Below are 55,763 nucleotides of genomic sequence, written 5' to 3'. Positions count from 1 at the left end.
ACCGGTCGCCGGAGAGCCTGCCGACCGTCTGCGCGGCCTGCAACGCGACGAACGCCAGCCCCGCCAACACCGGGGCCGCGCCCAGCGAATCGCGCATGTACACCGCGCCCCACGAAGCCGCCGTGTCCTCGACCAGCGCCGCCGCAGCGCACAACAGGCCCAGCGCCAGCAGGGCGAGCAGCAGTGTGAAGCGTGGCCGGGCTCGCGATCTCCTTTCCCGCTCGGCGTCGTCATGTCCGGGCAGCAGGAACCGCGTGGAGATGATCGCGACGGCGGACAGCACGACGGCGGCGCCGCCGAGATGCACCGGCAGCGGTAGGGCCGCTCCCGCTGCCAACGAGCCTGCCAGGCCGCCGATGATCGCGCCGACGCTCCACATGCCGTGGAAGGAGTTCACGATCGATCGCCGGTAGCGCCGCTGCACCCGAAGCCCGTGCGCGTTCATCGCCACGTCCACGACCGCGTCCATCGCGCCCGCGAAGAACAGGGCCGCAGCCAGCTGCCACCACTGCGCCGCCAACGCGATCAGCACGAGATCGGCGGCCAGCAGCACCGAACAGCCGACCGCGACGCTCGCCGAGCGCCATCGGACCAGGATCGGCCCGGCAAGCAGTCCCGCGACCAGCGAACCCAGGGCCAGCGCGGCGATCGCGGTGCCCAGCGCGGCATTGGACAGCGACAGGGCGTCCTTGAGCTCCGGGTAGCGGGGCACGACGCTGGCGAAGCTCGCGCCGTTGACCAGGAACAGCGTGGCCACCGCCAACCGCGCCGCCACCGGCCGCCGATCGGTCGCGACTTCGGGCATACCCCTCCCTTCTCCGGAGTCCCCGACGATCATGCCAAAGGCCAGCCGGCTCGCGCTCCGGGTCTTCGTGTTCATGTGCCACGCTAGGGTCGGCAACGGCAGATCTCGAACTAGAGTCCACAGTGGAGGTTTCGTGAGCGTGCCGGCCGCGCTGTCCACCCGGTCCGGGAAATACTTGCTGCGCCGGGCGACCGCCGACGACCTCGGGCCGATCGTCGAGCTGCTGGCAGCCGACCAGCTCGGCGCGACCCGGGAATCCGCGGCCGAGCTGGAGCCCTACCGGCGGGCGTTCGAGGCGATCGACGCCGATCCCGCGCATCTCCTGCTGGTCGCCGCGACGCCGGGCGGCCAGGTCGTGGCGACGATGCAGCTGACGTTCATCCCCGGGCTGGCCCGGCGGGGCGCGTTGCGGGCGCAGATCGAAGCGGTCCGCGTCCACGAGCAGCACCGCAGCCACGGCCTCGGGCGCGAGATTTTCGAGTGGGCCATCGCTGAGTCTAGCGGGCGCGGCTGCACGCTGGTCCAGCTGACAACCGACAAGAAGCGCTCCGACGCGCACCGCTTCTACGACCGGCTCGGCTTCGAGGCCTCGCACGAGGGCTACAAACTCCGGCTCTGATCACCGGTTACGCTGGCGGGGCGATGCGACGCAAGCTCAAGTCTCCGCTGCCCCAGCGGCACGGCCTGGACCCCGTCCGGTTGCGACTGCCCGCCGACGGCCACTGGGCCACCGTCCGGGACCACCTCGTCGACCGGATACCTAAGCTCGCCCCGGAACGCATCGACGCCATGCTCCGCGAGGGCCGGATCGTCGGCGTCGACGGCCCGCTCGGGCCCGGCGCGCCGTTCACGCCCGGCGGGTTCATCTGGTTCCACCGCGACCTGCCCGACGAGGCACCGGTGCCGTTCGGCCTGGACGTTCTGCACCGCGACGACGACCTGCTGGTCGTGGACAAGCCGCACTTCCTGGCCACGACACCCCGCGGCGGGCATGTCGTGGAGACCGCGCTGGTGCGGCTGCGACGGGACCTCGGCTTGCCGCGGCTCAGCCCGGCGCACCGGTTGGACCGGCTGACCGCCGGGCTGGTCATGTTCGTGCTCAAACCCGAACTGCGCGGCGCTTACCAGACCCTGTTCCACGACCGCTTGGTGCACAAGGAATACGAAGCCGTCGCCCCCTTCGACCCGGGTTTGGCGATGCCGCGCACGGTGCGCAGCCGGATCGTCAAGCATCGCGGCGTGCTGGCCGCTCGAGAGGAACCCGGCGAGCCGAACAGCGAAACGCGCATCGAGCTGATCGAGAACCGCGACGGCCTTGGTCGCTACCGGCTGCTGCCGCGCACCGGCCGGACCCACCAGCTGCGCGTGCACCTCAACAGTCTCGGTATCCCGATCGTCGGCGACGACCTCTACCCCACCGTCCGCGACCGCGCCGCAGACGACTTCACCGCTCCTCTGCAGCTCCTCGCCAAGGCGCTGGAGTTCACCGATCCGATCAGCGGTCGGCGGCGCCGCTTCGAATCCCGCCGGATCCTCGCGAGCTGGTCCGGTGCGGACGGTCATTCGGCTCCGGCCGGATAGCCCTTGTCCAGCTGCGCGCCGCTCCTGGCGGGACGATCAACCTCCTCGGGAGTGGGCAGGGCTTCCTCGGCGATGCCGAGGACCGTGCGCAGAGCGGCGGAGGCGTTGTCGGTGTGCCAGGCAAGCGCGGCGTGCAGCCGCATCGGCGCGCCCGCCAGCGGCCGGTACACGGTGCCGCGCTGCTGGATGTGCTGGCAGGACGTCACAGGTCATCGGCGAGATGCGATCAAGGAAGGACTTTGCCAGACTAGAACCCATGTTCGATTACTTGCGTGCGCAATCAACGCTCCGCGGAGCGCACGCCGGCCACGGGCGGGGCTGACTGTCCGTGGTAACGCAAGCACAGCTCCGCCAACGGCGAACCGACCACGACCTCATCGCCCGGGCCGCCGAATCCGTTCGCCGCCGGGCCCGTCGCCAGCAGGCCGAGAGCGCGGTCGGCCGGGCGCCGATCGTGCCCTACGGCCGATATGTGCTGGTCGGTTTCCTCGACGAGCTCGCACTCGCCGCCGGCCGCGGCGAGCTGCCTGCCGGCGTCCGCCGAGTCGGCCTGGAACTGTGCGAAGAACTCCTCGGCGAAACCAGCGGTGACCCGCCTCCGCGTCAACCAAGCAGTGCCGTGACGGTGAAAAGCACTGGCACGGACAGGATTGTCGACAGCAAGATCGATTCGCGGGCCAGCCGCACACCCACGTCGTAGCGGGAGGCATAGACGAAAAGGTTCTGCGCCGCCGGAAGCGCGGAGATCACCACCGCGGCGAACAATGACGCGCCTTCCATCCCGAACAGGCCCGCGCCGATCGCCCAGGCGATCACCGGGTGCACGACCGACTTCAACACGACCGACAGCAGCACCGGCCACCGCTCCGTGCCGCCCGCGGGCAATGCGCTGCCGTGCAACGAGATGCCGAACGCGAGCAGCACCGTCGGCACGGACAGGTTCCCGAGCAGGCCGATCGGCTCCAGCACCGGCGCCGGGATCCGCCAGCCGCTCAACGAGATCCCGACGCCGATCAGCGAGCAGATGACGATCGGGTTGCGGAACGGCGCGAGGATCCGCAGCCACGCCGAGGAACGCTCCCCCGCCCGCGAGAAGTCGATCACGGTCAGGCCGATTGGCGTCATCACCAGCAGCTGGAACAGCATCACCGGGGCCACCAGCGTCGCATCGCCGAGCACGTACACGGCGATCGGGATGCCGAGGTTGCCGGCGTTGACGTAGCTGGAGCACAGGGCGCCGATCGTCGTGCGGCGGATGTTCCACCGGCGCAGCACGCCGACCAGCACGAACAGCCCCGCGGCCGCGAACGTGCTCAGGGCGCTGACCAGCAGCGGGGTCGAGAAGATGATCGAGACGTCGGATTCCGACAGCATCTTCAGCAGCAGCGCGGGAGTTCCGACATAGAAGGACAACCGGGTCAGCACTTCGCGCCCGTTCTCGCCGAGTGCCTTGGTGCGGCCGAGCAGGTAGCCGGTCAACACGATGGCGGCGATGACGCCGAAGCCCTCGATCACGCCACCCACGACGCCTCCGCGCGGCAGAAGTCCCGTCGGGTGCCGGTGCACCAGCACGCCTCAACGGTTAGCGATCCTAAACGATCTAGGTCGCCGCCGTCCCTCGGACATGGCGATGCTCACACCGGATCATGCAGCGTCGCCGGCCGGGACCGGGCCCAGCGGGCTGAGGTCGGTGCGGCCGCTGGAGCCGGGCGCGCCGCCGGGCAGCTTCACGGCCTTCGTCAGCGGTCCCGGGCTCCAAAGCCCCCAATGCGTTTCGGAGTGGACCTCCATCGCGGCCTCCGCCGGGAGCGCGTCGGACTGGTAGGAGTCCACCAGGTACAGCGAGCCCCAGTCGCGGTGCAGATCGCCTTCGAGGTAGGTCGGTATCACGCGGACGCTGGCCGCCACGTTGAGCCAACCGAACGGGCCGCCCGCCCCCGGCGCCGACCAGCCCTGGCCCATGTCGCGCAGTATTCCGCCACCGGCGACCCGGAACCGCGGCATCTCCACGATCCCGTTGTGCAGGCGCGCGAGGTTCAGGCATGGGTGCACCAGTGCGGCGGTCCATTCCACGAAGGCGGGGGCGTCGCCGATCACCTTCGTCATGCTGGTCAACTGCGGGACGCGCGGCGCGCTGACCGCCATCCAGCCACCGCTGTCGATCTTCCGGTCCACGCCCACCACCCGGACCTTCGTCGCACCGTCCACGATGAACCGGCGATCCCACCACATGCCGCTGAGCTGGGCGATGTCGACGTGGCCCATGATCTCGAAGCCCTGCGGGGTGTCCCGGCCCCATTCGACGCCGAGCGAGTTCACGCCGGTGGCGTCGCCGCCGAAGGACAGCACGACGGGGGCTTCACCGCTGGTGGCCTGCGGCGGCAGGTCGTACCAGGGGGTGCGCAGCTCACCTGTGACGGGGTCGTCGGCGGAGAACGTGCCCCACACCGGCGCGTCGTCGCCGCCGAACCCGAACGGCGGGGTCCATTGCTTGCCCCCCGGGTAGCCGAAGCGGTGGAAGCCGACCGCGGTGGCAGCGAGGTAGTCGGCGGGCTTCGGCTTGGTGCGCCGGTTCGCCGACTCCGCGCTCTCCGCGGCCGGCTGGAACGGCGACACGGTGAGCACACCTCGCCGGGGATCGGTCTCGACGCCGACGTAGTCGGAGAGCCCGCAGCTGGAACCGGCTAGCTGCTTGATGTTGTCCGCGCCCAGGCTGTAACCGCCGCGCTGCCGCTGCATTCCCGCGGCGAACAGCGCCACCTCACCGAGCAGCAGGATCGCGCAGGTGATAGTCAGCGGAGCGGCGCCGAGGCTGAGCACCCGCCGTCGTGCGGCCGGCGTGATGACCGGGAGCTCGTCGTGCCGCAGGTGCTCGACCATGGCGACGACACCGGCCACCGCCGCTGCCGCCAGGAAGTACGTGCTCACGCTTCGCCCGTCGAGGCTCGGCGCCCGGTCGAACCACGGCACGCCCCAACCCGAGACGTACCACCACGAGTTCGTGCCGGTGACGGAGAAGGCGCAGATGACCATGAGACCGGCGAAGAAGCCCGCCCGGTTGCGCCGGGATCGCAGCACGGCCGCGCTCGTCGCCAACGCAGTCAGCGCGGCCACCACCGCACCGATCCCGGCGAGGATCCCGAAGTGGTGCGTGTGCTTCGTGGGCGTCATGGCCAGCACCACGAAGCTCAGCGCGGCCACCGCCAGCACGCGGCGGCTCGGGCCCAGCGCGGCGCCGCGAATCTTGTGCCGGCGCAGCAGCACCACTCCGCTCGCCACGAGGCACAGGACCAGCAGCAGCACCGGGAATCGGCGCGTCAACGACCCGTCCGGCCACTGGCCGAACAGCCGGTCGTAGCGGCTGAGCTCCTCGTACCACTGCTCGTTCGGGCCGAACTTGGTCTTCAGCGCCACCGAGTCCAGCACTGACTGCAGGGTCTGGTCGAAGAAGACGCCGACGAGGATCACCAGCCCGGCCGCCGCGACGGGGGCCAGCACCGGCAGCGCGCCGCGTTCCCGCACACGCTGCCATAGCATCCGGAGCAGCGGCTTCGCGGCCACGACGAACGGCAGCACCGCGACCATTCCGTGCGGGTTCGCGCCCAGGCCCAACGCCGCCGCGACGAGCCCGAGAGCGGCGGGAGTCAGCCGCCGGGTGGCGACCGCCCGCTCGACTGCGCAAAGCGCGAGCAGGAAGAACGCCACGACGACCGGTTCCGGCCGGAGACCGTTGTTGTAGGGCAGCCAGAATGCCAGGAACACCGCCGCCGCGGCCCAGCCCGCGGACTTGCTGCGCCTCACCTGCTGCCCGAGCCGCGGCAGCACGCCGCGGCTGACGAGCAGCCAGCTGACGACCCCGAGGAACAGCGCGGGCAACCGCACCCACGGCGTCGCGGGCGAGATCTGCACCCACAGCGCGTAAATCTCGTAGAACCACCCGAAGGGCGATTCCGGGTTGCCGAACCAGCGGAAGTAGTTGGTGACGTACCCGGCGCTGTCGGCCGCGCGCAGCATGGTCAGGATGTAGCCGTCGTCGGCGGTCATCGCGCCGATCAGCCACCACACGCCCAGCGCGCCGAGCACGGCGACGTCGCGGACGTCCGGCCGCCACCACCCCGGCGGGACCAGGCGCGGCGCCCGCCGGATCTCCAGGCGGCGCAACGCGATCATCGAACCAAGGAACGCCAGGACGGCCAGCACCATCACGGCGACCTTCAGCGGAGTCGCCTGGCTCGCGAAGCGGTTGTCCACCCGCGCCTGGAAATCCAGGCCGCGAACATCGTCGAGCGCGGAGTCGAGCTGTGAGTGGATGCCGGTCAGCTGCGGCCGCTGATCGCCGGGCACCGCGGCCAGCGGCAGCCCGCCCACGCACGCCTGCGTGCCGGCCGCGTCCGAGTGCACGGAGATGAAGCAGTCGCCCTCGGGCAGGGTGGCGGTGCCGGCCTGGTGCCCCTTCGACCAAAGCGTGACCTGCCCGGCGTCGACCTGCAGGGTCATCCCGGTCAGCCCGCCGTACTCCGACGACGGCGCGTTCGTGGCGATCAGCACACCCGGCCCGTCGATGCGCGCATCCAGGCTCCGCGCCGCCGCGCACGGCACCTCCGCCGCGAGCCACAGCGGGGCGTGGCTGGCCAGCGGTGCCGAGACCGGTTTCGTGCCCTGCGCGGTCGGCCACTGCAGCGTCGTGACCTCGTGCTCGACCGGCAGGAACGGCACCGCCAGCGCCAGCAGCGCGGAGAGCAGACCCAGCAACGCCGCGCAGAGACCGGCGGATTTCGACGCCCAACCGCGACGCGTGACCTGCACGGACCGCTGAGTCACGCGACCGCCACCTCTTCTCCCGGAAAAGTTCCCAATCCCGAAGAGCTTAATGAGGCGCAACGCGGGACCGATAACCGGCGCGGCGATGATCGCACTGCGCCATCGGCGCCGCACGTTTACCAACGCTTTCCGGTTCCCCACCGCACGAGCGGTGAATCGCCAGTTCCGTGAACGTGTCCGCCGCGTACAACACGCCGTCGAGGTCGACGACGGCGGTTCCGGTGGTCATCGGCGCAGCGAGATGTGCACGTCGCCCTCGCCGGGGCGGGCGGCGTCGAGCAGCTCGCCGGGGATGCGGAAAACGCGCCCCGGCGCGGCGGGCCACGGCAGGCGCTTCTCGGCCACCACCCGGCCGTTCTGGGTCACCACGACCCTCGGGAACCGCACGTACTCGTCAACCCAGGCCAGCAGCCGGTTGCGGGCGGGCCGGCGGTCGCCGACCCGGCGCACCATCGGCGAGATCCACCGCAGCGGCTCGTCGGCGACGATCCGGATGCCCTTCTCCGAGGGGCGTCGGTTGCTGCGGAGGTGGTCCAGCACGCTCGCGGCGACCTGCTTGCCGTCCAGCGCCGCGATATCAGCGGTGTCGACCGGGTGCAGCACGTTCCCGGCGGCGAACACGCCGGGCCGATCGGTGCGCAGCTCGGTGTCCACCACCGGGCCGAGCGTGCCGGGGTCCAGTTCCAGCCCGGCGGCGCGGAAGAGCTCGTTGTCCGGGATCCAGTCGCCGGTGAACACCACGGTGTCGCAGGGCACCGTTTCGCGGTGTTCGGTGCCGAGGTCTGCTACTTCGACGGCCCGCACCCGGTGCTTGCCGATGATCCGGGTGACCTTGGTGCGGGTGCGCACCGGAACCCGCAAGCCCAGCTTGCCCGGAACCGAGAACAGCGCGTAGGACTCGATTTTCGGCTGCTCGCTGGTCATCAGCACGGTGTCGCAGCCCGCGTCGCGCAGCGTCAGCACCGCCGACCAGGAGACGAGTTCGCTGCCGACGATCACCGCCTTGCTGCCGACCTCCCGGTGGTGCAGGTGAACTAGGTTCTGCAGCTGACCGGTCGTGTACACCCCGCCGGGGCGGTCGCCGGGCACCATCCGCGCGGTGCGCGGCCGCTCGCGCGCGCCGGTGGCCAGCACGATCGCCTCCGCGTGCACCTCGAACAGGCCCTCCGGGCTCGTCACCTCGAGCCCGCCCTCGGCCGACCAGCCGGTGGCCATCGCACCGGTGCGGATCATCGCACCCGCCCGCTCGGCGCTTTCGACCATCCTCCGGGCGTATTCCGGGCCGCTGTAGAACCGGTGCAAGTCGCGGATCCCGAAACCGGGGTGGGCGCAGTGCCGCGGGATTCCCCCGGCCTGCTGCTCCCTGTCCAGCACCAGCACCTCGCCCGGCACTGCCGGCGCCAACTCCTGCGCCGCGCGCAGGCCGGCCGGGCCCGCACCGACGATGGCCACGGTCGGGGTGAGCCGCGTGCGTGCCGTGCTCATCGGCGTGCCTCCGTCTCGGTGTCCTGCAACATCCCGGTCACGTTCGCGCCGCAGTAGAACCCCTGGCAGCGCCCGTTCATGGCCCTCGTCCGCCGACGCAATCCATCCAGGTCGCACGGCGGGATCGTGCTGTTCAGCGCGTCCCGGACCTCGCCCTCGGTGACCCGCTCGCAGAAGCACACCACCTTGCCGTAGGCCGGGTCCTGCGCGATCCGGGCACCATCGGCGTAGGGCCGCAGGTAGGCCTCGCCGATGTTCGGCATCAGCGGCGGCTCCGGCAGGTTCGTGCGTTCCAGAAGCTCCAGACCGGCCTCGCCCAGCAACCCGAGCAGGTGCTCGGCGATCGCCATCCCCGAAGTCAAACCCGTGGAGCGGATGCCCCCGGCGACCGCGTAGCGCTGCCCGGCATCGACCTCCACGGTGTAGTCCGGGATGTCGCTGGCCGCCCGCAATCCCGCGTACGTCGCGGTCACCTCCTCCTTGAGGAGTTGCGGCATGATCCGCTCCCCCTTCTCCCGCAGGAACTCGTGCCCGTCCTCGGTGGTCGACGTGTCCCGGCGGTCGGTCATGTCCTCGGCCGTCGGGCCCAGCATCACGTTGCCGTAGATCGTCGGGGACACCAGCACGCCCTTGCCCAGCTTCGACGGCACCGGCAGCACGATCTTGTCCACCATCGGCCGCGTCTGCTTGTCGAAGACCAGCAGTTCGCCGCGCCGCGGGTGCAGGTGGAACCGGTCGTGGCCGAACAGCTCGTCGATCACGTCGCTGCCCAGACCGGCCGCGTTGATCACCCAGCGGGCTCGCAGGTCGCCCCGGTTGGTGTGCAGCACTGTCTCGTCGGCACCGACGGTCACGGATTCGACTCGATGGGAGCGCAGCAGCCGCGTGCCCCGCCGGACCGCGTCCGTGGCCAGGGCGAGGTTCGTGGTCCACGTGCAGATGATCGACTCGCCCGGCACCGTCAAACCGCCCAGCGCTCCCGGGCCCAACGTCGGCACCTGCCGGTACACCTCGTCCGGGCCGACGATCTCGGTCTCGGCGTAACCGTTCTGCTCGGCCTTCTCCTGCAACCCCGGCAGTGCCGCCAGTTGCTCGTCGTCCCACGCCACCAGCAACGCCCCGGTCGGCTCGTACGGGATGCCCGTCTCATCGGCGTACGCCTTGAGCAGGTGGTACCCCCTGGCCACCAGCCGTGACTCCAACGTTCCCGGCTTGGCGTCGAAGCCGGTGTGCAGGATCGCCGTGTTGGCCTTGCTCGTGCCGTCGCCGACATCGCAGCGCGACTCGATCAACGCCACGTCGAGCTGGTGCCCCGACAGCAGCCGGGCGATCGCCGAACCGACGACCCCGGCACCGATCACGGCCACATCGACGATCCCCTTGTCGTGCGCCGAAGTCATGACTCCTCCTGAATCTTGCGATCACCAGTGAGCGCGGTGTCGACGGCGGCGCGCCAGCGGGCGCGGAACGCGGCGGCGGTGTCGGCGCCCAGTTGCGGGGCGAAGCTGGTGCTCGGCGTCCAGTCGACGACCGCCTGATCGAGCGGGAGCCCGGGATCGGCTGCGGCGCGGGCGAAGCCGGCCGCACCGAGCGCCGTCGCATGCGCCGACGGGTACACGTCGACCTGGACCTGCAGGAGGTCGGCGACCGCCTGCATCAGCACCCCGCTGCGGGTGAGCCCGCCGTCGACGCGCAGCCGCGACAGCGGTTCGCCGATGTCCCGCGCGGCGCAGTCGACGAGCTCGGCGACCTGGGCGGCGATGCCGTCGAGCGCCGCCTTGACCAGATGCCCGGCTTCTGTGGACAGCGTCATCCCGCTGAAGCTCGCCCTCGCGTCCGGCGCCCACCACGGGGCCGACAACCCGGCCAGCGCGGGCACGCACAGCACGCCGTCGCTGTCGGCGGCCGCGACGCGATCCAGGTCCGATGCGCCCTGGATCAGCCCGAGGCCCTGCAACCACCGCACCGCCGACGCCGCGGTGGCGACCTGCCCGTCGAAGCAGTACGAAGTCCGGCCCCGCACCCGCCACGCCACCGAGGCGGCCAGCCCGGAGCTGGACCGGACCGGCGCCTGCCCCATGTTGGCCAGCAGGAACGCCCCGGTACCGAAGGTGCACTTCGCCTCGCCGGGCGTCAGGCAGCGCTGCGCCAACAGCGCCGCCTGCTGGTCGACGACCAGCCCGCCGACCGCCGCCGGGTCCCCGAAGAGGGTCGTCTCGCCGATGACCTCGTCGTTGGTGACGATGCGCGGCAGGTCCTCCCCCGCCAGGTCGAACAGCGCCAGCAGTTCGGGATCCCACGACACCGAGTCGAGGTCGGTGAGCAGCGACCGGCTGGCCGTGCTGGCGTCGGTGACGAACTCGCCGGTGAGCTGGTGGACCAGCCAGGTGTCCGATGTGGTCACCACGCCCTCGGTGGTCAGCTGCTCCCGGATCCAGCGCATCTTGGGCGCCGAGAAGTACGGGTCCAGCACCAGCCCGGTGCGCTCGCCCACCAGTTCCGCGGAATCCCCGCGCCTCGCGCATATCTCCGCGGCCCGCCGGTCCTGCCAGACGATCGCCTGGCTCAATGCCCGCCCCGTCGCCGGATCCCAGGCCAGCACGGTCTCGCCCTGGTTGGCCAGCGTCACGCACTCGACGGGCACCCCGGCAGCTGCGACCGCCTGCTGCCCGGAGTCCAGCACCGAGTCCAGCAGTTCCTGCGGGTCCTGCTCCACGCCACCGCCGGAGAGGTAGTGCGGGCGGACTGGCAGCTCGACGACGCTGAGCACCTGGTCGGCGCCGTCGACGACCATCGCCTTGGTCCCCGAGGTTCCCTGATCGATCGCCAGGACGGTGGTCATGACCGGTTCCTTCCCGCATTGCTCTCCGGCTGCGGATCGGCGTCCAGCGCCTTGTCGATGTCGTGCAGGTCCGGCATCGTCAGGCTCTTCGCGCCGTGGCGCACCAGCAGGTAGATCAGGTAGAGCGCGCCGATGGCGAACATGACCAGCACGTAGAGCCAGGGTTCCGCGAACGAGGCGTCCCGGAAGATCAGCAGCTCGTAGGCCAGCCAGACGACCGCCAGCACCAGCACCGGGATCTCCAGGCGGCCGAGCTCGAAGCCCTTCGACGGCGGCAGGCTCCTGCGCTTGGCGACGTAGAGGACCACGGTAGCCGCGTAGATCAGCGCCGGCAGCAGCGTCGCGGCGGAGAACAGCGAGAACAACGCCTGGGTGGACCGGGCGAAAAGCGCCAGCACGATCTGGCTGACCACGAACATGAACACCGAGGCGTTCATCGGGGTGCCGGTCGAGCCGTTGATCTTGTTCAGCAGCTGCCAGGCGGGGAACCGCTTGTCCCGGGCCATCGCCCACACCAGCCGGGCGCCGCTGAGCGAGATCACCAGGCCGCAGGAGAAGATCGAGACCACGACCAGCACCAGCAGCGCCTTGCCGACGTAGGAGCCGAGCACCCGGGCGATCACGTCCGCGACCGGGGTGTCGGACTGCGCCAGCGCCACCGGGTCACCGGCCAGCGCCGTCACCGCGACCAGGAACAGCATGCCGAGCACGCCGAGCCCGACCACGGCCTGCGCCATCGCCTTAGGCACCACCCGCGCCGGGTTCTTGGTCTCCTCGGCCAGGTTCGCCGCTGTTTCGAAGCCGACGATGGTGAACGCGCCGAGCAGGAAACCCAGGGCCCACGGGCCGACCGAGGTCAGGCCGCCGAGCGAGAAGTAGGACTCGCGCGGGATGTCGCCGGTGCTGAACAGGGTGCTGAAGTCGAGCTGGCCGGTGACGCCGCCGACGACGAACAGCAGCACGGTCAGCGACACCATCCCGATCAGCTGGATGGTGACCGCCACGTTGTTCACCCGCTGCGTGGCCCGGGTGGACAGCGCCACCAGGATCGCTTGCAGCAGCAGCACGACCGCGGTGATGGCCCAGGCATTCTCGTTGGTGCCCTGGTACTGGAACAGCACGGGCAGGATCGTCGCGGCGATCGTGTAGTCCACGGCGACGACGACCACGCCGAGGAAGGTGAACGACACCCAGCCCATGATCCAGCCCAGGACCGGGTTGGCCAGCCGGGAGATCCACTGGTACGCGTAGCCGCTGACCGGGATCCGCGCGGCCAGCGCGCCGAAGATCAGCGCCACGCACAGCTGGCCGACGACCACCACCGGCCAGGTCCAGATGCCCATCGGCCCCGATGAGTTGAGCACCGAGCCGTAGGCGGTGAAGATGCCGGTCGCGATCGAAACGAAACCGAAGGCCACCGCGAAGGACGTGTACCAGCCGAGCTCGCGCTTCATCTCCTGCGCGTAGCCGAACTCCGAGAGGCCGTTCGCACCGCGTTCACCAGGCGTTGTCATTTCTGCCCTTCCTTCCCTGCCGCCTCGGACGGCGATGCCTCATCGGCCGCGGCGGAGTCCGCCTTCCCGGGCCGGATGATCCGGCCACCGGCTTCGGCGACCGCCCGGACCAGGTCGGCAGGGGGCTCCTGGTCGGTTATGACGCCGGTGATCTGGTTGAGCGACGCGACCCGGTACGGGGCGACGCGTTGGTACTTGGTGCTGTCGACCAGCGCGTAGCTCGCGGCGCAGTTGCGGATCATGATCCGCCGCACGTGGGATTCGTTGAGGTGGAAGTCGGTGAGCCCGGCCTCCGCGTCGAGCCCGCCGGAGCCCAGGAACGCCACGTCAGCGTGGATGTCCCGGAAGAAGTCCTGCGTCACCGGGCCGGACAGGGCCAGGTCGCCGCGCCGCATCCGGCCGCCGCTGAGATGGACCTCCGCACCCGGCACGTCGGCGAGCTCGGTGGCGGCCCGCATCGAGCAGGTCACCACCACGCCGGTGAAGTCCTTCGGGATGGCGCGGGCGACCTGCACGGCGGTGGTGCCGACGTCGATGGCGATCGTCTGACCGGGCCGGATCAGCTCCGCGGCCAGTCTGCCGATGACCGACTTGCCCTCCTCCGCCGTGCTGGACCGCTCCACGTAGGGCGCCTCGTCGCCGAGGTGGCCGGTGCGCACGGCGCCACCGCGCACGCGCACCAGGACCCCCTTGTTCTCCAGTTCGGCCAGGTCGCGCCGGATGGTCTCGGTGGAGACGTCCAGCAGCTCGGAGAGCTCCACCGTCGAGACGACCCGGCCAGACCGGATTGCCTGGTTGATGCGGGCATGCCGCTCAGCAACGAGCATCTTTGACCGTTTCTGTGGCTATTTGTGGCTAACTGTGGACGAGTATGGAATCAGCTGGTCGCGGGCGTCAAGGCGGGCCGATGTGAGCTGACTCTCGGCGCACCGGCGGCTGGGCTGTCGCCAAGGCCGGCCTGTCCCTGCGGCTGAACGCCTGAAGGGCGCCGACCGTCACTGGCCGACGCCCTTCAGGCTGGTCCGCTGACCTCCTCCATCGAGCCAGGAGAAGTGCGGCTTTCAACGCCTCTGCTAGCGCGCGAGCACCGGGACCAGCTCGCGGCAACCAGCCACAAACGGTCCTGCTGCCGAAACGTTCTTTCGAACAGGGATCAACGGGTTGCGGTCGCGACGAGCGCCACCCTGGGGAGTTCGGCCCGGAAACCTCGGCCGGCCGGACGGACGGTCAGCTCCGCCACCTGCGCGCCAAGCCTGGCTCGTTCGTCTGGACCGAAGGTGGCGTAGCGACGGACGACCTCATCGACGATCATCCAGGAGTCCTCGTCGTCCAACGCGTCCGGGGGAACGAGCTTCGCCAGCGCGAATAGGTCGTACATGTAGTTGATCACGCCGCGCCGTGCTGCTGCCGGGGAGTCAGCATCTACGACGCACGGGTCGTAGAGGTACCGGACCCGCACGTCGTGGAAGCCCGCAGTGACGAGCAACTCGTGCATTTCCTCGCGAAGAAAGTGATCGTGCTTGTGCCCGGTGTAGGTGTAGCGGTCCAGGGCTTCGCTGTACCAGCGGGCCGTGGTGCTGCCCTCCTCGAAGTCGTGCACGACGATCCGCCCGCCTGGCCGGAGCACCCGGTGGGCTTCCGCCATCGCCTGCGGGCGCTCGTCCACGGGAATGTGGTGGGTGCCGTAGGCGAAGATGACGCCATCGAGTGCCGCATCCCGGAACAGCCAACGCTGCGTGGCTTGCCGCACGGCTGGGAGCCCTTGGGCCAAGGCGTCGGCGATCATCGGGGCGGCCACGTCTCCGGTGAAGATGGCGGGACCCGTGACCGGCTGGAGTAGCCGCATCGCTCGCGTCATGGTTCCGTTGCCGCCGAGCGCGTCGAGCAGGAGGCTGCGAGCTGGGCTGCTGTCCACCGGTATGGCCAGCTCGCACAGGTTGCTGATCCCCCGTCCACGTACCAGGGGATGCGCGAGCTGGGTGCTGCGATAGGCGTCACCGCGACCGCCGTGTTCCTTGGTGTCGAACGGCGAGGCGAAGCAGTCCAGCGCCTCGTATATCCGGGCGAGCTGCGTGGGGTCCAGCCGTGCCAGGTCAAGGCGCTCGTACAACCTCGGGTGGCGGATCCGGAGCTCGTCGAGGTACTCCTGCATCGTGGTGCCGGGCAGGATTTCGACACCGGAGAAGGATGAGTGCTTCGTTTTCTGCATGGCGCGTCGCAAGCCCTCCGCGTTGCGGGACTACTCTTCGAAGGCCGACAGGAGTTCCTGCTGGCTGACCGACGTGACCTGGGAGACGTCGTACAACTGCCGGTCGGCCGCGCTCAGCGTGGTGAACACCGCGTTGATGGCGGCCACCAGACCCCACACTTCGGTGTAGGGCGGCCAGCCCGGATGCCCGGCGGCGATGTCGCGGTGCCGGGCGAAGATGTAGTTCGCCCAGTCCCGCGAGCGTGGGAACCGGTGGTGGTAGTCATGGCACGGCCCGTCGCCGACGAAGACGAACAGGCGCGCCGGCAGGTGCACGAACAGCATCCGCCGCCACCACCGCGACCAGCTCAGAACCCGCCGGACACCGGACACGTCGGGGCCAGGCGCGGCTTCGCCGAAGAAGACGCCGTGGGTATACCCGGCCACCGTTGCCCGCCCCTTACACACCGGTCCGCGGGCCGGGAAGATGTGTCGCGATGAAAGGCGGATCGTGGCTGCGGCGTTGAACAGGAACACTAGGGGGAACACCCACACGACGAGGTACTCGACCCAGATCCCGAGTGCGATGACCACCATGAGCTGCCCGCCGACCAGCGCCAGGAACAGCGCCCGGTACCAGGCAGCGGTGCCCCGGAGGTGCGAGGCGATCCGCGAGTAAGTCGCCTTCGCCTGCAGACGCGGCGAGAAGACACCCGCGAGCATTCTGCGCCACAGTTGCCGGCGGGTCATGCCGACACGCATGCCCAGGACCAGCATCAGGAACTGGACGGTGGGATCCTTCAACGTCATGTGGTTGCTGGAGTGGTGGTCGCTGACGTGCTCACTCTTGTACTCGCCGTACTCCTGTGTCACCAGCAGCAACGCGATCGCGCTGCCGATCGCGGTGTCGATCTGCTTGCGCCGCAGGAAGTTCGCGTGCGAACACTGGTGGACGATCATCACCCGCAGCTTCCGGATGCCGTGCGTGGTAAGCAGCCAGGAGGCCGGCAGCAACAGCATCCACCACCCCGCGCCCACCACCGCAGCTCCCAGCGCGATTCCCGCGACAATGGGCAGCACGCTGGCCCACAGGTGGTGCAGCGGCGTGAGCTGCCACGGCCGCTGGCCTCCCAGCGGTTTGCCGGTGAGCCACGTGAGGGCGGGTTGGAGGAATCCAGGTAGCACCCGCATGGTCTCCCGCGGGTCGGGTGCTCCGCCCGGCGTCGCGGTTGATGCGTCGGGACGCAGTTCTTGGTCGCGCACCTGTTCTCACCTCTGCAATGCTGGTTCCGTCAAGGCAGCAATCGCACGAAGTCGGGTTCGATCGGAGGGCGCCGCCCGGTGCACATGTCGAGGTAGGCTTGCCGCAACGCGTGGGAGATCGGGGCTTCCGGGTTGCGCGGCTGGATGCCGTCGATCGAGCCGACCACCCGGATCTCCTCCCAGGTACCACAGATGAAGACCTCGTCGGCGGTGTACAGCTCGGAGCGGGTGATCGAACACTCCTCGACCGTAAGAGCGAGTTCTCTGCGAGCCAGCTGGATCACGGTCTCCCGGGTCAGGCTGTCCAGGACTCCGTCGGACAGCGGGGGCGTGTACAGCCGGCCGTGGCGGACCATAAAGATCACCGCTTCGGCGGTTTCCGCCACCATGCCGCGGTTGTTGAGCAGGATCGCCTGGTCGGCTCCCGCCTTCTTCGCCTCGACCCGCCCCAGCCTCAGCGCCGCGTAGGACGCACCGGTCTTCACCAGCACCGGGAAGGACGTGTCCTGGGTGCGCTGCCAGGAGCTGATCACGCAGCTGATCGGTTCGTCGAAGCGGGGACCGATCTGGTGCAACGAGATGAACGAATCCATCGGGGCGAACTCATCCAGCGACTGCCCCGGCGACAGCGCGTCGGGGTACACATTGGACCGGCCGGAGTCGATGTACACGGTCAGGCGTAGGTAGACGTCCTCGCGGAAGCTGGTCGCCGCTAGGAGATCGGCCATTCCCTTGTCCAACTGGTCAATCAAACCGTTCTCCGGAACGTGCAGCAGCTCGGCGGCCGACCGGAGGCGGTTCAGATGGCCGTCCACCTGCACCACCGCGAACCGCTTTTGCTCCGGCCGCCAGTACGCGCGGAGGCCGTCGAACACGGTCAGTCCGCGCAGCGCAGTGACCGGAATACGGGCCTGGTCCCAGGGCACGACCTCACCGTGCCACCAGACCAGCGGTGCGTGGGTTTCATTCATGGACGCCCTCCTTGACTCGCGCAAGAACCGTTGGGGCCGGCGTTGTTCCCCCCGAGCCGCAACCAGCTAACGTTCCGGGACCGCAGGACCTTGTCAGGGAATCCTCACCACCCGTTACCGGATACTTCGGAAAAATGACAGACGAAGTTGTCCATAATGGATTTTTAAGCGACCACCCCGGGAGCAAACCTGGAAGAATGTCCCACCGTTGAGCCCCACTCGTCAACGCGTCCGATCGGGCGGTTGATGTGATTCACCTGCCTGTAGCAACGTGGAATCAAGAAATCCGGCTAGCATCGCCCCGTGCAGACGCTACGGGACGAAGGCTTTACACCTCGTGAATGGAATCCCGAAATCCGGAACCCGCTAGCCCAATCGGGTACGGTATGGAGCAATATTGAACCAGCGGAACTGCCAGTCATGCAGAACGTCCTCAAACTGCGCCGCGTCGATCCTGGGGGGATCCTGCACGCGACGGACGTACTGCTCGGCGGGGTCACGAAGTGGACCATCCTCGGCGACAACGTGATCGGCGCGTGGGGGTGGCGCGAGGTCGATCTGGACCAGCAGTACCGCGCGGTGACCCACGGCGCAGGCGCTTTCATCGCGTCCGCGATGTGCTACCTCGAGGTTTCGGGCAGCGACGCCGGGGCGTTGTTGGACGCACTTTCCCCCCGCAGGGTGTCGGACCTGCCGCTCGGTTCCGCGAGGTTCGTGCTGTTCACCACGCCCGCCGGAACGGTCGACGAGGAAGCTGTCGTCGTCCGCACCGGTCCGGAGGAGTTCCTGTTGTCCTGCGGCGGCGGAAAGGAGCCGGGCTGGCTGCGCAGCACTGCCGAATTCTTCACCGAAGTCAGCATCCTGCCCAGCGAAGTCTTCAGCTTCAACATCAAGGGGCCCAAGCGCCTGCAAGCGGTGCAGAGCCTCGTCGAGGATGCGGACCGGCGTATGATCGCCGACCTGCGCAACTTCCAGTCCTGCCAGGTGCGAACGCTCGCCGGTGGCCAGGCCCGAGTGCTCAGGAGCGTCATCGGTTACGAGGTCTGGGCGTCCGCAGAAGTGCTGGCTGCGATGTGGCGGCAGCTCGTCACCGAACGGCCCGAGATCACCCCGTGTGGCTGGGAACTGCTCACCATCTACCGAATGGAGTGCCGGGACATCACCTTCGGTCTCTTCCCGGTAGACGTACACATCGGCACCACCCTGTTCGAGATCGGAGCGGGTTGGATGGTGCCCGACGACCACGACGGCCGCGACTACATCGGTCGCGAGGGACTGCTGAAAAGCCGCGGTTCGCAACGGCTGTGGCTGGCCGGTTTGCACGCTGCCGACACGAAATCCGGCTGCCCCCTGGTGGGTGACGAGGTGCTCGACGACAGCGGCGGCTTCCTGGGATACGTCACGTCAGCCGCCCCTTCTCCGCGGGAAGGCCGCGTGCTGGCGTTCGCCCACCTGGCACCGGACTGCCAGCCGGGTGCGGTCGTGCACGCCGCTGGCTCACGCTGGCAGGTCAGCACTATTCCGTTCCCAGACCTCCCGGCCGCGCCCTAGGCAACGGCCGTACCACGCCGATGGAGCGGGGCCGGGGCAGCAGCACTGACCCCGGCCCCTTCTACCGCCCGCCTCGAACGCGACGCGCCCGAGAGTGCACATCGACCGAAAGGAGTGGAACATGGGTCGTTCACCACTCAGCGTCCTCCACCGGACTGATGCCAACGGAAAACCCGTTCCCGACGTACTCTTCGAGAAGACTTTCCAAAGCCTCATGGACGAACACGGCTACGTCCACCTGACAGGCCTGCCGGATGACTTCGACCCCGTGGCGTTCGGCCGTCGACTGGGTCCGCTCATGCCGCACCACGACGGTGCTCTCGTGGCCGAGGTCAGACCCGCGCCCGCGGCAGACGGCGTCTACTACCCAGGCAGCACCAAAGCGTTCGCGCCGCACACCGAGGGTTATGACCTGCTAGGGCTTCCGCCGCGGTACCTGGCCCTTTGGTGCGTGCATCCCCCGGCTGGAGATGGCGGGGAAACAACTCTGGCGGACACCCGGCCGTGGCTGGCGGGGTTGTCCGAGCAGAACCGCCAGCACCTGGAGCGGACCGAGTACGACTGGACGAACCCGCACGGCGACCTCGGCGTCGCCTTCCGGCACCCGCTGCTGGACGAGCACCGCGGGAGCACGGTGGTGAGATTCTCGGTCAACAACATCGTCCGCGATGACACCGATCCAGTCGCCGCGCTGCAGTCGGTCTGGCAGCGGCTCTTCGACGAACAGCATCTAGCGATCAGCTACCAGCGCAACGACATGGTGGTCTGGGACAACTGGCGCCTGCTGCACGCACGCACCGCCTTCGCTGATCCACATCGCCACCTACGCCGAATCCACATCGCCGAAGCGCATTAGCGTGGTGCACGGTCATCCGGCCCGCGAGGCGCACAGGTCCGCTGCGGCTGCTTCCATCAGCTCACGCGACGGCCGCACCGGATCGCGGCGGCCGACTTCCCGGACCAAATCCGGCAGCGGCACGCCGCAGCTCTCGGCGACCTCGCGGGCCAGAGCCAGCCGCTCGGTGTGGAAGCGGCCTTCTCCGATCGCGATATCCAAATAGGACACTCCGCGATCCCGCAACCGACGACCTGCGACGTGCTCCTCGGACTTCCCGGCCAGCAGATCACCATCTACACCAGACAGGAACCCGCCGCGTTGTGCGGCCTTGACGAGTACTTCGAGCTGCGCGTTGCCAGCGCTACGGCCGGCCCCGCGAAGCGTGCCATCGACCATCACAGCACCGGCGTCCAGCGCCGCCAGGGAATTCGCCACGGCGAGGGCGGTGTTGTCGTGGCCATGAAACCCGGTGGCGATCCCCCGGTCCCGCAACAACCGGAGCAGGCCAATGACCTCTCCAGGCAGCATGCAGCCAGCGGAATCGGCCGTGTAGAAGACATCCACCCCGGCAGCGCGGGCGTCCTCGGCAATGCGGACCGCTTCGGCGGGAAGCACCGCATAGGTCTTCATGGCGTTGAAGGTGATCAGCTGGACACCGAGTTCCTTCACGCCGGCGGCCAAGGGAAGAATGTTCGCGGCCTCGGTGATGTTCGCGGTCAGGCGGACGCAGCCCGCGCCGGCCGCAACCGCCCGCGCGATGGTCTCCAGGGACGCGCCCGGGTAGACCATGATGGCCACAGTGGATCGAGGGGCCGCCTGCGCAACCGCACCGACGTACTCCTCGATCTCCAGATCGGCCCAGGACGGAGCGCCCTTGTCGGCAATCTCGAGGTAGTGCACCCCGGCATCGGAGAGCTCCGCCGCGATTCGGACCGACTCGGCGAGGGTGAGGTGGGTTTCGTACTCGACTTCACGCAACGTGCAGTCGACGAGGCTGACGGGAAAGTTCAAGGTGTCTTCTCCAACCCTGTGTATGGCCGGGGAGCCGGGTGATTCAGCGGAGCGCATCTCGGTCGAGCTCAGCCGGGCTGCGGTACCCGACAAGCCCGAGCGTGATGTCGATGTCCGCGAGCAGGCTGCGCAACACGTGGCGCACGCCCGCCTCGCCCGCTTGAGCGAGCCCGTACGCGTAGGGTCGGCCGACGAGCACGGCTTTCGCTCCCAGGGCAAGGGCTTTGATGACATCCGCACCGGTCCGGATTCCGGAATCGAACAATACGTCTACCTCCGCGCCGACCGCGTCGACGACCTCGGGGAGCATCTCCAACGCACCTACGGCACCGTCGACCTGGCGTCCTCCGTGGTTGGAGACGACGATCCCGTCGGCCCCGCGCGCGACAGCATGGCGCGCGTCGTCGGGATGCAGGATTCCTTTCACCACGATCGGGCCGGACCAGTGATCGCGCAGGAAGGAGAACTGCTGCCAGCTCTTGCCGGCATCAGTGGGCATGCGCTGCCACAACTGGAGTGCCGCGGCGAGATCCTCTTCGGGCGGCTTGGCGAGCCTGGATCGGAAAACAGGATCGGAAAACGGGATCGCCATGCCGATTCCTTGCTCAGCCGGGTAGTAGCGCCTGTCCATTTCGTGCGGTCGCCAGCCCCGGGCCCAGGTGTCCACGGTGACCACCAGGGCGGAGAAGCCGGCGCGCTTGCCGCGGTCGAGGATGCTGGCGCAGATCTCGCGGTCGCTCGACCAGTACAACTGCATCCACCTCGGCGCGTCACAACCGGCGGAAGCGACCTCTTCGAGAGTCCGCGACGATGACGAGGAAAGCACCGATGGAAGACCCAGTTCTGCGGCCGCACGTGTGCTCGCGAGTTCCGACTCCGGGTGCAGTATGGATTGAACGCCGACGGGTGCCAGCAGCACCGGGGCAGGCAGGTGCATGCCGAGCACCGTGGTGCTCAGGTCTCTGCGGTCGGCGTTTCGGAGCATCCTTGGCACGATCCGCCAACGCTCGAACGCCGCGCGGTTGGCGCGAACAGTGGCACCCGTCCCGGCACCGCCTGCCACGTACCAGTACGGTCCGGCCGGCACCTTGGCTCGAACGGCGTCCTCCAGCGCGGCCAGATCCGTCGTAAAAGGAAGCGATACTCCATCTTCGCCGAGTTGGACGATTTCGCGCTGATACTCAGCGAATCCCGTCATGTCGGCGAGTCTGCCCAATTTCCAGCAAGTACCGCACCACCCGATCCCAACATCACTCATCTGGCGCAACAATCGTCAGATCTACATCCCAGAACCGTCAGCCGCTTGGTCGCGAACGGAATTTTACGCCTGGCCTGTCAGACCGCTCTCTTCGGCCGAACGGACTGTGGCGCAAGCGAAGCGCCACCCACATGGACCATTGTGGGCCGTACTGTCCGGCAGGCACGATTGCCCCCAGGCGTAAGGACCATGGAAAGGCAACCATGACCTCCGTGCTCGAAACGCTAACAAATCAAGGTTGGGCATTGATCGACGGCGCCGGTTTCACCGATGGATCCGACGTGGATTACCGGGCGGTCGAACGAATCGCGAGCCGTTACGGAACGGCCTCGGATCGCGACGGAGGGCAGGCCATCTGGCCGGTGACACCGCGGAAGTCCGGGTCAACCGATACGTTCAGCGTGCGCGCCGGCGAGGCACGCTTCCACACCGACGCCGCCTACCGAGCGGAGCCCGAGCAGCGATTCGCACTGTTCTGCGTGCGCCCCGCCGAAGACGGCGGAGCAAGCCGTTTGCTGCAAGCCCGGAAAGCACTTTCCGGCCTCCCGGGGGAGATGTCCGCTCTGCTGCGAAAACCCGTCTGGCGATGGATTCCGCCAGCCACATTCGGCGGTGAACCCGACATATCACGCTCGGTGTCCAGAGAGGACGGAAGGATCCGGTGGCGGGTCGACAACCTCGACGTGGATTCCGCGCTGCGCTCGGTGGCGACCGACTTCGACGAACACCTGGACTCGCACCCCGACGCAGCTGAGTTCGTGCTTGGCACCGACAGCGTGCTCATCTGCGACAACGAACGCGTCCTGCACGGGCGGACGTGGTTCTCCGACCCCCGACGGCTCATCTTGCGCGTCAGGCTGGTCATTAGATGACACCCGCCGACGTGCTCATCCGGCTCGCCACGAACGTTCCCGCCACGGACACCGAGGCGGATGACTGGCGCGCCCGCAACATGGCAGAGCTGCTGCTGGCGGCCCGGACATCGAGAGACCCACTCCTGGTGTCCGCAGTGGACGATTTTGTCCTGACGTCACCCCCCGTGTACTCACGGTTCGCCGACCGGCTCCGTCGGATGCGCGGCTTCCTTGCAGATGCGCCTGCCGACTACGTGGAGGACCGCAAGCAAGATCCCGAAGCCCCGTGGCCCCGCCCCGCCGTCCGCGCCCGCGCGGCGCAGCTGGCACGCTTCGTCGACAGCTGCACGCCAGAAGGATGGGACGAGGAGCACACCGAGCCGGCCGACGCAGCGGACGTCTCCGCCGAGCTGGACCGCAACGCCCGCACACGAGTGCTGGGACGCACCGGCCACCACTGCGTCGACACCGATCTGCCAGCAGAACTCGTATGGCGGGAATGGCTGGTGGACAACAATCGACCAACCCTGGTCGTCGTCGCGAAGCAACGCACCGCCGCAACTCGCGTCGTGCGCTGGGGCCTGCACCTGCACATGGCCTCGCACATGGACCACCTGGCTGAACTCACCGAGCACAGTGGTCCGGCCGCAGCGACCCAACTGCAATTCGGAGAAGGCCTGCTCATCGCGGAGGCCGTCGCCATGGCTTGCGAGTTCATCGCTCTGGCCGACGCCGACCGCACGAGCGCCCTGTACCGGGAATCCCTCCGGCGACTCGCGGTCAACCGGCTGCGGAGACTGCCGCGGATCGCGGAGTGGGGTGCGGCTGCCCTGCCGGGCTCCCCCACTATGGCGGAGGTCGTGCACTCCGTCGCCGTCGACGAATTCACGGTGCTACCCACGCTCGCCGAGGCCTACGTCGCCGGCCCGTTCGACCTCGCCGACCAGGGCTTCGACCACCCGCTTATCCCGCCGAGGTTGCGCACAGCGCTCGTGGAGAAGTTCCGGATCGCACTACTCCCTGCTGGAGCGATGCGCCCTTGAGCGGCTGAACACCCAGAGCCGCATCACCACGAAGCGCGTGGTGCCGCCGATGATGCTCATCGCCGCGACCGCGGCGGCCTCCACGACGCTGGAGGGGTCTTCGACGGCCAGGCCGAGCAAGTCCAGCGCGATGCTGTTCGAGACGCAGTAGAAGAGGAACACCGCGAGGGTCTGCAGGTGCATGCGGATCGGGTGCTCGTCCCGGCCGGCGAACGCGAAGTGCCGGTGCGCCATGCTGCTGGCCGCGGTCGTGATCAGCAGCGAGCACGAGTTCGAGGCACCCGTCGGGAAGATCTCCCGCAGCAGCACGTAGAGCACGGCGTTCGCCGCGGTCGCGAGCACGCCCACGACCGTGAACAGCACGGCCTGGCCAAGGACGTTGTCGCGCGGGGCCGTGCGGGGCGGATCGGCTGCGACCGGGGCGAGCGCCCCCGGCTCCCGTGCAGCCAGCACTCTCATGGACCCCACTCCAACGCAACGGTTCAGATCTGCGGTCAAGCTAGTCCGGCCGTGCGGGAAGGCCGCGTGAACTACCTGGGAAGACGCTGGAAAACGCCGGTGCCAGCCGTCATCCTCCCGGTCCACCGGTGCGCGACGCTGCGACTGACGCCGGCTCCCGAGCGCACCCTCGATACCAGTGGGTTCAGCTACCTCGAACCGTGCTGTACCCAATCCGGATTCACTCCAGTCAGGCTTGGCGACAACGCCGAAACCGCAGTTCAAGGCCGCCTCGCCGGAAATTCTGAATCGCGCTCACATTCGGTCCCTTGACGCGGATCCCGACAGCACGCAAACTCCCGGACCAGCCCCAGGAGACAACTTCAAAAGTATACTTCCACATTAAGAAAATCGGAGACCGACATGGCTCAGCCGACGTCGCCGGTCCAGCGCGGCCGCGTGTCAAGGGTGCTGTCCTCGCTGTTCGTCCAGGTCCTCATCGCGGCCGTCCTCGGCATCGCCGTCGGGCACTTCTGGCCCGACTTCGGCGGTGCCCTCAAGCCGATCGGCGACGGGTTCATCCGGCTGATCAAGATGGTGATCGCGCCGCTGATCTTCTGCGTGGTCGTGGTCGGCATCGCCAAGGCCGGCGACATGCGGTCGGTCGGGCGGATCGGGCTCAAGGCGCTGATCTACTTCGAGGTCGTCACAACCGCCGCCCTCGCGCTCGGCCTCATCGCCGGGAACGTCATCCAGCCCGGCGCAGGGCTCAATGTCGATCCGGCGACGCTGGACGCCTCCGGCGTGACCGCCAAGACCCACGGCGAGCAGATGCCCGGCCCGGCTCAGTTCGTGCTGCACATGATCCCGGAAAGCGCGGTGGCGGCCTTCGCCGACAACGAACTGCTGCAGGTGCTGCTGCTGGCGGTGCTGTTCGCGGCCGGGCTGCTGCATATCGGCATCGGGCGCGCGCCACAGGTCTTCGCCTTCATCGAGCAGACCGGCGAGATCATCTTCAAGATCATCGGCTTCGTGATGCGGCTGGCCCCGATCGCGGTGTTCGGTTCGATGGCGTACCTCATCGGCCAGTACGGGCTGTCCTCGCTGAGCACCTACGCCACCCTCATCGGCGCCTGCTACGGAGCGGCGCTGCTGTTCTGCGTCGTGCTCGGCGTGCTGCTCAAGGCGTTCACCGGGCTGCACCTCCTGCGGTTCCTGCGCTACACGCGGGAAGAGTTCGCCCTGGCCGTGGGCACCGCGTCCAGCGAGGTCGTGATGCCGCGGATCATGGAGAAGCTCGAACGCGCGGGCTGCCGCAGGGAGGCGGTCGGGCTGGTCATCCCGACCGGCTACTCGTTCAACCTCGACGGCGCGTCCATCTACCTGTCGCTGGCGACGCTGTTCATGGCCCAGGCCGTCGGCGTGGACCTCACCATCGGGCAGCAGATCACCGTGGTGCTGGTGCTGGTCCTCACCTCAAAGGGCATGGCCGGGATCCCCGGCTCGGCGTTCATCGCCCTCTCGGCGACGGCCGGCGCGGTCGGCGTCATCCCGGTCGCCGCGGTCGCGCTGATGCTCGGCGCGGACCGGATCATGGACACCATGCGGGTCGTCACCAACCTGCTGGGCAACTGCGTGGCGACGTTCATCGTGTCCAAATGGGACGGAGCGCTGGACTGCGACCGGGCCCGAGCCACCCTCGCCGACCCGGCGTCCGCGCCGCCGCTCCCCCGCGAGGAGGACGAGCCCGCCAAGGCCTGACCGACGGGGCCTGACCGCCAAGGCCTGACCGACGGGGCCTGACCGACGGGGCCTGACCGACGGGGCCGAGTTCGCTGCTGCCATCGGGCGCGTGTCGGGCCGGGCCCCGGTGGGTACTGCCGGGGGCGGAGGAACGCGGGAGGCCCGGGTGGAGCTCGTCGAGGAAACGCCGTACCGGTTCCGGATCGAACAGCACGGCGCGATGCGTGTGCCGGGGGTGGTGTTCGCGTCGCGGCGACTGCTGCCGTCAAAGGGCGACGGCGCGCTCGACCAGGTCGTCAACGTAGCCGCCCTGCCCGGCATCGTCGGCGCGTCGTACGCCATGCCGGACATGCACTGGGGCTACGGATTCCCGATCGGCGGCGTCGCGGCGACCGACGTCCGCGCCGGCGGTGTCGTCTCACCGGGTGGCGTCGGTTTCGACATCTCCTGCGGGGTGCGGCTGCTGGCCGCCGAGCTGGACCGGCCGGACTTCCGCCGAGTCGCCGAGCGGATCATGGACGGGCTCAGCCGGGCCACGCCGCGCGGGGCAGGCCGGGGCGCGGTGTGGGAGTTGCCCCGCGAGGGCCTCGACCGGTTACTGGAAGAGGGGTGCCACTACGCCGTCGCGCGCGGGCGCGGCACGCCGCGCGACCTGGAGCGCTGCGAGGACGGCGGCGCGGTGGCCGACGCGCAGCCGGGTCGGGTCAGCGCCCGCGCGCGGGACCGGGGCCTCGGGCAGGTCGGCAGCCTCGGGTCCGGCAACCACTTCCTGGAGGTCCAGGCGGTCGCCGAGATCTACGACGAGGGCGTCGCCGGGGCCTTCGGGCTCCGCCTCGACCAGCTGTGCGTGATGATCCACTGCGGTTCCCGCGGGCTCGGCCACCAGATCTGCACCGACCACGTGCGCAGCATGGACGAGAGCATGGCCGATTACGGCCTGACCGTCCCGGATCGCCAGTTGGCGTGCACGCCGGTCGATTCGCCGGCGGGTCGCGCTTATCTCGGCGCGATGGCCGCAGCGGCGAACTACGCCCGCGCGAACCGCCAGGTGCTCGGCGTCGCCGCCGGCGAGGTGCTGCGGAAGGTGACCGGCCGCGGGCTCGACCTCGTCTACGACATCTCGCACAATCTCGCCAAGATCGAGACGCACGAGGTGGAGGGCCAGCGGCGAACGCTGTGCGTGCACCGCAAGGGAGCCACGCGCGCGCTGCCGCCCGGGCACCCGGAACTGCCGCCGAGCCTGCGGGAAGCCGGGCAGCCGGTCCTGATCCCCGGTTCGATGGGCACGGCGTCCTATGTGCTCACCGGCGTGCCGACCGGTGATGCGTTCTTCTCGACGTGCCACGGCGCCGGACGCACGCAGAGCCGGCACCAGGCGATCCGCACGACCGATCCCCGCCGCCTGCGCCGGGACCTGGAGCACGACGGCATCGTCGTCCGCGGCAGTTCCGCTCGCGGGCTCGCCGAGGAGGCGCCGACCGCCTACAAGGACGTCGACGCCGTCGTCGCCGCCGCCGAAGGAGCCGGGCTGTGCCGCCGCATCGCCAGGCTCGTGCCGCTGGGCGTGGTGAAGGGTTGACTTCTCTCCCGGTTGGTGCAGGGAGATTCAGTCCTCGCGGACTGGGTTTCCTGTTTCACAGCCAGCCGCGCCAGGCTCGGCCTGATATGTCTTACGCCAGCTCCGCAGGCATTCGCCCACTCCGTGGGCGGGCTCCCGATAGACCACCGGTACCCATGGTGTTGCTTGTGGTTCCAGCTTGGTGTGCTGGGGCGGCAAGGTTCGCTTGCCGGAACCGATCTTACAGTGGCCGTTGCGCAGCCGGACACGCGGGATCGTCTCCTCCCTGGCCTGACGGCCGGGGCATCCGCCGTATGGAGTCGAGATGAACGGGTTCCGCTTCCTGCCGCACACCGCCGACATCCGGTTCGAAGCGTGGGGTTCGACGCGCGAGGAATGCCTGGCAGCCGCGGCCCGCGCGTTGGTGGCCGCTTTCGCCGAGGTCGCGGTGGATGGGCCGGAAAGCACCAGAACCGTCGAATTCGACGGCACCGACGAGCAACTCCTGCTCGCGGTGCTCGACGAGATCATCTACCTGCTGGACGCGGAAGGCACGGTCCCGCTGGACATCCGCGTCCAGCCGCTCGCAACCGGCATCGCGCTGGAACTGGCCAACGTCGCGGTGGCACGCGCCGAGATCATCGGTGCCGCGCCCAAAGCCGTTTCGCTGAACGAACTTCAGATCGAGCACGACTCTCGCGGCTGGCACTGCGCCGCGACCATCGACGTGTGAGCCGCTCAGTTCTCCACGTCATCCAGGGCGTAGCGGAGATAGCGGGCGGCGGAGCGCTGCACGATGCCGCGCGCGTCGGTAGGAATCACCGTGTCCCACCAGGCCCCGTAGAGCGCGTCGAACCGGTAGGGCTCCAGCAGCTGCGCGGCGCGGCGGACGACGCTGGGACGTTCCGGGATCAGGTTCGGGTAGCTGTACATGAAGGCCACGTGCGTGCGGTCCGGGATGACCTGCACGATGTCGCCGGTGAACAGCGCTCCCTCGCCGCTGTCCCAGTGCAGCACCGTGCCGCCGGCGAAGTGCACGCCGAGGTTGATCAGGGTTAGCCCGGGCGCGAGCTCGTTGGTTGTGCCCTCCCACAGCCGGATCGACGGGTCCGGGCGGCCTATCCACTGCTGGTCGTTGGCGTGCAGGTGCACCGGCACGTCGAAGGCGTGGGCCCACTCGACCATCGTGGTGTAGTAGTGCGGGTGGCTGATCGCGATGCCGATCAATCCGCCGAGATCATTGATCGTGCTGATGATTTCATCGTCCAAATAGGACACGCAGTCCCACAGCACGTTGCCCGCGTCGGTGCGCAGCAGCAGCGCGCGCTGGCCGATGGCGAACCGCGGCTCGCAGCCGATCCCGAGCACATCGTCCTGTTCGCGGATCAGCGCCTTGCGCTCGTCGGAGCGCACGCTCGCGAGATCCGTCCACTGCTGACCGCCCTGCGGCACGTACTGGCGCTCGTCTTCGCAAACCGGGCAGTCCGGGCGTGGTCGGGCGTACTGCGTGCCGCAGGTGGCGCAGATCGGCATCGTCGAGGCGGTCATGGTCGTCTGCGGTCCCTTCGTCCCCCGTGCAGCGCGGCGTCCACCTTACGCGCCGTCCCGCCGCTCGACTCGGGAAAACCACCCGTCAGCGGCCCGTCAGCGAGCGATCAGCGCCGTTTGCTCGGCGACGCCGGTTACGGCGCCACCCTCGGCGGGCTGGGCAGCGGTCAGGCGCTGGTCGCCGCCTACGTGCTGGCCGGAGAGCTGGCCGCGGCCGACGGCGACCACCGGACCGCGTTCGTCCGCTACGAGCACCAGATCAAGGACTTCGCGCGCGGCTGCCAGAAGGCCGCGAACGCGATCTGGCTCGCGGACTATTCCCGCTTTCTCCGGTGAGCAGTGCGATCGCCTGGTCGTAGGCGAGTGCCGCGCCGCGCTCGAGAGCCGCGCCGAAGTCGCTCACCAGCTCGCGGTGGGCGGTCGACGTCCGGCCGACGAGGGTCTTCGCGATCCCCAGCAGCAGCGCGGCGCGCTCGCCGTCGCCGTTGAGCGCGGCGAGCCCAGCACCTCCAGCCGAACCCAGAATCCCGAACAGCACCCTGGAATTCTCGCGCACGCCGAACCACGGCAGCCACACATGCGGCCATGGACCACGTAGGCGGTCCAGCCGCCCGCACAACCGTCTCTGACAGCTGGAAATCGCGCGCAGATCCCGCGAAAGATAATTCCACAGTGGATGCTCCGGGCACGCGATTTCGCGACCGGCGCGTTGGCCGCAGCGCGACACCCGAATACGTAGCGCAACCAAAGGGGCTACAGATAGTGCTGAGGACGAAAGTCCCCTGTTGACACCACCCTTTAACTCTATGGTTGCAAGTGCAACACCACGCAGAGCGATCGTTCACATTCCCGACCATCCCGGGCTGACGCTTTCCGGAACGACGTCGGCGTTGTTGGTTGCAAAGCAACATCCGAAGGTCCAACGAAAGTCGTTGAACCCTTTTGAAAAGATGAGGGATCACGATGAAGATCAGCACGATTTTCAGCTCCCGCGGCGGCGGCTGGGGCGGCCGCGGCGGAGGCTGGGGCGGCCGTGGCGGCGGCTGGGGCGGCTGGGGCCGCGGCGGCTGGGGCGGCTGGGGCTGGGGCGGCTGGGGTTGGGGCGGCTGGGGCTGCTGATCGCGCCCTGACCCCACCAATCTCATCCGACTAGCCCGGGCTTTCAGCCCGTAAACCGGCTCTTGTCAACCGCAGAGCTCCCGCCTGCCCGCAGGCGGGAGCTCCCCTGCAAGACGGTGAAATCCGCAGAGCGGAGGTGCCGACCATGCAATCCGATACCGCTCGGACGGCTCTTGAATGGGAGCCCCCGAAGTTCGAGGAAGTCGACTGGGAGGCCCCGGACTTCGAAGAACTCGCGTGCGCGTCCGAAGTGACGATGTACGTCTCGCGGATGGAGGACTAGCACCGAACACCAGCAGTGGCCCCTGCGTCGACGAGCAGACCACCGCGAGAAACCTGCTCGCCGACGCAGGCCCGCAGACCGAGCTTTCCGGACCGAGTGAACTGAGACGGCGATGAGCACAGCACTACAGCCATCGAGCCAGCCCAGATTGGCCTCGCACGTGCGCTTGGGCTTCGACCGGGCACGGAAGCAGTACATGTTGCAGGTGCCCGAATCTGCGACGGTGCTGAACCTGACCGGCGCGACCACCCTGCACCTGTGCGACGGACGGCGCACGGTCGCCGAGATCGTGGAGAAGCTGCGCGACCGCTACGACCACGTGGCCGACGACGACGTGGCGAACTTCCTCGCCCGCCTCGTCGCCAAGCGGTGGGTGGAACTCGGCGGTGACTGACCGGTCCGGGCTGCGGGCCCAGGCGCGTGCACGCTGCCCGTGCTGCCCCAACCCGCTCAACCCGGCCTCCTGAATAACAGGTCCTGCCCTCACACCGTCGGGAAGCTGCGGGAGGACATCTGTGCCAGCGGCAGAACCGGGCCGGATCACGGTGCGGGAGTTGCTCGCGCGGCCCGTCTACCGGAGGTGGTGGGCCGCTGCGGTGATCTCGCGCGCCGGGGACATCCTGGCCGGGGTGACGCTGCTCCTGCTGGTCCTGGACCGCACGGGCTCGGGTCTGGGTGTGGCCGGAGTGGTGATCGCCGACGTCGTGCCGGTGCTGCTGTTCGCTCCCGTGGCCGGCGTCGTGGTCGATCGCCTGCCTCGACGCCGCATCATGATCGCAGCCGACCTCGTCCGCATGGCCCTCGCCGCGTTGCTGCCTCTGGTCGGTACCCACCTGGGAGCGGTCTATGCGATCGCGTTCGCGCTCTCGGCTGCCGCGGTGTTCTTCAACCCCGCAGCCAACAGCCTGCTACCGGCACTGGTCGGCGAACGCGAACTCGTCGCCGCCAACTCCGGCATCTGGACCACCGCGATCGTCGCCCAAATCGCGCTCGCACCGCTGGCCGGCGCGCTCGCCGCCGTGGCCGGTTACGCCGCCGCGTTCTGGCTCAACGCCGCATCGTTCGCCATCAGCGCCATGCTGCTCACCGGCTTGGCGGTTCCCGGTCATCGCGCCGCGACCTCGCAGGGTTGGGCGCGCGACGCCCTCGACGGCGTCCGGCTGCTCGTGGCCGACCGGCTGCTGCGCTCACTGGCCACGGCGCAGTTGCTTGCCGCGTTGTCGGCCGGAGCCACCAGCGCTTTGCTCGTCGTCCTCGTCCGGGAACGGCTCGGTCTGGGCCCGCAGGGTTTCGGCTGGCTCTTGGCCACCATCGCCGTCGGCGCCCTCGCCGGCCCCGCCCTGCTGACCCGGATCGTGCGCGGCCCGGTCCGGCCGGGCATCGTCTTCGGTGCATACGGCGTTCGCGGCTTGGTCGACGTGCTGCTGGCCCTGACGACGTGGCCCCTGTTGGCGGCTGCGGCGCTGCTGTTCTACGGCCTGAGCACCTCGACCGGCACCATAACCTTCACCAGCCTGGTGCAAACCCACACCGGCGAGGCAGCGCGAGGTCGCGTCTTCGCCGGATTCGACGCGCTGTTCCAGACCGGCAGGTTGGTCAGCCTCCTTCTGGGCGGCGTGCTCGCCGACTGGCTCGGCATCACCGCCGTCTACTTCCTCGGGGCCGCGCTGCTGCTCACGGCAGCTGCGAGCGGGTTCGGCCCCAGACGGTCCGCGCAGTCGACTTGATCCCACGCCGGCGCTTCGCCATCCGGCGCGCAACAGGGTCTTTCTGCAATCAAAATTGCGATGTACATTGTCGCAATCGCGCTTGCAGGGCGCTCCGCCTCGTATCCGGGAGCAGGGTTCGTGTCCACAGCACACAACGACGAGATCTTCGGCAACGCCGACGCCCAGTGGCTGGGTGACGTCTTGCCCGGCGTGCCGCTCTCCAAGGCGCAGTCGCGCGTGGTCGACGTGATCGTCCGCAATCCGCAACTTGCGTCCTACGCGGACATCGCCGAGATCGCGCAGCGGGCCGACGTCAACAACTCCACCGTGGTCCGCGCCGCCCAGACGCTGGGCTACCGGGGCTGGCCGGACCTGCAGCGCGAGCTGCGCGCCCGCTACCTGGTGCTGATCTCCTCCGAGGACACGCTCGTCGAGCACGGCGAGCACCGGAGCCCGCTGCACGACGCCCTGACGCACGACATCGACAACCTGCGCCAGGCGCTGGACACCAACACCGCCGCCGACGCGGAGGCCGCCATCGCGGCACTGGCGGCGGCCAGGTCGATCCTCGTGGTCGGCGTCGGCTCCTTCGCCGGCCCGGCCAGCGTCATGGCCCACCTCGGTTCCACCATGGGCTACCCGATCTCCCTGGAGAACCGGGCCGGGGTGCACCTGGCCACCGCCATCAACAGCCTGGGACCGGGCGACGTCCTGGTGGTCATCAACATGTGGCGATCCATGAAGCAGCTCATCGCCACCACCGAGGCAGCCCGCGCCGCAGGCGCGACGATCATCGCGATCACCGACATGCGCCGAGGCCGACTGGCCACCACCGTGGCCGACCACCTGCTGATCGTGCCGTCGGAAGGCATTTCCTTCTTCCAGTCCGTCACCGCGGCCACCTCGGTCGTCTACGGGCTGCTCGCCGGGATGCAAGCGGCGCAGCCGGAACGCAGCCGCGCCGCCATCCGCCGCACCCAGCAGCTGTGGAAGGACCTGGACATCTACCTCGACTAGGACGAACCAGAACGTCCCCACGAACAGGAGCTCTGATGGACAAGCAAATCGCCGTCGTCGGCCTGGGGTCGATGGGCGGTGCCATGGCCTCCACCCTGCACCGGGCCGGCTGGCAGGTGTCCGGGTTCGACCCCTCCCCCGATGCGCGTTCCGCCGCAGGAAGTGGCGGCATCCGCACCGTGGACGACGTCGGCTTGCTGGCCGGAACGCCCTACGTAGTCCTCTCGCTGCCCTCGGCCCGCGTGGTCGAGGCGACGGTCCCCCAACTGCTGGAGAGCGCGGGCACCATCGCGATCGTCGACACGACGACGTCGGAGCCGGCCACCAGCGCCAAGCTCGCCGTCCTCGCCGCCGAACGGGGCGCGGCCTTCGTGGACGCACCCGTCTCGGGCGGGCGAGCCGGGGCCGCGACGGGGCGGTTGACCGCGTTCGTCGGGGCCACGCCAGATGGCCTCGACGCGGCCCGGCCCGTGGTGGAGGCCCTGACCGGCGGCCAGTACCAGCACCTGGGCGGCCCCGGCTCCGGCAACGTGGTCAAGCTGCTCAACAACGTCCTGGCCGCGGCCAATCTGGTGTCCGTCGGTGAGGCCCTAGCCGTCGCGAAGGCCTACGGCGTGGATCCCGCCATCGCCGCGGCGGGGATCAGCGGAGCTTCCGGCGCCAGCTTGGTCTCCGCCGCGATGTACCCGGACTGGGTGCTCTCCGGCACCCACGACTCCGGTTTCTCCCTCGGGCTGATGGCCCGGGACGCCGCCCTGGCCATCGAGATCGCCGGCCAGCGCGGCGAGCAGCCCGGCCTGCTGGCCGCCGCGAGCCAGCGCTGGCAGGACGCCCTCGCCCGCCTCGGCCCCAGCGCCGACTTCACCGAGATCGCGCGAACCGTCGCCCCCTCCCTCACCCGCGAAGGATCCCCCAAATCATGAGCACCATCCCGGCCACTTCTTCGGCCGCATCTGCACGCCAGGCCTTGGACGCCGCCTTCCCGCAAGGCCTTGGAGCCTTCATCGACGGCGCCATCGTCACCGGCGGGGGCGAGCGCATCACCCTCACCTCCGCCGCCACCGGCGAGGACTACGCCGACTTCAACGATCCCGGCCGGGAAGGCGCCGACGCCATCCTGACCAGCGCGGTCCACGGGGCCGCGAAGTGGGCCGCGACGGACGCCTTCGAACGGGCGGCGATCCTGCGCAAGGTCTCCGGCATACTCTCCGAGCACGCCGAGGAACTGGCCGTGCTGGAGTCCGCCACCACCGGAAAGCCGCTCCGGGACACCCGGGGCGAGGCGGCCAAGGTCGCCGAAATGTTCGGCTACTACGCGGGGTGGGCCGACAAGCTGATGGGCCGGACCATCCCCGTCCCCGGCAACTGGCACACCTACACCGAACGCGTCCCCTGGGGCGTCGTCGTGGCCATCACGCCGTGGAACGCGCCGCTGTTCACGGCCGGTTGGAACTCGGCCGCCCCGCTGGCCGCCGGCAACGCCGTCGTCGTCAAACCCAGCGAGTTCACCCCGGCTTCCACCGTCAGGCTGGCCCAGCTGGCGCACCAGGCCGGTCTGCCGGAAGGCGTCTTCAACGTCGCCGTCGGCCTCGGGGGCACCGTCGGCGCCGCGCTCACCAGCGACCCGCGCGTCGGGAAGGTCTCGTTCGTCGGCTCGGTGGCCACCGGCCGCCGGGTGGCGGTATCGGCGGCCCAGGCCGGTATCCCGGCCGTCCTCGAACTCGGCGGCAAGAGCGCCAATATCGTCTTCGCCGACGCGGACCTGGACCGCGCGGCCGACGGTGCCATCGCGGCCGTGTTCTCCGGCGCCGGGCAGTCCTGCGTGGCCGGTTCGCGGCTGCTGGTGCAGCGCAGCGTCCACGCCGAGTTCGTCGAACGCGTTGCGGAGCGGGCGGCGCGATTGCGCCTCGGCGATCCGCTCGACCCCGACACCGAGGTCGGCCCGATCATCACCGCACCGCAGTTCGCCACCGTGACCTCCCTGATCGAGGCGGGGCTGCAGGACGGCGGCCGCCGGGTCACCGGCGCGGAGCTGCCCGCCGCGCTGACCGGCACCGCGCTGGCGGCCGGTCACTGGGTCGCGCCTACCCTGCTCGACGGGGTCACACCCGCCAACCGGTTGGAGACCAGCGAGGTGTTCGGTCCCGTTGTCGGCGCCGACGCATTCGACACCGAGGCGGAAGCGATCGACCGGGCCAACGGCACGAACTTCGGCCTGGCGGGCGCGGTGTGGACCGGCGACGTGTCCCGCGCCCACCACGTGGCACGCTCGGTCAAGGCCGGCACTTTCTGGATCAACTCCTACAAGACGATCCACGTCGCCGTCCCCTTCGGCGGCTTCGGCGACTCCGGCCACGGCCGCTCCTCCGGCCCGGGTGTGCTCGATGAGTACACCCAGACCAAGGCCGTCTGGGTGCCCACCCGCGCCGCAGGCGCACCGTTCCCATCGCTGAGCTACTAGGGCGGCGTCATGGGACCGAATCAGCAGAAAGACCGGTTCACCGCGGCGGCCCACCGCCGGAACCCCTCGCAGGAAGCAGCAGCCCGATGACCATTTCCACCGCCCCGGCCGAGGCCGGAACGAAGCAAACGCTGCCGATCGCCGCCCTGGCGCTGGTCATCGCGCTGGTCGTCCAGTTCGTCGGCCAAGTCAAGATCGATCTGGGCATCGGGTCCATCATCATCTTCCCGATGGTGTGGGGGCTGGTCCTCGGCCTGCTGGTGTCGGTGCAGCGGTTCAAGCCGCTCGGCTTGGACCTGCAGAAGGCGGCCTCGGCCTTGGTCGGCGTGGCGGTGATGCTGCTGGTGGCCCGGCTCGCCTTCAACATCGGCCCGAGCCTGCCGACCCTGGTCAAAGCGGGGCCCGCCCTGCTGCTGCAGGAGGTCGGCCACCTGCTCGGGACGATCGCCCTCGCCCTGCCGCTGGCCGTGCTGCTGCGCATGGGCAAGGCCACGGTCGGCGCCACGTTCTCCCTCGACCGCGAGCCGTCGTTCGCGATGGTCTCGGAGAAGTACGGGCCGGACTCGGACCAGTACCGCGGCGTGCTGGCGATGTACGTATTCGGCACGCTCTTCGGCGCGGTGTTCATCACGCTCCTGACGTCCCTCGTGGCCAACTGGCGGATCTTCGATCCGCTGGCGCTGGCCATGGGCGCGGGAGTCGGGTCCGGCTCGATGATGGCGGCGTCCACGGCGAGCATCGTGGACGCGTATCCGGCCGGTGAAGAGGCCATCCTGGGCATGGCCGCCGTGTCGAACCTGATCACCACGATCCTGGGCGTGTACGTCGGGATCTACATCGCGCTGCCGCTGGCCGACCGGTTCTACCGGCTGCTCACGGGACGCCGGGACACCGCCGCTCCGGGATCGGGCGCGCCAGCGGCTTCCGCCGGTGCCGGGTCGGACGAGGTCGCGGACAACCGCGCGTTCCGGGAGCAGGTCGCCGCGGTCTCCACCCAGGTCACGCTGCCGCTGTGGCTGTCGCTTGGGGTGCTGACGGTGCTGGGCATCGGCACCGCCTCGATCGCGGCCGGTGCCTTGAGCTGGAAGGTCGTCGGCGGTTACGCGGTGCTCCTGGCCCTGGTCCTGGTCGGGCTCCTCCTAGCGAAGGTGTCCCGGAAGATCTCGGCGATCGTTTGGATCACCACGGTGGGCGCCTACATCTCGAGCCCCTGGTTCCCCGGCGCAGAGGTGCTGAACCCGCTGGTGAAGTCGGTGGACTTCCTCTCGATCGCCACCATCATGCTGACCCTGGCGGGGCTGTCGCTGGGCAAGGACATCCCGCTGCTGCGGCGGATCGGCTGGAAGATCATCCCGGTCGGCCTGGTCGCGATCACGGCGTCGTTCCTCCTGTCGACCGTGATCGCCGAGTTCGCCCTCGGCCTTTGGGGCTGAGCAATCCGCTGGGATCGGTACTCTGAACGCAGCGCGGTGGCTCAGAACAGCAGGTCACCGGGTTGCGTGGCTGCGAGGATGAGGCAGTGCGGGAGAACGATCCGTTGATGGCGGGGCTGGTCCCCGAGCCGGACCGGCACGTCCGGATGTTGCTGGAGTCCGGCCGCCCGAACGCCGCCGGCCTCGCCTTCAGGCGGCTGGTCGCCGACGGGGCCAACCACGTCGATGGCCGGTGGGACTCCAGCGTCGTGCTCGTGCACCGGGCCTACCTGGCGTGGCGGCTCGATCGGATTCCGCTCGCCCTCGACCTCGTCGCCGAGGGGTGGACCGTGCTCGACGTCGACCGGCCGCAGGGTGGCTCCGCCGCCCAGGCGATGGGCATGCTCGGGGATCTGCTGCAGGCAGTCGGGCACCACGACGCCGCGCGCGAGCTCATCACCCAGTCGGTTCAGGTCGCCCGGCGCTGCGGTGCGCCGGAGATCCTCGCGCACTGCCTGGAGCGGGAGGCCAACTGCTGGCAACTGCGGGCCATGGAGGCCAACGGCGCCGCGGACGAGTGCTTCCGCACGGCGCTGGAGCTCTTCGACGAAGCGCTGTCGCTGGCCTCCCCAGGACAGATCCGCAACCGCGTTCAGGCCGGCAGCGCCCGGGCGCTGGCCGCCCTCGGGCACGTCGCCGAAGCGGAGAGCCGCGCGGTGCAGGCCCTGACGGCGAGCGAGGAAGCGGAGGACCGCTACACCTCGGCGATCGCGAACTGGGTGCTCGCCGAGATCCGTCGGCACCAGCACCGCCTGGCCGAAGCCCGGACTTTCGCCAGCCGAGCCGTCGAAACAGCGGAATGGATCCGGGACACCAGGCTGCGGACGCGGTTCTCGCTGGCCCTGACCACGATCTGCCGAGAGCTGGACGACCCCGTCGGCGAGGCCGCCGCGCTGCGCAGCCTGGTGGCCGCCAGCAGAACGGCGATGCGCGTGCTGCAGGTCGGGCTCGGTCAGGCCCTGGAGCAACGCCGCGTCGCCATCCAGGCGCAGCGCCAGGAGTCCGCCGCGCAGCAGGACGCGTGCCGGGACCCGCTGACCGGCCTGCTCAACCGGCGCGGCGTGGAGCACCGGGCCTCGGCTGCCGATCAAGCCGCGGTGCGGTGGCTGGTCGTGATGGACGTCGACAACTTCAAGAAGATCAACGACGCCGCGGGCCACACCGCAGGCGACGCCGTCTTGCAGGAGGTGGCCCGGCTGCTGCGGCGCGAGTGCCGCTCCGACGACCTCGTCTGCCGATGGGCGGGCGACGAGTTCCTGGTACTGCTCGCCGACCGGGAACAGGCTCCAGGCCCCGGCGGCCCGGAGCTGGCCGAGCGCATCCGCGCCGCTGTGGAGACCCACGACTGGACGCCGCAGGTGGGCTCGAGAACCCGACCGCCGACCGTCAGCGTCGGCGTCGCCATCGGCCCCACCCATTTCGTCCCCCTATTCGCCGCCGCCGACCGAGCCCTCTACCGGGCGAAGCACGCCGGCCGCAACCGGGTCGAGGTCGAAAGCGACCGGGCTTTTCCTCCAGCACAGACCTGACCGCACGTTCATGAGGGGATCCGGCAGCAGTGTCTCGACACCAAGCCCTTCACCCGCGTTCACCAATGCTTGCCGGGCGGTTCGTTGCTCTTCGTGCCCCTTGCCGGTTGTGTGGTGGGTGAACGGCTGCCTCCCGGTCGGTGGTGGCAGAGCTTCCGACTAGGCGGATTCGAGGTTTCTGCTGCGATGGTCGCCAGCGACGTGTCCAAGTCGAATCCCCAACCGCTGCTGGCCGGGCGCAGGCCACTGGCCCCGCACCTGTCGGTCTACGCGTTCATCCTCGTGCCGTTCCTGGCCTTGATCGCGGCTGTGCCGCTGGTGTGGGGGTGGGGCTTGCGCTGGTGGGATGCGCTGCTCGCCGTCGGCTGGTACGTGTTCACCATCCTCGGCGTGACGGTCGGCTACCACCGCTACTTCACGCACGGCGCGTTCCGCGCCAAGCGCTGGATGCGCATCGCACTCGCGGTCGCGGGCAGCATGGCGGTCCAGGGACCGATCCTGCACTGGGTCGCAGATCATCGCAGGCACCACGCGTTCGCCGACCGGGAGGGCGATCCACACTCGCCGTGGGCGTTCGGCACGTCCCCCGTCGCGTTGGCGCGGGGGTTCTGGCACGCGCACATGGGCTGGATCTTCGACCGGGATCTGACGAATCAGCAGCGGTTCGCGCCCGATCTGCTGGCCGACCCCGACATCCGGCTAGTGCACCGGTTGTTCGGGCCGCTGACCGTGGCCACGTTCGCGCTGCCTGCGTTGTGCGGCGGCTTGATCACCGGCACCTGGTGGGGTGCCGCGACGTCCTTCTTCTGGGCCGGGTTGGTCCGCGTCGCCTTCCTGCACCACGTGACCTGGTCGGTGAACTCGATCTGCCACATGTTCGGGGAGCGCCCGTTCCGCAGCCGCGACAAGGCGGCCAACTTCTGGCCGCTCGCCCTGCTGAGCATGGGCGAGTCGTGGCACAACCTGCACCACGCCGACCCGACCTGCGCTCGGCATGGCGTCCGGCCTGGCCAGATCGACATCTCCGCGCGGCTGATCCGGATCTTCGAGAAGCTCGGTTGGGTCACCCACGTGCGTTGGCCAACGGCCCGGCGCCTCGCCCGGTTGTCCGTCGACGACTGAGACAACGTCCACCGACCGCCGGAGTCCTGAGCACGGGAGTCGGTCAGCGAAATCGGGTACTTCAGCGTTACCGCGCCTTCTTGCGCCACCGGGCAGCGAAGCCTCCGAACAGGGCTTCCCCGCTCCGCAGCCGCTGGAGTCGCCACTCAGCCGAGGAGGCATCTCCCATGCCCGAGCACGAACATCCCCTGGAAGCGCTGCACCGCGGGCGGGATGCTGTGGCAGAGTCCGTGAGCCTGCAGGCCAGGACCCCGCAGCCGTCCTTGAACGAACTCCACGCCTTCGGCTCGGCGATCGTGGGCACGCTCGCCGAGCTCAGCCAACTGAGCTCCGTGCTGGCCGAACAGGTTGGGCGCTTCGACGAACAGGATGTGGAGCGGGCCAAGACCAGCAATCACCCCGGAGACAAGCTGAGGCTCGCCGGAACCCACCTGGCCACGCTCAGCGCCGAGTTGGCCGTGGCCGTCACGGACGCCACCCGGTACTGGACCGCGATTGAAAGCGTGGACCTGCACACCTCGGGCGACCTCAGACCACGACGCCATCCCGAGGCGCAGTGATCGAAGCACCGCGACGCCGGGCCCGCCAGCTCCCCCTCATTTCCGGGGACGGGACACCAAGAGCCCGACGACGATCCCGACGACCAGCATCACGGCCAGCGCCGTCCACATCGGCATCGTGACCAACGGCACGAAGATCCTGATCTCGACGGTTTGCCGGTTCTCGAGCACGAGCACCACTGCCGCCACGACAAGCACCAAGCTCGTAATGGCGCGGGGGGACGCCCAACGATGCGTCCTGTCCGGTGAACGCTGGCTCCGCTGACTGCTCATGGCGAACTCCGGCTACGCCGGTGCTGGGCCCGCATGCGCTGCGGGTGCCGCTGCTGCATGCGGCCGCACTCGAACTGCTCGGACAGCGGCGACAACCCCGTACACCACCAGCCAGATGCCGAGGATGTAGGTCAGGGTCACCAGCCCGAGGCCGGGGTAGGCCAGCAAGGCGATACCGGCGAGCACGCTGAGCAGCCCGGACGCGACCGCCCATCCCCGCGCCGGAACGCCCGCAGCGACGATCGCGTGCAAGGTTTCGACAACCCCGCTGATCGTCCAGAACAGACCCAGCGCAAGCGGGAACAGCGCGACGGAGGCAACAGGCGACCTCAGCACCACCACGCCAGCGATGATGGCCAGCACGGCAAGCAGAACCAGGGCGAAGCGATTCTCCTGGTGCGCGCTCACGGCCTCGACGAACCAGAAGATCCCGCCGACCAGCAACTGCACTCCGACAATGATCGCCAAAGCGACGACTGCCGGTCCTGGCCACACCAGCACTAGAATTCCGGCGATCGCGGTCAGGACCCCGAAGGTCAGCAGCCAACCCCAGGACCGCCCGAGCCGGGCCAGCGGTTCAGCGGCAGTCGTAGCGGGCTGCACGTGGGCGTTCGGCATGACCACCTCACAAGAGGCTCGTCGGGTTCGGCCTCCTCAGATTGCGCGGCCCCACGATGCCTCCCCAGGGTCCAACGGCCTCAGCCTTCGGCGCGCCCGCCGAGCCTCCCGGACAGGGCATCGCCTCTAACATGTCCGGTACAGCACCCGAGCCGTCTCGGTCCGCAGCTCATCGACCCGGTACGAGCTGGGGAAATCCAACCAGGGAATGTTCATGTGCCGCAGCATCAAGACGCTCCGCCCGCCCTACGCCGATCACGTCACCGACGGTGACATCCGGGCGGCCGCATTGCAGTACGTCCGCAAGATCTCGGGGTTCCGCGCGCCCGCCGCGCACAACGCGGCCGCTTTCGAACAGGCGGTGGACGAGATCGAGAAGGCCACGGCCACCCTGCTGGCGTCGCTGGAGGTCCGCGGCTCTCGGTAAGTTCGCCGCATGAGCCACCGTCTGCACGAGCGTCCCGTGGTTCAGAAAGCCAGGGCCATGACCTGAATCGGGATCATCGCGATGATCGAGGCGGCCGAGACCGTCAGCGTTACCGACTTCAGCGCCCCTCGGGTCGTTTGGGGCAGCAGGGTTTGCAGCAGCCAGAACGTGTTGCTGGTGGCGTGGATGACGAACAGCGAACCCGCGCCCGCCGCCAAGGCGACGAAGACCGGGTCGATGCCCAGCAGCGGCATGACTGGGCCCAGCACGCCGGCGGCGGTGATCGAGGCGAGCGTCACCGAGCCGATCGCGATGTGCAGCACCGCGGCCACCAACCACACCAGCAGCAGCGGGACGACCGTGCTGGTGGAGAAGTAGCCCTTCAGCAGTTCACCCAGGCCCACGTCCTTGACCGTCTGCGCCAGCGAGCCGCCGACACCCGTGAGGATGAGGATCTGGCCGCTTTCGTGGAAACCGCGCTTGAACGCCGCCGCGGTCTGCTCGGCCGGGAGCTTCCAACGCGCGAGGACCACCGCCCCGATCAGGCCGATGAGCAGGGCGATCACCGGGTCGCCGAGGAAGTCGACCCACGGCGAGGAGAACCCGGCCATTTCCGCGCTGGCACCGAAGGCGATCAGTGCCAGCGCGAGCAGCAGCGGAGCCAGCAGCAGGGGCAGCGGCGGCAGCTCGCGCGACCGCTCCTCCTCGGCGACCTCCGCGACCGGCAAGTCCTCGGTCTCGTCCAGCTTCGGGTTCCACAAGCCGCGCTTGGCCAGCGCCGTGAACAGCGCCAGCGTGGCGACGATGGTGAAGACCGCCGTGACGAGGCCGAAGATAAACATCTTGCCGAACGACAGGTTCAGCACCCCGGCCAGGGCGACCGCCCCGACACCGGGCAGCACGAACACCAGGCCGACCTCGATGCCCAGCGCCATCGCCGCGCACATCCGTGCCGCGCCGTACGGGCCGATTTGCCGGGACAGCCGGCCGGCCAGCGGCGCGGTGATCACCAGCAGCACGTCCGCGAAGATCGACTGCAGGACGGTGCCGACGGTGGCGCCGAAGGTGTAGGGCAGGGACCGCGGGCCGAAGGTCCGCACGAGCAGGTCGACGAGCTTCTCGATCGCGCCGAGGGAGGCCATCAGCGAGCCGAGCAGCACGCCGAACGCGATCAGCAAGCCGACCTCGGTCATCAGGTCGCCGAAGCCGGTGGTGATGGACTTGATGGTCTGCTCGGGGCCCAGTCCCGAGACCAGCCCCAGGTAGATCGCACCGAGGACGAGCGCGATGGCCGGGCTGATCTTGGCCCGGAGGATGAGCACGACGACGCCGACGATGGTGATCGCGGCGTTGGCGAAGACAACGATGTCCGACATCTTTCGAGTCCGATTCCGTCGGGGCCGGCACGAGCCGACTCCTCGACAGCTAGGCGCGCCTACTTCAGGTGGACGGGCAGGGATTCCAGCCCGTAGACGATCGAAGCCTTCCGGAAGGCCAGGTCCTCGGGGGCAATCGCCAGGCGCATGGCCGGGAAACGCCGAACCAGGGCGGGATAGGCCTCGCGGAGCTCCAACCGGCCGAGCTCCGCGCCAACGCAGCGGTGGATGCCGTAGCCGAAGGCCAGGTGCGAGGTGGCAGGACGCGTGGGATCGAGCCGCTCGAGGTCCGACCCGAGCTCGTCATCCCGGTTCGCGCCGGCCAGCGAGCACACCACGACGTCGCCTCGCGAGATCTTCACCCCGCCGATCTCCACGTCCTCTCGTGCGAAGCGCGGGAAAGCGACCTGGACGACGGTGAGGTGGCGCAGCAGTTCCTCGACGAAACCGGCGACGGCGGCATCGTCATCGCGGACCATCGCCAAGTGGTCCGGGTTCTGCAGCATGACCAGAGCTCCCAGCGAGAGCATGCTGGCCGTGGTCTCGAACCCGCCGGTGAGCACCCCGTCCGCGAGCTCCGCCAGCTCACGATCGGTGACGTCCTCGCCGTGCTCCTTGATGAGGGCGCCCAGCAGGCCGTCGCCCGGGCTCTCGCGCTGCTCCTTGACGACCCGGTGCAGGTACTCCAACGACTGCGACATCGCGCCGAGCGACGCGGCGACGCCGTCGAACAAGTCGAACCGCGCCACGCTCAGCTGCTGGAACTCCGCGCGGTCCACGTGCGGCACACCGAGCAGTTCGCAGATCACCAGCGACGGGATGGGCATCGCGAACTCCCGCACCAGGTCGACCGGCCCGTCCGCCGCTGCCATCGAGTCCAGCCGCTCGCCGACGATCGCCTGGATCTCCGGCCGTAACCGCTCCAACCGCCGCATCGTGAACTCCGGCGTCAGCATGCGGCGTAACCGGGTGTGGTCCGGCGGATCGGTGAAGCCGAGGCCACCGGGGTTGTCCTCCGCCTGGACGCCCGCGTTGCCGACGAGGTGCTTGAAGTCGTTGCTGAACGTGCCGGCGTCCCCGAGCACCGCCTTGGCCTCCCGATAGCCGGTGACCAGCCAGACGTTCAGCCCGAACGGCACCGGGAGCTTGGCGACCGGCTCCTGCTGGCGCTTGAGGCCGAGTTCCGGCACCGGGTCCAGGCCGGTCCGGCGCAACGGCATCAACGCCGCGTCCGGCAACAACGCCAGCGCCCCGGTCCCTTTCCCGCGCAGGCGCGTGAGATACCGACGCACGAACCAGGACGAGATCCGAGATCGAAGACTTCCCACCGAGCTAACCCCTCGTACGGCATGTTCCGCCAACAAGACTTCGATTCATCCAAGCGGATGCGGATCTCCGGTATTCACTCGGCCCATGCCTGCGCCACCAGGCACGAGCCGCGACACGACCGTCCACATCAGACGGCGGCATCGGGGATCGTGGTCCCGCGGCGGCTGGCTGGCCGGCGAATCGGACCGTCCTGTCGGTGGTATCCGATACTGTGCCCTTCGACACCCCATCTGCCGGTCGGCGCAGTCCGGGGCGTCCCGAAGCAGCAGCACAGGAAGCCGAAAGGGCGTAGTCATGGCCACCACCACGGTCACCGACGATTTCGTCGCGAAGGCCGACCCGTACCGGCGGGAACTGCTGGCGCACTGCTACCGGATGCTCGGCTCGCTGCACGACGCCGAGGACCTCGTGCAGGAGACCTACCTGCGCGCCTGGCGGGGCTACGACCGGTTCGAGGGCCGGTCGTCGCTGCGCACCTGGCTCTACCGGATCGCCACCACCACCTGCTTGACCGCGCTGGAGAACCGGAAGCGCCGACCGCTGCCGACCGGCCTGGGCGGTCCCAGCGACCCGTCCCGCGACAAGCTGGTCGAGCTGCCCGAGGTGCCGTGGCTGGAGCCCATCCCGGACACCATGATCACCGACGACCACACGGACCCGGCGGCGATCGTCAGCACGCGGGAGAGCACCCGGTTGGCCTTCATCGCCGCCCTGCAGCACCTGCCCGCCCGGCAGCGGGCGGTGCTGATCCTCCGCGACGTGCTGAAATGGAAGGCCGCCGAAGTGGCGGAAGCGCTCGGCACCACCACCGCTGCGGTCAACAGCTCCCTGCAACGCGCCCGGGCGCAGCTGGACCAGGTCAAGCCGTCCGAGGACGACACCCGCGAGCCGCTGACCGCCGAACAGCAGCAGATGCTGGAGCGCTACGTGGCGGCGTTCGAGGCCAAGGACATCTCCCGCATCGTGCAGTTGTTCACCGAGGACGCGATCTGGGAGATGCCGCCCTTCACCAACTGGGTGCGCGGCGCCGAGCAGATCGGCGTGCTGGTCGACCTCAAGTGCCCGGCCGGCCCGGACGACATGCGGCTGCTGCCGGCCCGGGCGAACGGCCAGGTCGCCTTCGGCGTCTACATGCGCCAGCCCGACGGCGTGTTCCGGCCGTTCCACCTGCAGGTGCTCGAATTCGACCGCGCGAAGGTCAAGCACGCCGTCACGTTCTTCGACGTCAGCCTGTTCCCCTCCTTCGGGCTGCCCGACACCTACCCGCAGTGAGCCGGATTCAGCGCAACGGATGCGCGGCGAGGAACCGCAGCACTACCCCGGACGCCTCGGCCTGCTTCTCCTCGAAGTACGCGTGGCGGGCTTCCTCGAGGTAGTGCACCTCAGCTCCAGGGATGCGCTCGCCGAGGATCGCCGCGTTCCGCGCCGGGCTGAAGATGTCGTCCGTGCCGTGCAGCACCAGCGTCGGCGCCGTCACGCGGTTCAGCTCCGCCCAGCTGTCGTGGCCGTTGCTGGCCCGCAGGTGCCCGCGCCGGGCGTGGTTGGGCATCCGGCCGCCGAGCACCACGTACGGGCCGGGATGGGTCCGCACCCATCCCGGCGTGTACATCAGATCGATCAGGGCTTGGCGCGCCGCCTCGACCGACGGTTGGGCCAGGGATCGGGTGACCGCGGCATCCGGGTGGAGTCCGCGGGTGCCGCCGACCGAGGTGCAGCCCAGGACCAGGGCCCCGAGCCGGTCCGGGTGGTCGATGGCCACCCATTGCGCGACCTTGCCGCCCATCGAGGTGCCGTAGACGTGGGCCCGCGCGATGCCTAGTTCGTCGAGAACGCTGATCACATCGCCGGCGAAGCGGCGGACGTTGTACTCCGCGTCCTCGGGCTTGTCGCTCTCGCCGGTGCCGAGGTAGTCCAGCACGATCGTCTGGTGGTCGCCCTCGAAGTCGGCGTGGACGTTGTCCCACCAGTGGTGGGTGTTCGCCTGCCCGCTCAACAGCACCAGCGGTTGGCCGGAACCCCGCACCTGGTAATAGATCTCGGCTTGGTCAGCAGTCTTCGCGAACGGCACGCCGGCATCCTACGACCGCCGACGCGGCACCAGCCCGGAAGTCGCCGAGCTCACAGACGTTCGTCCACAAAGGACCCCGTCCACCGGCAGGTGCGCTGTCGCACGCGGGGCTACAGTGGCGGCGGAGACGTATGGGCGCCTGGTGGCCCCCTCGGCCTTCAAAGCCGATGGCACCGAGCACCTCGGTGCGGCGGGTTCGATTCCCGTCCGTCTCCGCCTGTGGAGCCGGCTCCGACGTGCTGCAATGGGGGCATGACCGGGTCCGAACCGATTCGCCTCACCCAGTACGCGCACGGCGGCGGCTGCGCCTGCAAGATCCCGCCCGGCGAGCTGGAGTCGATCGTCAGCGGCCTGGCCCCCGCCGTCGAACGGCCGAACTCGGAGCTGATCGTCGGCCTGGAGACCGGTGACGACGCGGCCGTGGTGCGCGCCGACGGCGGACCCGCGATTGTGGCCACCACGGACTTCTTCACACCTGTCGTCGACGATCCCTACGACTGGGGCCGCATCGCCGCCGCCAACGCCCTGTCCGATGTTTACGCGATGGGCGGCACTCCGATCCTCGCGGTCAACCTCCTGGGCTGGCCGCGCGATGTGCTGCCGTTCGAGCTGGCCGCCGAGGTGCTGCGCGGCGGCTCCGATACCGCCGGGGCGGCGGGCTGCCACATCGGCGGTGGGCACAGCGTCGACGACCCCGAACCGAAGTACGGCCTGGCGGCCACCGGCCTCGTCGACCCCGATCGATTGCTGCGCAACGACACCGCGCGGCCGGGCCTGCCGCTGTCGCTGACGAAACCGCTTGGCATCGGCGTACTCAATACCCGGCACAAGCGCACCGGGGAACGCTTCGAGCAGGCAATCGAGGCGATGACGACGCTCAACCGCGACGCCGCGGTCGCTGCGGCGCGGGCCGGGGTGGTGTGCGCGACCGACGTCACCGGGTTCGGTCTGCTGGGTCACCTGTTCAAGACCATGCGCGCGTCCGGGACCGCCGCCGAAATCGACGTCGCCGCCGTGCCGTACCTCGACGGCGCGCGGGACGCGGTGCGGGCCGGGTTCGTCAGCGGCGGCACCCGCCGGAACCTCGACTGGGTCCTCCCTCACCTCGATCCCGGTTCGACGTCGGGAGAAGACCTGCTGTTGCTCGCCGACGCCCAAACCTCGGGCGGTCTGCTCGTGGTCGGCGAGATCCCGGGCGCGCCGGTGATCGGCCGGGTGCTGCCCGCCGGTACCGCGACGATCTCGCTGCGCTGAGCATTTCCCGCCCACATCGTGGGCAGCCGGGGCAATCCGTTGACGCTTCCCCACGCCGCTTCTAGCGTTCATGTCATGGCGCAGTCGGTGCAGTTGGTCACCAGGGACCATGTCGACCTCCTCCGGATCACCTCCGCCGCCTGTCCGCGGCACTGAGCTCCCGCAGCCCCGCACATCATCCCGGCCTCATTCGCCGATCACCGTTCGCCGCCGGGTCCCGGCATCGCTTCGCGAACGCTCCCCCACCTGACGATCCACTGTGGATTCGTCGTCGCGCGGCAGGAAGGACCTGCAGATGGCACCACGACCGAACCTGCACCTCGCGGTGGCGCTGGACGGCGCTGGCTGGCATTCCGCCGCGTGGCGGGATGAATCCGCCCGCGCTGCCGAGCTCTTCACCGCCGGGTACTGGGTCGACGTCGTGCGGGAAGCCGAGCACGGCCTGCTCGACTTCGTCACGATCGAGGACTCGCTCGGCCCGCAGTCGACCCTCGTCGACGGCCCGGACGACCGAACCGACCAGGTGCGCGGGCGGCTCGACGCGGGCCTGATCGCCTCTCGCGTCGCGCCCCGCACCACGCACATCGGCCTGGTGCCCAGCGCCGTCGTCACGCACACCGAGCCGTTCCACATCTCCAAGGCGGTCGCCAGCCTGGACTACATCAGCGCCGGCCGCGCGGGTTGGCAGGTGCAGGTTTCGGACCGACGCACTGAGGCCGCGCACTTCGGCCGGCGCGAGGTCGACCCCGCAGAGCTTTTCGACGAGGCCGCCGACTACGTCGAGGTGGTCCGCCGGCTGTGGGACAGCTGGGAGGACGACGCGGAGATCCGCGACGTCGCGACCGGCAGGTTCATCGACCGCGAAAAGCTGCACTACATCGACTTCGCCGGGAAGTGGTTCGACGTCAAGGGGCCGTCGATCACGCCACGTCCGCCGCAGGGCCAGCCGCTGGTGACGGCCCTGGCCTCGGAGGCCGCCGCGCACCGGTTCGCCGCCCGTGCCGCAGACGTCGTCTTTACCACCCCGCACGACGCGGAGCAGGCGCGGATCACCACCGATCGAATCCGCGCCGACCAACCGGCTTCCGGACCCGGCCCGCACGTGTTCGGCGATCTGGTCGTGTTCCTTGGCGAACGCGCGGCCGAGCGGAAGGACCGGCTGGACGAGCTCGACGGTGCGGTGTACACATCGGACGCTCCGGTGTTCACCGGCACCGCGTCCGAACTAGCCGATCGGCTGCTCTCCTGGGCCGAGGCGGGGCTTTCCGGATTCCGGTTGCGGCCCGGCGCCATCCCGCACGACCTCACCGCGATCACCCGCGGCCTGGTCCCGGAGCTGCAACGACGCGGAGCCTTCCGCACCGCCTACGAGGCCGGCACGCTGCGCGGGTTGTTCGGCCTGCACCGGCCCGCCGGCCGCTATGCCGCCACCGCCGGAGGACACCTGTGAGCAAGCAGATTCACCTGGCCGCGCACTTCCCGGGCGTAAACAACACCACGGTGTGGAGCGATCCGGCTTCGCTGAGCCAGATCGAGTTCTCCTCGTTTACGCACCTAGCTCGCACCGCCGAGCGCGGGAAGTTCGATTTCCTGTTCCTCGCCGAGGGATTGCGGCTGCGCGAACACGCCGGGAAGATCTACGACCTGGACGTGGTGGGCCGCCCGGACACCTTCACGGTGCTCGCCGGGCTGGCCGCCGTCACCGAGCACCTCGGGCTGGCGGGCACCATCAACTCGACGTTCAACGAGCCGTACGAGGTGGCCCGGCAGTTCGCCAGCCTCGACCACCTCTCTGGCGGCCGGGCGGCCTGGAACGTCGTCACGTCGTGGGATGCGTTCACCGGCGAGAACTTCCGGCGTGGCGGCTTCCTGCCGGAGGACCAGCGCTACGAACGCGCCGAGCGGTTCCTGCGCACCGCGTGGGAGCTCTTCGACTCCTGGCGCGGCGACGAGATCGTCGCCGACAAGGAGTCCGGGGTCTTCCTGAAAGACCCGCGGGCCGGCTCCTTCGCGCTCCGCGACGCGCACTTCGACATCGTGGGCCGCTTCAACGTGCCCCGCAGCCCGCAGGGCCGACCGGTGATCTTCCAGGCCGGGGATTCCGACGCGGGCCGCGAGTTCGCCGCCTCGGCCGCCGACGCGATCTTCACCGGCCACGGAACCCTGGAGGCGGGCAAGGAGTTCTACGCGGACGTCAAGGACAGGCTCGCCCGGCACGGCCGGTCCCGCGGCGAGCTCCTGGTGTTCCCGGCGACGACCGTGGTGCTCGGGGACACCGACGCGGAAGCCCACGAACGCGCCGCGCACATCCGGCACCAGCAGGTCAGCGGCCAGACCGCCATCCGGTTCCTGGAACAGCTGTGGAACACCGACCTCGGCGGCTTCGACCCCGACGGACCGCTGCCCGAGTTCGATCCGGTGGTCGGCGCCGATGCGATCACCAAGGGCCGGGCCAGCTCCCGGCGCCACCGCGACCCGGTCACCATCGCCCGGCGGTGGCGCGAACTCGCCGAGGCCAAGCAGCTGTCCATCCGGGAGCTGATCATCGAGGTCACCGCCCGGCAGTCGTTCATCGGCACGCCGGAGACCGTGGCCGAGACGATGAACCGGTTCGTGCAGGAAGACGCCTCCGACGGCTTCATCCTCGTCCCGCACCTCATCCCCGGCGGCCTCGACGAGTTCGTCGACACCGTGGTCCCGCTGCTGCAGGAACGGGGCGTGTACCGCACCGAGTACCCGGGCGCGACGCTGCGCGAGAACCTCGGGCTGCCGCCGCTGGCAGACCCCCACCGCAGCACGAAGACCGCCTCATGACCAGGTCGGCTTGGAGGTCGCACTGATGCCCACCCCGCTGTCCGTCCTCGACCTGTCGCCCGTCCCGTCCGGGCAGACCTCGGCCGACGCCTTGCGCAACACCATCGACCTCGCGCAGCGCACCGAACACCTCGGCTACCGCCGCTACTGGGTGGCCGAACACCACCTCATGCGCGGCGTCGCCTCCTCGGCGCCGGCGGTGCTGATCGCGCTGATCGCGGGCGCGACCAGCCGGATCCGGGTGGGTTCGGCGGCGGTGCTGCTGGGGAACCACTCCCCGCTGGTGGTCGCCGAGCAGTTCGGCACGATCGCCCAGCTGCACCCGGGCCGCGTCGACCTTGGGCTCGGGCGCTCCGGCCTGCTGCGCGGCCGGGAGTTGGTGCGCCGGTTCGCCGGTCCCGCCGACGGGCCGGCGCCCGAGGCCAAGGTGGTGGACGGGCTGCTGATCCCGCCCAAGCCGCGCGGGCTGGCCAGATCGGAGCGGTTCATAGCGCGCATCGAGGAGCAGCAACGGCTGCTCAGCACCGGCGAGCCCGCGGAATCGCCACTGGACTACCGAGCCCAGGTCGAGCAGATCCTACGGTTCGTCGACGGTGGATTCCGGTCCGCCAGCGGCGAACCGCTGCACGCGCTGCCGGTCGAAGGTGCCGATCTCGACGTCTGGGTCCTCGGGTCCAGCGCCGGGCAGAGCTCGGCCGCGGCGGGTTCGCTGGGCCTTCCGTTCGCGGCGAACTACCACGTCAGCCCATCAACGGTGCTGGAGGCGGTCGCCACCTACCGGGACGACTTCACCGCATCCGCGAAGCTGGCCCGCCCGCACGTCGTGGTGTCGGCGGACGTGGTGGTGGCCGACACCGACGAGCAGGCCCGGGAGCTCGCCGCCCCGTACGGGCCGTGGGTGCACAGCATCCGCGCCGGGGAAGGCGCGATCCCGTACCCCAGCCCGGCCGAAGCAGCTGAGGTCCCGTGGACAATCCAGGCGCGGGAAATCGTCGCCGACCGGCTGGACACGCAGATCGTGGGCTCGCCGGAGACGGTGGTGCGCAAGCTTGTGACGTTGCGCGATGCCACCGCCGCCGACGAGCTCGTGATAACCACGGCCACCCACGACCATGCCGACCGGGTCCGCTCCTACGAACTGCTCGCCAAGGCCTGGCTGGCGTCCTAACCGCGTCCGATGAACGGCATCGCGGTAGCGGTGATGGTCAGGAACTGCACGTTCGTGTTCAGCGGCAGGCCCGCCATGTAGAGCACGGCGTCGGCGACGTGCCGGGCGTCGAAGGTCGGTTCGGGGCGAACCGAGCCGTCCGCCTGCACCGCGCCGGTGGCGATGCCCGAGGTCATCTCGGTGGCCGCGTTGCCGATGTCGATCTGTCCGCAGGCGATGCCGTAGGGCCGACCGTCCAGCGAGATCGACTTGGTCAGGCCGGTGATGGCGTGCTTGGTCGCGGTGTAGGCGACGCTGCGCGGCCGCGGGCTGTGCGCGGAGATGGAACCGTTGTTGAGGATCCGGCCGCCCTGCGGGTCCTGGTCCCGCATGATCCGGAAGGCGTGGTGCGCGCACAGGAACGAGCCGGTCAGGTTGGCCTGCACGACGTCCTGCCAGTCCGAATAGGACAGTTCGCCGACGGAACCGGCGGTGCCGAAGGTGCCCGCGTTGTTGACCAGCAGGTCGACCCGGCCCCACGCGTCGCGCACGCCCTCGAACAGCGCGGCGGCCGACTCTGGGTCGCTGACGTCGGTCGGTGCCACTCGGGCGGCTGCGGAGCCCTGCGCGGTCTCTTCCAACGGCTCTGGCCGCCGGCCCGCCAGCGCCACCCGGTAGCCCGCGCCGAGCAGGGCCTGCGCGATCTCTCGCCCCACGCCGGATCCGGCCCCGGTCACCACTGCGACTCGCATGTCGCTCATCAGCCCTCCCGTCACGATTGCCAACGGGCTCATTGATACCTCACACAGCGACCGCGCCCGGATCCCTTCGGACGGTTGGCGCGAGCCGCACCCGGGCACACCCATAACGTGCGCACTGTGCTTTTGAGGCCACCAGCTTCGCGGGCCGTCTGGTGCTACCCGGCGTTACTCTCCGCGCTCATCGCGCTGGCAGGCTGCGGCGAGCCGCCCGCGAATCCCCCGAACAGCGCGCCCGCCGCGTCGCCGCCCGCCGCCCAGGTGGCGGGAACGGAGGTGACGTTGCGCGGCGAAGTGCGGACCGGGGTCGAACTCGGCTGCCTGGTCCTCAACACCAGTGACCGGGAGTACCTGCTGGTGCACCCACCGCCCGAGCTGCGTCCTGGTGTGATTGCAGTGGTCCGCGGCAGGATCGAGCCGGGCATGGTCACGACCTGCATGCAGGGAACCCCGCTGGTGGTGTCGGAAGCACGCACCGCTTGAGAGCGCCGAAGGGCGTCACGAATCGCCCGCCGGGCCCCGTGGTGCGGGGATGAGGTCCCGGAGGTACTCGCGGTGCTGGGCGGGTAGTGCCCTGCCACCTGGTCGTGGTGTTCGCTTTGGGTCCACTGTGGGTGGTGGGATGAACGCGGGTCGCCCACCGCGCATGGTGATTTCCCATCGCTGGTTGTGCAGGGTCCGGTGGTGGTGACCGCAGAGCATCACCATGTTGCTCAGCTCGGTGGTTCCACCGTCGGCCCAGTGGGCGAGGTGGTGTGCTTCCGGGGTTCCCGGCGGCCGGTCGCACCCCGGGAACGCGCACACCCCGTCCCGCTGCAGCAACGCCGCGCGGATCTGGGCGGGCGCGGTCCGCTTCGCCCGGCCCACGTCCAGCGGGAGCCCGTCCCCGTCGAGGACCATCGGCAACACCTCGGCATCGCAGGCGATCCGTCGGGCGTTCTCGGCGGTGATGGCCCGTTCGGTGTTGAGGGTCCCGGGCATACCGGTCTCGGCGGCGACGAACCCGAGCCCCTTCTTCAAATCCTCGAAATCGATAGAGATCGTCAGGTGCGGGCGCTGCCCACCCGTGCGCGGAACCCCGTCATGATCCAGCGCCAGGTCCAGGATCGCGGCGAACCCGTCGGCGTTGCGCTGCCCCACCGTGCGCGGATCCTTCTCCCCCTCCACCTCCGGACGGGGAGCGGCCAGGGGCTGCATCAGCGCTGCGAACTTCGCCCCGGCCTCGCGGTCGAGGCGGGCTTTGATGACCGTCATCCCGTCCCGGGCAACCGTGTAGTGCAGCTCCCGTGACTTGTGCTGGTCTTCCTCGTCGTCGTAGGCGCCGTCCTGGTCCAGCAGGTAGCGGATGCGCTCGGCGAGTTTCTCCAGCTCACGAGGCGTCATCATCCGCGCGTAGGCGGCGAGGGTCGATTCGACCTCACCGATCTGGTGGCAGCGCGCATACTCCGGCAGGCGACGGACCCCGTCCACGATCACCCGCGCGTGCTCCAACCCGATCGCACCCTCTGCCAGTGCCGCGGCGGTCTCGGGTAGGTCGGCGGGCATGACCTCGCCATACAAGCTCTGCCGGTCTTCAACATTGCGGGCGACCTTGACGCGGGTTTTCGCATCACGCGCATCGATGTTGAGCAGCCCCTGCAACCACACCTGCGCCGACCGGAACCCCAACTCGGCATACACACCACGGTGGTCGGCTTCGGCGATGCACTGCAACTGCTCCATCATCAACACCCGCATCCCCTCCTCCAGTTCACGGATACGGGCGGCGAGTTCGGCATCCGTGCACGACACCGCCGACCGGGCACCAGCGGTGCCGACGGCCGGATCCTGGGTGTTCAACAGCGGTGTCATACCAAGTATTCTCCCGCATTAGCACACCAGTTCGCACGTCTTTTATGGTCGCTTGATCAGGTGAAACACCCGGCCCAAAGCCCAAAAACCCAACCCGCGCGGAAGCGAAACCACCGGAAACCACGACACAGCAACGAAAACCAGGGCACGCCGAAGGCGACACCCAAGCACCAGCACCAGCATGATTGTCGTGAGCGGTTTCGAGTGCTATAGCACCGAAAACCGCGCACGGGCCACCTCGGAACGCAGCGATCACCACCGCTCCCACCCCCAGTACTCCGCCACCCTGCAACGCAATAGCCCCACCCCGCCAGACCACTCCTGGCCATCCCCGTGACACAAAGCCGAAACAGGGGCTGCGGGACGGATGTCAAGCCGTTCACCCCCGAAGGGGCGGCCGAAGGCCGGGCTTGACCTCCGGCCCGCAGCCCCCACACTCCACCGACACGGGGATGGCCCACCCACAACAGAACGCCAAAAGTCCCAACCCCGAACCAAACCCACCAAACCCCACACATGCCGAAGCGATACGAACCGGGTACAACCCGCCCACACGAGCCACCAAACGGCCCTTCCCCATGACCTACCCCCCAGGCCCTCCACCCCATGATCGCCCTCTCCAGGCCCTCCATCCCAGGCCCTCCAACCCAGGCCCTCCACCCCGGGCGCCCCCCAGGCGCTCCCCCAGGCCCTCCACCCCGGGCGCTCCCCAGGCGCTCCCCCCCCCAGGGCGCTCCCCCCAGGACCTCCACCCCGGGCGCCCCCCAGGCGCTCCCCCCCAGGGCGCTCCCCCCAGGACCTCCACGGCGGACCCGGAGATCGATCTCCAACCGCCGCTCCCCCAACCTCAACCACCACGCTCCCAACGTGGTGGTTGAGCAGGAACACCTGCGGTGAGCTTCTCCAGCGATGGCACGTCGAGTTCACGAATCCGGAATCAGCGGCGTACACGGGGGCGGGATCACTCCGCCGACCAGCTCGGACATACCACTCCTCTGCCTCCCGACAGAAGATGTAGGACGTAGGACGTAGGACGTAGGACGTAGGACGTCTTGACGATGTCGGGTCCGACCGGAGCTGAGACGCTGTCGGGTCCGACTGGAGATGACAAGTGCCGCCGGGCGAAGCGATCTGACGCCCATACGGCTGCCGGGGACCCACGGACGCAGTACGCTCGTAGCCGCGCAATGTCGTTTCGCCCAGCCATTCGGCGGGAGTTCGCGGAATCGGCAGCACAGGACCCCCGTCGGCGGCTCGGGACGCG

The 55,763-nt window shown here is 69.3% G+C and carries 54 protein-coding genes and 1 tRNA gene (1 of these 55 only partly in view); 29 read left to right on the top strand and 26 right to left on the bottom strand.

What is annotated here, in order from left to right:
• A protein-coding gene (locus tag FDZ84_RS30635; protein WP_246868550.1) for an MFS transporter crosses the window boundary here: on the bottom strand, positions 1–805 show its 5' portion. 356 nt of this gene lie to the left of the window's left edge; the window shows 805 of its 1,161 coding nt (coding positions 1–805); its start codon is at positions 803–805; the stop codon falls past the left edge of the window.
• Positions 806–938: 133 nt separating this feature from the next.
• Here FDZ84_RS30635 and FDZ84_RS30630 point away from each other — a divergent pair, with 133 nt between their 5' ends.
• A complete protein-coding gene (locus FDZ84_RS30630) occupies positions 939–1,424 on the top strand; it encodes a GNAT family N-acetyltransferase (RefSeq protein WP_246868549.1) in 486 nt (161 codons plus the stop codon).
• Positions 1,425–1,447: 23 nt separating this feature from the next.
• Positions 1,448–2,386, top strand: coding sequence for an RluA family pseudouridine synthase (locus tag FDZ84_RS30625; protein ID WP_168588708.1), 939 nt, complete (start codon positions 1,448–1,450; stop codon positions 2,384–2,386).
• On the opposite strand, the gene FDZ84_RS30620 is transcribed toward FDZ84_RS30625, so the two are convergent.
• From FDZ84_RS30620 to FDZ84_RS30565, 13 genes are all read right to left on the bottom strand, one after another.
• A complete protein-coding gene (locus tag FDZ84_RS30620; RefSeq protein ID WP_371812709.1) occupies positions 2,365–2,592 on the bottom strand; it encodes a hypothetical protein in 228 nt (75 codons plus the stop codon). The genes FDZ84_RS30625 and FDZ84_RS30620 overlap by 22 nt on opposite strands.
• 74 nt (positions 2,593–2,666) lie before the next feature.
• Positions 2,667–2,993: a hypothetical protein gene (locus FDZ84_RS30615; protein WP_168588707.1), complete on the bottom strand. Its 327-nt coding sequence runs from the start codon at positions 2,991–2,993 to the stop codon at positions 2,667–2,669.
• On the bottom strand, positions 2,990–3,910 hold the full coding sequence (locus tag FDZ84_RS30610; protein ID WP_168588706.1) for an AEC family transporter: 921 nt from the start codon (positions 3,908–3,910) through the stop codon (positions 2,990–2,992). Before FDZ84_RS30610 ends, FDZ84_RS30615 begins: the two co-directional genes overlap by 4 nt.
• A gap of 120 nt (positions 3,911–4,030) precedes the next feature.
• Entirely contained in the window at positions 4,031–7,207 is a 3,177-nt protein-coding gene (locus FDZ84_RS30605; protein WP_168588705.1) for an arabinosyltransferase domain-containing protein, read from the bottom strand.
• Positions 7,208–7,253: 46 nt separating this feature from the next.
• Positions 7,254–7,436 carry a hypothetical protein gene (locus tag FDZ84_RS38185; RefSeq protein ID WP_210435219.1) on the bottom strand — a complete coding sequence of 61 codons (183 nt, stop codon included), beginning with the start codon at positions 7,434–7,436 and terminating at the stop codon, positions 7,254–7,256.
• The gene (locus tag FDZ84_RS30600; RefSeq protein WP_168588704.1) at positions 7,433–8,692 is read right to left on the bottom strand and encodes an NAD(P)/FAD-dependent oxidoreductase; all 1,260 of its coding nucleotides are present in this window, start codon (positions 8,690–8,692) and stop codon (positions 7,433–7,435) included. The genes FDZ84_RS38185 and FDZ84_RS30600 overlap by 4 nt, the downstream gene beginning before the upstream one ends.
• Positions 8,689–10,092 (bottom strand): NAD(P)/FAD-dependent oxidoreductase, encoded by a 1,404-nt coding sequence (locus FDZ84_RS30595; protein WP_168588703.1) that lies wholly within the window; start codon positions 10,090–10,092, stop codon positions 8,689–8,691. Before FDZ84_RS30595 ends, FDZ84_RS30600 begins: the two co-directional genes overlap by 4 nt.
• Positions 10,089–11,534, bottom strand: coding sequence for an FGGY family carbohydrate kinase (locus FDZ84_RS30590; RefSeq protein ID WP_168588702.1), 1,446 nt, complete (start codon positions 11,532–11,534; stop codon positions 10,089–10,091). The genes FDZ84_RS30595 and FDZ84_RS30590 overlap by 4 nt, the downstream gene beginning before the upstream one ends.
• Positions 11,531–13,048: an amino acid permease gene (locus FDZ84_RS30585; RefSeq protein WP_168588701.1), complete on the bottom strand. Its 1,518-nt coding sequence runs from the start codon at positions 13,046–13,048 to the stop codon at positions 11,531–11,533. The genes FDZ84_RS30590 and FDZ84_RS30585 overlap by 4 nt, the downstream gene beginning before the upstream one ends.
• Positions 13,045–13,875 (bottom strand): DeoR/GlpR family DNA-binding transcription regulator, encoded by an 831-nt coding sequence (locus FDZ84_RS30580; RefSeq protein ID WP_168588700.1) that lies wholly within the window; start codon positions 13,873–13,875, stop codon positions 13,045–13,047. Before FDZ84_RS30580 ends, FDZ84_RS30585 begins: the two co-directional genes overlap by 4 nt.
• Before the next feature lie 326 nt (positions 13,876–14,201).
• A complete protein-coding gene (locus FDZ84_RS30575) occupies positions 14,202–15,257 on the bottom strand; it encodes a class I SAM-dependent methyltransferase (RefSeq protein ID WP_168588699.1) in 1,056 nt (351 codons plus the stop codon).
• A gap of 30 nt (positions 15,258–15,287) precedes the next feature.
• Positions 15,288–16,499, bottom strand: a complete 1,212-nt coding sequence (locus FDZ84_RS30570) for a fatty acid desaturase (protein WP_168588698.1) — start codon at positions 16,497–16,499, stop codon at positions 15,288–15,290.
• A 29-nt stretch (positions 16,500–16,528) separates the two neighbouring features.
• Complete coding sequence (locus tag FDZ84_RS30565; RefSeq protein ID WP_168588697.1) at positions 16,529–17,470, bottom strand: aminotransferase class IV; 942 nt, start codon at positions 17,468–17,470, stop codon at positions 16,529–16,531.
• A gap of 420 nt (positions 17,471–17,890) precedes the next feature.
• Between FDZ84_RS30565 and FDZ84_RS30560 the strand changes: the two genes are divergently transcribed.
• Together FDZ84_RS30560 and FDZ84_RS30555 are read left to right on the top strand one after the other, a co-directional pair.
• Positions 17,891–19,021, top strand: coding sequence for an aminomethyl transferase family protein (locus FDZ84_RS30560; protein ID WP_168588696.1), 1,131 nt, complete (start codon positions 17,891–17,893; stop codon positions 19,019–19,021).
• Positions 19,022–19,142: 121 nt separating this feature from the next.
• Positions 19,143–19,877 carry a TauD/TfdA family dioxygenase gene (locus FDZ84_RS30555; protein WP_168588695.1) on the top strand — a complete coding sequence of 245 codons (735 nt, stop codon included), beginning with the start codon at positions 19,143–19,145 and terminating at the stop codon, positions 19,875–19,877.
• 12 nt (positions 19,878–19,889) lie between these two features.
• On the opposite strand, the gene FDZ84_RS30550 is transcribed toward FDZ84_RS30555, so the two are convergent.
• Both FDZ84_RS30550 and FDZ84_RS30545 read right to left on the bottom strand, forming a co-directional pair.
• Complete coding sequence (locus FDZ84_RS30550) at positions 19,890–20,870, bottom strand: hypothetical protein (protein ID WP_168588694.1); 981 nt, start codon at positions 20,868–20,870, stop codon at positions 19,890–19,892.
• Between the two features lie 43 nt (positions 20,871–20,913).
• Positions 20,914–22,068: an alpha-hydroxy-acid oxidizing protein gene (locus tag FDZ84_RS30545; protein ID WP_168588693.1), complete on the bottom strand. Its 1,155-nt coding sequence runs from the start codon at positions 22,066–22,068 to the stop codon at positions 20,914–20,916.
• A gap of 191 nt (positions 22,069–22,259) precedes the next feature.
• Between FDZ84_RS30545 and FDZ84_RS30540 the strand changes: the two genes are divergently transcribed.
• Together FDZ84_RS30540 and FDZ84_RS30535 are read left to right on the top strand one after the other, a co-directional pair.
• Positions 22,260–23,000 (top strand): TauD/TfdA family dioxygenase, encoded by a 741-nt coding sequence (locus FDZ84_RS30540; protein WP_371812708.1) that lies wholly within the window; start codon positions 22,260–22,262, stop codon positions 22,998–23,000.
• Complete coding sequence (locus FDZ84_RS30535; protein WP_168588691.1) at positions 22,997–24,025, top strand: hypothetical protein; 1,029 nt, start codon at positions 22,997–22,999, stop codon at positions 24,023–24,025. The genes FDZ84_RS30540 and FDZ84_RS30535 overlap by 4 nt, the downstream gene beginning before the upstream one ends.
• Here the strand turns inward: FDZ84_RS30535 and FDZ84_RS30530 are convergent.
• Positions 23,996–24,484, bottom strand: a complete 489-nt coding sequence (locus tag FDZ84_RS30530; RefSeq protein ID WP_168588690.1) for a GtrA family protein — start codon at positions 24,482–24,484, stop codon at positions 23,996–23,998. The genes FDZ84_RS30535 and FDZ84_RS30530 overlap by 30 nt on opposite strands.
• A 402-nt stretch (positions 24,485–24,886) precedes the next feature.
• Here FDZ84_RS30530 and dctA point away from each other — a divergent pair, with 402 nt between their 5' ends.
• From dctA to FDZ84_RS30515, 3 genes are all read left to right on the top strand, one after another.
• Positions 24,887–26,224: a C4-dicarboxylate transporter DctA gene (gene dctA, locus FDZ84_RS30525; RefSeq protein WP_168588689.1), complete on the top strand. Its 1,338-nt coding sequence runs from the start codon at positions 24,887–24,889 to the stop codon at positions 26,222–26,224.
• Positions 26,225–26,372: 148 nt separating this feature from the next.
• Complete coding sequence (locus tag FDZ84_RS30520; protein WP_168588688.1) at positions 26,373–27,785, top strand: RtcB family protein; 1,413 nt, start codon at positions 26,373–26,375, stop codon at positions 27,783–27,785.
• A gap of 304 nt (positions 27,786–28,089) precedes the next feature.
• Positions 28,090–28,497 carry an archease gene (locus FDZ84_RS30515; RefSeq protein ID WP_168588687.1) on the top strand — a complete coding sequence of 136 codons (408 nt, stop codon included), beginning with the start codon at positions 28,090–28,092 and terminating at the stop codon, positions 28,495–28,497.
• A gap of 5 nt (positions 28,498–28,502) precedes the next feature.
• Here FDZ84_RS30515 and FDZ84_RS30510 read toward each other — a convergent pair whose 3' ends face one another.
• Positions 28,503–29,312 (bottom strand): MBL fold metallo-hydrolase, encoded by an 810-nt coding sequence (locus FDZ84_RS30510; protein WP_168588686.1) that lies wholly within the window; start codon positions 29,310–29,312, stop codon positions 28,503–28,505.
• A 117-nt stretch (positions 29,313–29,429) separates the two neighbouring features.
• On the opposite strand from FDZ84_RS30510, the gene FDZ84_RS30505 reads away from it, so the two are divergent.
• A complete protein-coding gene (locus FDZ84_RS30505) occupies positions 29,430–29,648 on the top strand; it encodes a hypothetical protein (RefSeq protein ID WP_210435218.1) in 219 nt (72 codons plus the stop codon).
• On the opposite strand, the gene FDZ84_RS30500 is transcribed toward FDZ84_RS30505, so the two are convergent.
• A complete protein-coding gene (locus FDZ84_RS30500; protein ID WP_168588685.1) occupies positions 29,572–29,868 on the bottom strand; it encodes a hypothetical protein in 297 nt (98 codons plus the stop codon). The two genes, FDZ84_RS30505 and FDZ84_RS30500, sit on opposite strands and share 77 nt — an antisense overlap.
• Positions 29,869–30,275: 407 nt before the next feature.
• Here FDZ84_RS30500 and FDZ84_RS30495 point away from each other — a divergent pair, with 407 nt between their 5' ends.
• From FDZ84_RS30495 to FDZ84_RS30445, 11 genes are all read left to right on the top strand, one after another.
• Positions 30,276–30,431: a hypothetical protein gene (locus FDZ84_RS30495; RefSeq protein WP_168588684.1), complete on the top strand. Its 156-nt coding sequence runs from the start codon at positions 30,276–30,278 to the stop codon at positions 30,429–30,431.
• 145 nt (positions 30,432–30,576) lie between these two features.
• Positions 30,577–30,714 carry a pyrroloquinoline quinone precursor peptide PqqA gene (pqqA, locus tag FDZ84_RS30490; RefSeq protein ID WP_168588683.1) on the top strand — a complete coding sequence of 46 codons (138 nt, stop codon included), beginning with the start codon at positions 30,577–30,579 and terminating at the stop codon, positions 30,712–30,714.
• Positions 30,715–30,826: 112 nt separating this feature from the next.
• Positions 30,827–31,108 (top strand): pyrroloquinoline quinone biosynthesis peptide chaperone PqqD, encoded by a 282-nt coding sequence (gene pqqD / locus FDZ84_RS30485; RefSeq protein ID WP_168588682.1) that lies wholly within the window; start codon positions 30,827–30,829, stop codon positions 31,106–31,108.
• Between the two features lie 121 nt (positions 31,109–31,229).
• Positions 31,230–32,441: an MFS transporter gene (locus FDZ84_RS30480; protein WP_168588681.1), complete on the top strand. Its 1,212-nt coding sequence runs from the start codon at positions 31,230–31,232 to the stop codon at positions 32,439–32,441.
• 120 nt (positions 32,442–32,561) lie between these two features.
• Positions 32,562–33,440 (top strand): MurR/RpiR family transcriptional regulator, encoded by an 879-nt coding sequence (locus tag FDZ84_RS30475; protein WP_210435217.1) that lies wholly within the window; start codon positions 32,562–32,564, stop codon positions 33,438–33,440.
• Positions 33,441–33,475: 35 nt separating this feature from the next.
• Positions 33,476–34,363, top strand: a complete 888-nt coding sequence (locus FDZ84_RS30470) for an NAD(P)-dependent oxidoreductase (protein ID WP_168588679.1) — start codon at positions 33,476–33,478, stop codon at positions 34,361–34,363.
• A complete protein-coding gene (locus FDZ84_RS30465) occupies positions 34,360–35,901 on the top strand; it encodes an aldehyde dehydrogenase (RefSeq protein WP_168588678.1) in 1,542 nt (513 codons plus the stop codon). Before FDZ84_RS30470 ends, FDZ84_RS30465 begins: the two co-directional genes overlap by 4 nt.
• A gap of 86 nt (positions 35,902–35,987) precedes the next feature.
• Positions 35,988–37,334 (top strand): DUF3100 domain-containing protein, encoded by a 1,347-nt coding sequence (locus FDZ84_RS30460; RefSeq protein WP_168588677.1) that lies wholly within the window; start codon positions 35,988–35,990, stop codon positions 37,332–37,334.
• 86 nt (positions 37,335–37,420) lie between these two features.
• A complete protein-coding gene (locus tag FDZ84_RS30455) occupies positions 37,421–38,902 on the top strand; it encodes a diguanylate cyclase (RefSeq protein ID WP_168588676.1) in 1,482 nt (493 codons plus the stop codon).
• A 186-nt stretch (positions 38,903–39,088) separates the two neighbouring features.
• Positions 39,089–40,024: an acyl-CoA desaturase gene (locus tag FDZ84_RS30450; protein WP_168588675.1), complete on the top strand. Its 936-nt coding sequence runs from the start codon at positions 39,089–39,091 to the stop codon at positions 40,022–40,024.
• Positions 40,025–40,191: 167 nt separating this feature from the next.
• Positions 40,192–40,584, top strand: a complete 393-nt coding sequence (locus tag FDZ84_RS30445) for a hypothetical protein (RefSeq protein ID WP_168588674.1) — start codon at positions 40,192–40,194, stop codon at positions 40,582–40,584.
• A gap of 36 nt (positions 40,585–40,620) precedes the next feature.
• On the opposite strand, the gene FDZ84_RS39565 is transcribed toward FDZ84_RS30445, so the two are convergent.
• Together FDZ84_RS39565 and FDZ84_RS30435 are read right to left on the bottom strand one after the other, a co-directional pair.
• Positions 40,621–40,773, bottom strand: a complete 153-nt coding sequence (locus tag FDZ84_RS39565) for a lipopolysaccharide assembly protein LapA domain-containing protein (protein WP_246868547.1) — start codon at positions 40,771–40,773, stop codon at positions 40,621–40,623.
• Positions 40,774–40,869: 96 nt separating this feature from the next.
• Positions 40,870–41,475, bottom strand: a complete 606-nt coding sequence (locus FDZ84_RS30435; protein ID WP_246868546.1) for an HdeD family acid-resistance protein — start codon at positions 41,473–41,475, stop codon at positions 40,870–40,872.
• Positions 41,476–41,689: 214 nt separating this feature from the next.
• On the opposite strand from FDZ84_RS30435, the gene FDZ84_RS30430 reads away from it, so the two are divergent.
• Positions 41,690–41,902, top strand: a complete 213-nt coding sequence (locus tag FDZ84_RS30430) for a DUF2277 domain-containing protein (protein WP_168588672.1) — start codon at positions 41,690–41,692, stop codon at positions 41,900–41,902.
• A gap of 41 nt (positions 41,903–41,943) precedes the next feature.
• Here the strand turns inward: FDZ84_RS30430 and FDZ84_RS30425 are convergent, their stop codons facing one another.
• Together FDZ84_RS30425 and FDZ84_RS30420 are read right to left on the bottom strand one after the other, a co-directional pair.
• Positions 41,944–43,278, bottom strand: a complete 1,335-nt coding sequence (locus FDZ84_RS30425) for a GntP family permease (protein WP_168588671.1) — start codon at positions 43,276–43,278, stop codon at positions 41,944–41,946.
• 59 nt (positions 43,279–43,337) lie between these two features.
• Complete coding sequence (locus tag FDZ84_RS30420; RefSeq protein WP_210435216.1) at positions 43,338–44,606, bottom strand: cytochrome P450; 1,269 nt, start codon at positions 44,604–44,606, stop codon at positions 43,338–43,340.
• 295 nt (positions 44,607–44,901) lie between these two features.
• Here FDZ84_RS30420 and FDZ84_RS30415 point away from each other — a divergent pair, with 295 nt between their 5' ends.
• Positions 44,902–45,879, top strand: coding sequence for a sigma-70 family RNA polymerase sigma factor (locus FDZ84_RS30415; protein ID WP_168588670.1), 978 nt, complete (start codon positions 44,902–44,904; stop codon positions 45,877–45,879).
• A gap of 7 nt (positions 45,880–45,886) precedes the next feature.
• On the opposite strand, the gene FDZ84_RS30410 is transcribed toward FDZ84_RS30415, so the two are convergent.
• Complete coding sequence (locus FDZ84_RS30410) at positions 45,887–46,675, bottom strand: alpha/beta fold hydrolase (protein ID WP_168588669.1); 789 nt, start codon at positions 46,673–46,675, stop codon at positions 45,887–45,889.
• 123 nt (positions 46,676–46,798) lie between these two features.
• On the opposite strand from FDZ84_RS30410, the gene FDZ84_RS30405 reads away from it, so the two are divergent.
• The 5 genes from FDZ84_RS30405 to FDZ84_RS30385 all read left to right on the top strand — a co-directional run bounded on the left by FDZ84_RS30405 (position 46,799) and on the right by FDZ84_RS30385 (position 51,911).
• Positions 46,799–46,891: transfer RNA gene (locus tag FDZ84_RS30405), tRNA-Sec, on the top strand.
• Positions 46,892–46,927: 36 nt separating this feature from the next.
• On the top strand, positions 46,928–47,929 hold the full coding sequence (gene selD, locus FDZ84_RS30400; protein WP_168588668.1) for a selenide, water dikinase SelD: 1,002 nt from the start codon (positions 46,928–46,930) through the stop codon (positions 47,927–47,929).
• 295 nt (positions 47,930–48,224) lie between these two features.
• Positions 48,225–49,379, top strand: a complete 1,155-nt coding sequence (locus tag FDZ84_RS30395) for an LLM class flavin-dependent oxidoreductase (RefSeq protein WP_168588667.1) — start codon at positions 48,225–48,227, stop codon at positions 49,377–49,379.
• On the top strand, positions 49,376–50,743 hold the full coding sequence (locus FDZ84_RS30390) for an NtaA/DmoA family FMN-dependent monooxygenase (RefSeq protein WP_168588666.1): 1,368 nt from the start codon (positions 49,376–49,378) through the stop codon (positions 50,741–50,743). Before FDZ84_RS30395 ends, FDZ84_RS30390 begins: the two co-directional genes overlap by 4 nt.
• 25 nt (positions 50,744–50,768) lie before the next feature.
• The gene (locus tag FDZ84_RS30385; RefSeq protein ID WP_168588665.1) at positions 50,769–51,911 is read left to right on the top strand and encodes an MsnO8 family LLM class oxidoreductase; all 1,143 of its coding nucleotides are present in this window, start codon (positions 50,769–50,771) and stop codon (positions 51,909–51,911) included.
• Here the strand turns inward: FDZ84_RS30385 and FDZ84_RS30380 are convergent.
• Entirely contained in the window at positions 51,908–52,651 is a 744-nt protein-coding gene (locus FDZ84_RS30380) for an SDR family oxidoreductase (RefSeq protein ID WP_168588664.1), read from the bottom strand. The two genes, FDZ84_RS30385 and FDZ84_RS30380, sit on opposite strands and share 4 nt — an antisense overlap.
• 117 nt (positions 52,652–52,768) lie before the next feature.
• Here FDZ84_RS30380 and FDZ84_RS30375 point away from each other — a divergent pair, with 117 nt between their 5' ends.
• The gene (locus tag FDZ84_RS30375) at positions 52,769–53,131 is read left to right on the top strand and encodes a hypothetical protein (RefSeq protein ID WP_246868545.1); all 363 of its coding nucleotides are present in this window, start codon (positions 52,769–52,771) and stop codon (positions 53,129–53,131) included.
• A gap of 15 nt (positions 53,132–53,146) precedes the next feature.
• Here FDZ84_RS30375 and FDZ84_RS30370 read toward each other — a convergent pair whose 3' ends face one another.
• Positions 53,147–54,499: an HNH endonuclease signature motif containing protein gene (locus FDZ84_RS30370; protein WP_168588663.1), complete on the bottom strand. Its 1,353-nt coding sequence runs from the start codon at positions 54,497–54,499 to the stop codon at positions 53,147–53,149.
• Positions 54,500–55,763 lie beyond the last annotated feature (1,264 nt).

It is taken from the genome of Saccharopolyspora sp. ASAGF58 (genome assembly GCF_012277335.1).
GTDB classification, from domain to species: Bacteria; Actinomycetota; Actinomycetes; order Mycobacteriales; family Pseudonocardiaceae; genus Saccharopolyspora; species Saccharopolyspora hattusasensis.
This window is presented reverse-complemented; position numbering and strand designations above follow the sequence as displayed.

Excerpts from the sequence above, each read along its gene's own strand:
- FDZ84_RS30625 (WP_168588708.1), top strand. The coding sequence starts at position 1,448 with ATGCGACGCAAGCTCAAGTCTCCGCTGCCCCAGCGGCACGGCCTGGAC.
- FDZ84_RS38185 (WP_210435219.1), bottom strand. The coding sequence starts at position 7,436 with ATGACCACCGGAACCGCCGTCGTCGACCTCGACGGCGTGTTGTACGCG.
- FDZ84_RS30600 (WP_168588704.1), bottom strand. The coding sequence starts at position 8,692 with ATGAGCACGGCACGCACGCGGCTCACCCCGACCGTGGCCATCGTCGGT.
- FDZ84_RS30595 (WP_168588703.1), bottom strand. The coding sequence starts at position 10,092 with ATGACTTCGGCGCACGACAAGGGGATCGTCGATGTGGCCGTGATCGGT.
- FDZ84_RS30590 (WP_168588702.1), bottom strand. The coding sequence starts at position 11,534 with ATGACCACCGTCCTGGCGATCGATCAGGGAACCTCGGGGACCAAGGCG.
- FDZ84_RS30585 (WP_168588701.1), bottom strand. The coding sequence starts at position 13,048 with ATGACAACGCCTGGTGAACGCGGTGCGAACGGCCTCTCGGAGTTCGGC.
- FDZ84_RS30580 (WP_168588700.1), bottom strand. The coding sequence starts at position 13,875 with ATGCTCGTTGCTGAGCGGCATGCCCGCATCAACCAGGCAATCCGGTCT.
- FDZ84_RS30575 (WP_168588699.1), bottom strand. The coding sequence starts at position 15,257 with ATGCAGAAAACGAAGCACTCATCCTTCTCCGGTGTCGAAATCCTGCCC.
- FDZ84_RS30565 (WP_168588697.1), bottom strand. The coding sequence starts at position 17,470 with ATGAATGAAACCCACGCACCGCTGGTCTGGTGGCACGGTGAGGTCGTG.
- FDZ84_RS30560 (WP_168588696.1), top strand. The coding sequence starts at position 17,891 with ATGCAGAACGTCCTCAAACTGCGCCGCGTCGATCCTGGGGGGATCCTG.
- FDZ84_RS30555 (WP_168588695.1), top strand. The coding sequence starts at position 19,143 with ATGGGTCGTTCACCACTCAGCGTCCTCCACCGGACTGATGCCAACGGA.
- FDZ84_RS30545 (WP_168588693.1), bottom strand. The coding sequence starts at position 22,068 with ATGACGGGATTCGCTGAGTATCAGCGCGAAATCGTCCAACTCGGCGAA.
- FDZ84_RS30540 (WP_371812708.1), top strand. The coding sequence starts at position 22,260 with ATGGACCATTGTGGGCCGTACTGTCCGGCAGGCACGATTGCCCCCAGG.
- FDZ84_RS30535 (WP_168588691.1), top strand. The coding sequence starts at position 22,997 with ATGACACCCGCCGACGTGCTCATCCGGCTCGCCACGAACGTTCCCGCC.
- FDZ84_RS30530 (WP_168588690.1), bottom strand. The coding sequence starts at position 24,484 with ATGAGAGTGCTGGCTGCACGGGAGCCGGGGGCGCTCGCCCCGGTCGCA.
- dctA (WP_168588689.1), top strand. The coding sequence starts at position 24,887 with ATGGCTCAGCCGACGTCGCCGGTCCAGCGCGGCCGCGTGTCAAGGGTG.
- FDZ84_RS30515 (WP_168588687.1), top strand. The coding sequence starts at position 28,090 with ATGAACGGGTTCCGCTTCCTGCCGCACACCGCCGACATCCGGTTCGAA.
- FDZ84_RS30510 (WP_168588686.1), bottom strand. The coding sequence starts at position 29,312 with ATGACCGCCTCGACGATGCCGATCTGCGCCACCTGCGGCACGCAGTAC.
- FDZ84_RS30495 (WP_168588684.1), top strand. The coding sequence starts at position 30,276 with ATGAAGATCAGCACGATTTTCAGCTCCCGCGGCGGCGGCTGGGGCGGC.
- pqqA (WP_168588683.1), top strand. The coding sequence starts at position 30,577 with ATGCAATCCGATACCGCTCGGACGGCTCTTGAATGGGAGCCCCCGAAG.
- pqqD (WP_168588682.1), top strand. The coding sequence starts at position 30,827 with ATGAGCACAGCACTACAGCCATCGAGCCAGCCCAGATTGGCCTCGCAC.
- FDZ84_RS30470 (WP_168588679.1), top strand. The coding sequence starts at position 33,476 with ATGGACAAGCAAATCGCCGTCGTCGGCCTGGGGTCGATGGGCGGTGCC.
- FDZ84_RS30465 (WP_168588678.1), top strand. The coding sequence starts at position 34,360 with ATGAGCACCATCCCGGCCACTTCTTCGGCCGCATCTGCACGCCAGGCC.
- FDZ84_RS30460 (WP_168588677.1), top strand. The coding sequence starts at position 35,988 with ATGACCATTTCCACCGCCCCGGCCGAGGCCGGAACGAAGCAAACGCTG.
- FDZ84_RS30450 (WP_168588675.1), top strand. The coding sequence starts at position 39,089 with ATGGTCGCCAGCGACGTGTCCAAGTCGAATCCCCAACCGCTGCTGGCC.
- FDZ84_RS30445 (WP_168588674.1), top strand. The coding sequence starts at position 40,192 with ATGCCCGAGCACGAACATCCCCTGGAAGCGCTGCACCGCGGGCGGGAT.
- FDZ84_RS30435 (WP_246868546.1), bottom strand. The coding sequence starts at position 41,475 with ATGCCGAACGCCCACGTGCAGCCCGCTACGACTGCCGCTGAACCGCTG.
- FDZ84_RS30430 (WP_168588672.1), top strand. The coding sequence starts at position 41,690 with ATGTGCCGCAGCATCAAGACGCTCCGCCCGCCCTACGCCGATCACGTC.
- FDZ84_RS30425 (WP_168588671.1), bottom strand. The coding sequence starts at position 43,278 with ATGTCGGACATCGTTGTCTTCGCCAACGCCGCGATCACCATCGTCGGC.
- FDZ84_RS30415 (WP_168588670.1), top strand. The coding sequence starts at position 44,902 with ATGGCCACCACCACGGTCACCGACGATTTCGTCGCGAAGGCCGACCCG.
- selD (WP_168588668.1), top strand. The coding sequence starts at position 46,928 with ATGACCGGGTCCGAACCGATTCGCCTCACCCAGTACGCGCACGGCGGC.
- FDZ84_RS30395 (WP_168588667.1), top strand. The coding sequence starts at position 48,225 with ATGGCACCACGACCGAACCTGCACCTCGCGGTGGCGCTGGACGGCGCT.
- FDZ84_RS30385 (WP_168588665.1), top strand. The coding sequence starts at position 50,769 with ATGCCCACCCCGCTGTCCGTCCTCGACCTGTCGCCCGTCCCGTCCGGG.
- FDZ84_RS30380 (WP_168588664.1), bottom strand. The coding sequence starts at position 52,651 with ATGAGCGACATGCGAGTCGCAGTGGTGACCGGGGCCGGATCCGGCGTG.
- FDZ84_RS30370 (WP_168588663.1), bottom strand. The coding sequence starts at position 54,499 with ATGACACCGCTGTTGAACACCCAGGATCCGGCCGTCGGCACCGCTGGT.